The 57,072-nt window shown below is 66.0% G+C and carries 48 protein-coding genes and 1 tRNA gene (2 of these 49 only partly in view); 27 read left to right on the top strand and 22 right to left on the bottom strand.

Going from position 1 to position 57,072, the window contains the following annotated elements; translation table 11 throughout:
• Together BUB09_RS02540 and BUB09_RS02535 are read left to right on the top strand one after the other, a co-directional pair.
• Nucleotides 1-170: the 3' end of a hypoxanthine-guanine phosphoribosyltransferase gene (locus BUB09_RS02540; RefSeq protein ID WP_072893625.1), read on the top strand. The gene continues 427 nt to the left of window position 1, outside the view; 170 of the gene's 597 nt are visible here — the last part of the coding sequence; the start codon falls outside the window, past its left edge; it ends in the stop codon at nucleotides 168-170.
• A gap of 2 nt (nucleotides 171-172) precedes the next feature.
• On the top strand, nucleotides 173-943 hold the full coding sequence (locus BUB09_RS02535; RefSeq protein ID WP_072893622.1) for an S-methyl-5'-thioinosine phosphorylase: 771 nt from the start codon (nucleotides 173-175) through the stop codon (nucleotides 941-943).
• A gap of 40 nt (nucleotides 944-983) precedes the next feature.
• Here the strand turns inward: BUB09_RS02535 and BUB09_RS02530 are convergent, their stop codons facing one another.
• From BUB09_RS02530 to BUB09_RS02495, 8 genes are all read right to left on the bottom strand, one after another.
• Entirely contained in the window at nucleotides 984-1,835 is an 852-nt protein-coding gene (locus tag BUB09_RS02530) for a general secretion pathway protein GspB (RefSeq protein ID WP_072893620.1), read from the bottom strand.
• Complete coding sequence (locus BUB09_RS02525; protein ID WP_072893618.1) at nucleotides 1,832-3,532, bottom strand: ExeA family protein; 1,701 nt, start codon at nucleotides 3,530-3,532, stop codon at nucleotides 1,832-1,834. Before BUB09_RS02525 ends, BUB09_RS02530 begins: the two co-directional genes overlap by 4 nt.
• Nucleotides 3,533-3,589: 57 nt before the next feature.
• Nucleotides 3,590-4,078: a GNAT family N-acetyltransferase gene (locus tag BUB09_RS02520; protein WP_072893616.1), complete on the bottom strand. Its 489-nt coding sequence runs from the start codon at nucleotides 4,076-4,078 to the stop codon at nucleotides 3,590-3,592.
• A 32-nt stretch (nucleotides 4,079-4,110) separates the two neighbouring features.
• Nucleotides 4,111-5,451, bottom strand: coding sequence for an N-succinylarginine dihydrolase (gene astB, locus BUB09_RS02515; protein WP_072893614.1), 1,341 nt, complete (start codon nucleotides 5,449-5,451; stop codon nucleotides 4,111-4,113).
• A 91-nt stretch (nucleotides 5,452-5,542) separates the two neighbouring features.
• A complete protein-coding gene (locus tag BUB09_RS02510; RefSeq protein ID WP_072893611.1) occupies nucleotides 5,543-6,406 on the bottom strand; it encodes a DNA ligase in 864 nt (287 codons plus the stop codon).
• A 159-nt stretch (nucleotides 6,407-6,565) separates the two neighbouring features.
• Nucleotides 6,566-8,020 carry a succinylglutamate-semialdehyde dehydrogenase gene (astD, locus tag BUB09_RS02505; RefSeq protein ID WP_072894064.1) on the bottom strand — a complete coding sequence of 485 codons (1,455 nt, stop codon included), beginning with the start codon at nucleotides 8,018-8,020 and terminating at the stop codon, nucleotides 6,566-6,568.
• A gap of 11 nt (nucleotides 8,021-8,031) precedes the next feature.
• Complete coding sequence (gene astA / locus BUB09_RS02500) at nucleotides 8,032-9,057, bottom strand: arginine N-succinyltransferase (RefSeq protein ID WP_072893609.1); 1,026 nt, start codon at nucleotides 9,055-9,057, stop codon at nucleotides 8,032-8,034.
• A gap of 31 nt (nucleotides 9,058-9,088) precedes the next feature.
• Entirely contained in the window at nucleotides 9,089-10,306 is a 1,218-nt protein-coding gene (locus BUB09_RS02495; RefSeq protein WP_072893606.1) for a hydrolase, read from the bottom strand.
• Nucleotides 10,307-10,438: 132 nt separating this feature from the next.
• On the opposite strand from BUB09_RS02495, the gene BUB09_RS02490 reads away from it, so the two are divergent.
• Genes BUB09_RS02490 through BUB09_RS02480 form a run of 3 tightly spaced genes read left to right on the top strand, consistent with a single transcriptional unit; the run spans nucleotide 10,439 to nucleotide 12,950 of the window.
• Nucleotides 10,439-11,257 carry a transporter substrate-binding domain-containing protein gene (locus BUB09_RS02490; RefSeq protein ID WP_084083100.1) on the top strand — a complete coding sequence of 273 codons (819 nt, stop codon included), beginning with the start codon at nucleotides 10,439-10,441 and terminating at the stop codon, nucleotides 11,255-11,257.
• A gap of 9 nt (nucleotides 11,258-11,266) precedes the next feature.
• Nucleotides 11,267-12,214, top strand: coding sequence for an amino acid ABC transporter permease (locus tag BUB09_RS02485; RefSeq protein ID WP_072893603.1), 948 nt, complete (start codon nucleotides 11,267-11,269; stop codon nucleotides 12,212-12,214).
• Entirely contained in the window at nucleotides 12,207-12,950 is a 744-nt protein-coding gene (locus BUB09_RS02480) for an amino acid ABC transporter ATP-binding protein (protein ID WP_139250073.1), read from the top strand. The genes BUB09_RS02485 and BUB09_RS02480 overlap by 8 nt, the downstream gene beginning before the upstream one ends.
• A gap of 29 nt (nucleotides 12,951-12,979) precedes the next feature.
• On the opposite strand, the gene BUB09_RS02475 is transcribed toward BUB09_RS02480, so the two are convergent.
• The 3 genes from BUB09_RS02475 to BUB09_RS02465 all read right to left on the bottom strand — a co-directional run bounded on the left by BUB09_RS02475 (nucleotide 12,980) and on the right by BUB09_RS02465 (nucleotide 14,015).
• A complete protein-coding gene (locus tag BUB09_RS02475) occupies nucleotides 12,980-13,480 on the bottom strand; it encodes an RDD family protein (protein ID WP_072893600.1) in 501 nt (166 codons plus the stop codon).
• Nucleotides 13,477-13,761, bottom strand: coding sequence for a hypothetical protein (locus BUB09_RS02470; RefSeq protein ID WP_072893597.1), 285 nt, complete (start codon nucleotides 13,759-13,761; stop codon nucleotides 13,477-13,479). Before BUB09_RS02470 ends, BUB09_RS02475 begins: the two co-directional genes overlap by 4 nt.
• Nucleotides 13,762-13,938: 177 nt before the next feature.
• Nucleotides 13,939-14,015 (bottom strand) — tRNA-Arg (locus tag BUB09_RS02465).
• A gap of 142 nt (nucleotides 14,016-14,157) precedes the next feature.
• On the opposite strand from BUB09_RS02465, the gene BUB09_RS02460 reads away from it, so the two are divergent.
• A complete protein-coding gene (locus tag BUB09_RS02460; RefSeq protein ID WP_139250072.1) occupies nucleotides 14,158-17,031 on the top strand; it encodes a beta strand repeat-containing protein in 2,874 nt (957 codons plus the stop codon).
• 114 nt (nucleotides 17,032-17,145) lie between these two features.
• Nucleotides 17,146-18,267, top strand: coding sequence for an alanine dehydrogenase (gene ald / locus BUB09_RS02455; protein WP_072893592.1), 1,122 nt, complete (start codon nucleotides 17,146-17,148; stop codon nucleotides 18,265-18,267).
• 112 nt (nucleotides 18,268-18,379) lie between these two features.
• Here ald and BUB09_RS02450 read toward each other — a convergent pair whose 3' ends face one another.
• The 4 genes from BUB09_RS02450 to BUB09_RS02435 all read right to left on the bottom strand — a co-directional run bounded on the left by BUB09_RS02450 (nucleotide 18,380) and on the right by BUB09_RS02435 (nucleotide 26,917).
• On the bottom strand, nucleotides 18,380-24,331 hold the full coding sequence (locus tag BUB09_RS02450; protein WP_072893589.1) for a myxosortase-dependent M36 family metallopeptidase: 5,952 nt from the start codon (nucleotides 24,329-24,331) through the stop codon (nucleotides 18,380-18,382).
• Between the two features lie 169 nt (nucleotides 24,332-24,500).
• Nucleotides 24,501-25,394, bottom strand: coding sequence for a carbon-nitrogen hydrolase (locus BUB09_RS02445; protein ID WP_072893586.1), 894 nt, complete (start codon nucleotides 25,392-25,394; stop codon nucleotides 24,501-24,503).
• 41 nt (nucleotides 25,395-25,435) lie between these two features.
• Nucleotides 25,436-26,470, bottom strand: coding sequence for an agmatine deiminase family protein (locus tag BUB09_RS02440; RefSeq protein ID WP_072893583.1), 1,035 nt, complete (start codon nucleotides 26,468-26,470; stop codon nucleotides 25,436-25,438).
• A 126-nt stretch (nucleotides 26,471-26,596) separates the two neighbouring features.
• Nucleotides 26,597-26,917 carry a hypothetical protein gene (locus BUB09_RS02435; protein WP_072893580.1) on the bottom strand — a complete coding sequence of 107 codons (321 nt, stop codon included), beginning with the start codon at nucleotides 26,915-26,917 and terminating at the stop codon, nucleotides 26,597-26,599.
• A 156-nt stretch (nucleotides 26,918-27,073) separates the two neighbouring features.
• Here BUB09_RS02435 and BUB09_RS02430 point away from each other — a divergent pair, with 156 nt between their 5' ends.
• The 3 genes from BUB09_RS02430 to BUB09_RS02420 are packed head-to-tail and all read left to right on the top strand — an operon-like array spanning nucleotide 27,074 to nucleotide 31,276.
• Entirely contained in the window at nucleotides 27,074-28,321 is a 1,248-nt protein-coding gene (locus BUB09_RS02430; RefSeq protein ID WP_072893577.1) for a lipoprotein-releasing ABC transporter permease subunit, read from the top strand.
• Complete coding sequence (lolD, locus tag BUB09_RS02425; protein ID WP_072893575.1) at nucleotides 28,314-29,018, top strand: lipoprotein-releasing ABC transporter ATP-binding protein LolD; 705 nt, start codon at nucleotides 28,314-28,316, stop codon at nucleotides 29,016-29,018. The genes BUB09_RS02430 and lolD overlap by 8 nt, the downstream gene beginning before the upstream one ends.
• Entirely contained in the window at nucleotides 28,967-31,276 is a 2,310-nt protein-coding gene (locus BUB09_RS02420; protein WP_084083098.1) for a DNA internalization-related competence protein ComEC/Rec2, read from the top strand. Before lolD ends, BUB09_RS02420 begins: the two co-directional genes overlap by 52 nt.
• Before the next feature lie 13 nt (nucleotides 31,277-31,289).
• Here the strand turns inward: BUB09_RS02420 and hisI are convergent, their stop codons facing one another.
• The 3 genes from hisI to BUB09_RS02405 are packed head-to-tail and all read right to left on the bottom strand — an operon-like array spanning nucleotide 31,290 to nucleotide 33,419.
• The gene (gene hisI / locus BUB09_RS02415; RefSeq protein WP_072893569.1) at nucleotides 31,290-31,772 is read right to left on the bottom strand and encodes a phosphoribosyl-AMP cyclohydrolase; all 483 of its coding nucleotides are present in this window, start codon (nucleotides 31,770-31,772) and stop codon (nucleotides 31,290-31,292) included.
• A 52-nt stretch (nucleotides 31,773-31,824) separates the two neighbouring features.
• Complete coding sequence (locus BUB09_RS16870) at nucleotides 31,825-32,520, bottom strand: hypothetical protein (protein ID WP_072893566.1); 696 nt, start codon at nucleotides 32,518-32,520, stop codon at nucleotides 31,825-31,827.
• A 50-nt stretch (nucleotides 32,521-32,570) separates the two neighbouring features.
• Nucleotides 32,571-33,419: a 6-carboxytetrahydropterin synthase gene (locus BUB09_RS02405; RefSeq protein WP_072893563.1), complete on the bottom strand. Its 849-nt coding sequence runs from the start codon at nucleotides 33,417-33,419 to the stop codon at nucleotides 32,571-32,573.
• Between the two features lie 90 nt (nucleotides 33,420-33,509).
• Here BUB09_RS02405 and gltX point away from each other — a divergent pair, with 90 nt between their 5' ends.
• The 12 genes from gltX to kdsB all read left to right on the top strand — a co-directional run bounded on the left by gltX (nucleotide 33,510) and on the right by kdsB (nucleotide 47,062).
• Nucleotides 33,510-34,934, top strand: coding sequence for a glutamate--tRNA ligase (gene gltX, locus BUB09_RS02400; protein ID WP_072893560.1), 1,425 nt, complete (start codon nucleotides 33,510-33,512; stop codon nucleotides 34,932-34,934).
• A 12-nt stretch (nucleotides 34,935-34,946) separates the two neighbouring features.
• The gene (locus BUB09_RS02395; RefSeq protein WP_072893557.1) at nucleotides 34,947-35,138 is read left to right on the top strand and encodes a hypothetical protein; all 192 of its coding nucleotides are present in this window, start codon (nucleotides 34,947-34,949) and stop codon (nucleotides 35,136-35,138) included.
• Between the two features lie 72 nt (nucleotides 35,139-35,210).
• Nucleotides 35,211-37,130, top strand: a complete 1,920-nt coding sequence (gene thrS, locus BUB09_RS02390; protein ID WP_072893554.1) for a threonine--tRNA ligase — start codon at nucleotides 35,211-35,213, stop codon at nucleotides 37,128-37,130.
• Nucleotides 37,130-38,053, top strand: coding sequence for a M23 family metallopeptidase (locus BUB09_RS02385; RefSeq protein WP_072893551.1), 924 nt, complete (start codon nucleotides 37,130-37,132; stop codon nucleotides 38,051-38,053). Before thrS ends, BUB09_RS02385 begins: the two co-directional genes overlap by 1 nt.
• A 7-nt stretch (nucleotides 38,054-38,060) precedes the next feature.
• Nucleotides 38,061-38,513, top strand: coding sequence for a DUF1499 domain-containing protein (locus BUB09_RS02380; RefSeq protein WP_084083097.1), 453 nt, complete (start codon nucleotides 38,061-38,063; stop codon nucleotides 38,511-38,513).
• A gap of 132 nt (nucleotides 38,514-38,645) precedes the next feature.
• Nucleotides 38,646-40,007: an amidohydrolase family protein gene (locus BUB09_RS02375; RefSeq protein WP_245793064.1), complete on the top strand. Its 1,362-nt coding sequence runs from the start codon at nucleotides 38,646-38,648 to the stop codon at nucleotides 40,005-40,007.
• A 60-nt stretch (nucleotides 40,008-40,067) separates the two neighbouring features.
• Entirely contained in the window at nucleotides 40,068-41,999 is a 1,932-nt protein-coding gene (locus BUB09_RS02370; protein ID WP_084083096.1) for an adenine deaminase, read from the top strand.
• Nucleotides 42,000-42,003: 4 nt separating this feature from the next.
• Entirely contained in the window at nucleotides 42,004-43,209 is a 1,206-nt protein-coding gene (locus BUB09_RS02365; protein WP_072893542.1) for a HupE/UreJ family protein, read from the top strand.
• Nucleotides 43,210-43,264: 55 nt separating this feature from the next.
• Nucleotides 43,265-45,064, top strand: coding sequence for a lipid A export permease/ATP-binding protein MsbA (gene msbA, locus BUB09_RS02360; RefSeq protein WP_175550086.1), 1,800 nt, complete (start codon nucleotides 43,265-43,267; stop codon nucleotides 45,062-45,064).
• Nucleotides 45,065-45,076: 12 nt separating this feature from the next.
• Complete coding sequence (gene lpxK, locus BUB09_RS02355) at nucleotides 45,077-46,090, top strand: tetraacyldisaccharide 4'-kinase (protein ID WP_072893536.1); 1,014 nt, start codon at nucleotides 45,077-45,079, stop codon at nucleotides 46,088-46,090.
• A 19-nt stretch (nucleotides 46,091-46,109) separates the two neighbouring features.
• Nucleotides 46,110-46,289 carry a Trm112 family protein gene (locus BUB09_RS02350; RefSeq protein ID WP_072893533.1) on the top strand — a complete coding sequence of 60 codons (180 nt, stop codon included), beginning with the start codon at nucleotides 46,110-46,112 and terminating at the stop codon, nucleotides 46,287-46,289.
• A complete protein-coding gene (gene kdsB, locus BUB09_RS02345; protein ID WP_072893530.1) occupies nucleotides 46,289-47,062 on the top strand; it encodes a 3-deoxy-manno-octulosonate cytidylyltransferase in 774 nt (257 codons plus the stop codon). Before BUB09_RS02350 ends, kdsB begins: the two co-directional genes overlap by 1 nt.
• A 64-nt stretch (nucleotides 47,063-47,126) precedes the next feature.
• On the opposite strand, the gene BUB09_RS02340 is transcribed toward kdsB, so the two are convergent.
• A complete protein-coding gene (locus tag BUB09_RS02340) occupies nucleotides 47,127-50,324 on the bottom strand; it encodes an Rne/Rng family ribonuclease (protein ID WP_072893528.1) in 3,198 nt (1,065 codons plus the stop codon).
• Nucleotides 50,325-50,644: 320 nt separating this feature from the next.
• Here BUB09_RS02340 and BUB09_RS02335 point away from each other — a divergent pair, with 320 nt between their 5' ends.
• A complete protein-coding gene (locus BUB09_RS02335; RefSeq protein ID WP_072893525.1) occupies nucleotides 50,645-51,598 on the top strand; it encodes an RluA family pseudouridine synthase in 954 nt (317 codons plus the stop codon).
• 4 nt (nucleotides 51,599-51,602) lie between these two features.
• Nucleotides 51,603-52,280, top strand: coding sequence for an HAD family hydrolase (locus BUB09_RS02330; RefSeq protein WP_072893522.1), 678 nt, complete (start codon nucleotides 51,603-51,605; stop codon nucleotides 52,278-52,280).
• Nucleotides 52,281-52,405: 125 nt separating this feature from the next.
• Here BUB09_RS02330 and BUB09_RS02325 read toward each other — a convergent pair whose 3' ends face one another.
• On the bottom strand, nucleotides 52,406-53,029 hold the full coding sequence (locus BUB09_RS02325; RefSeq protein ID WP_072893519.1) for a Maf family protein: 624 nt from the start codon (nucleotides 53,027-53,029) through the stop codon (nucleotides 52,406-52,408).
• Nucleotides 53,030-53,094: 65 nt separating this feature from the next.
• Here BUB09_RS02325 and BUB09_RS02320 point away from each other — a divergent pair, with 65 nt between their 5' ends.
• From BUB09_RS02320 to plsX, 3 genes are read left to right on the top strand one after another with little or no spacing between them, the layout of a single operon-like run.
• A complete protein-coding gene (locus tag BUB09_RS02320) occupies nucleotides 53,095-53,634 on the top strand; it encodes a YceD family protein (protein WP_072893515.1) in 540 nt (179 codons plus the stop codon).
• Between the two features lie 2 nt (nucleotides 53,635-53,636).
• On the top strand, nucleotides 53,637-53,831 hold the full coding sequence (gene rpmF, locus BUB09_RS02315) for a 50S ribosomal protein L32 (protein WP_072893513.1): 195 nt from the start codon (nucleotides 53,637-53,639) through the stop codon (nucleotides 53,829-53,831).
• Nucleotides 53,832-53,873: 42 nt separating this feature from the next.
• Entirely contained in the window at nucleotides 53,874-54,899 is a 1,026-nt protein-coding gene (gene plsX / locus BUB09_RS02310; RefSeq protein ID WP_072893510.1) for a phosphate acyltransferase PlsX, read from the top strand.
• A gap of 28 nt (nucleotides 54,900-54,927) precedes the next feature.
• Here plsX and gspF read toward each other — a convergent pair whose 3' ends face one another.
• Together gspF and gspE are read right to left on the bottom strand one after the other, a co-directional pair.
• Nucleotides 54,928-56,145, bottom strand: a complete 1,218-nt coding sequence (gene gspF / locus BUB09_RS02305; protein ID WP_072893507.1) for a type II secretion system inner membrane protein GspF — start codon at nucleotides 56,143-56,145, stop codon at nucleotides 54,928-54,930.
• Nucleotides 56,146-56,155: 10 nt separating this feature from the next.
• Nucleotides 56,156-57,072 carry the 3' portion of a type II secretion system ATPase GspE gene (gene gspE, locus BUB09_RS02300; protein WP_072893505.1) on the bottom strand. The gene runs 571 nt beyond the window's last position, so only the last 917 of its 1,488 coding nucleotides appear in the window; the start codon falls outside the window, past its right edge; the stop codon is at nucleotides 56,156-56,158.

The raw sequence follows: 57,072 nt of genomic DNA, 5'->3' as shown, positions 1-57,072 counted from the left end.
GCTTTGCCGTCGCGGTGACCTGCGAAAAGCTGCACGACCGTCGCGCGCCCGGCGCGGTGGCCGAGTTCGTCGGTGTCAAAGTCGAGGACCGCTACGTGTTCGGCTGCGGCATGGACTACAAGGAATACTGGCGGCAGCTGCCGGCGATCTACGCCGTCAAGGGGCTGTAGCCATGGCGCTCGAGCGTCGTATCGCGATCATCGGCGGCACGGGTATGAACCAGTGGCCCGGCTTGCAGATCCAGCGGCGTGACGAGCGCACGACGCGCTACGGTGCGCCATCGGCGCCGTTGCTGCTGGGTCGTGTCGACGGTGTCGAGGCCTGCTTTCTGGCCCGTCACGGCGAAGGCCACAAGATTCCGCCGCACTTGATCAACTACCGCGCCAACCTGTGCGCGCTGCGCGATGCCGGCATCACCGATGTGATCGCGATCGCCGCCGTCGGCGGCATCACGCCCGGCTATGCACCGGCGGCGGTCGGCGTGCCGCACGATGCGATCGACTACACCTTTGGGCGCGAGCACACGCTGTCCGACGGTAGCGCCGATTCGCAGCTGCATCATGTGGAGATGGAACATCCGTACCATCCAGCGCTGCGCGCCGCACTGATCGCGGCGGCGCAGGCTGCACACGTCGCGATCGCCGATCAGGGCGTGATGGGCGTCACCCAAGGGCCGCGGCTGGAAACACCGGCCGAAATCCGCCGCGCGCAGCGCGACGGCTGCGACATGATCGGCATGACCAGCTTTCCAGAAGCGCCGCTGGCGATCGAACTGGGCTTGCGCTACGCCTGTCTGGCCGTGTCGGTGAACTGGTGCGCCGGCCTGAACACCGGCAGTGCCGGCATTCACGCCGAGATCGAGCAGTCGGTGGCGCAGGGCATGGCCAAGGTCAGGACGATTCTGGCCGGCGCCATGCCGGCGCTGCTCGCTGGCGCGCACTGAGCGCGCCGCTACTGCAGTGAATAGCTACTGCAGTGAATAGCTACTGCAGTGAATAAGCGACGCGGGATCCGCGGTATTCGAGCACCAACCCGTCCTGGGTGATCTGCAGCAGCTGCGGTCCTTCGGCCAGCGGCTGGCCTTCGACGTAGCGCTTGCCACCGATCAGCACGAAGCGTCGCGACGGCTCGCCGTCCCAGACGTGCACCTCGACGCTCAGCGCTGGAAAGTCGCGGCGATAGTCACTGGGCATATCGGATAACGGCACTGCCGGCAGCGACAGGCTGTCGTCCGCCGATGCGCTGGCCGCCGCTTCGACTGCGGCGGTGGGTGCTGCCGACCGCGGCTCGGCCGGTTCGACGATCGGCCTGTCCGAGGCTGCATCCGGCGCGCGGGCGATGAAGTCGACCGGCGGCTCGCGGTCGATGCTGGCGTCGACGGGCGCACGCCCATCGGCGATCCCGGCCTGAGCGGCGTCGTCCGGCGAAACCGCCTCCAGATCGTCGAACGAATTGAGCGCCTCGTCGTCCGGCAACGCAGGCGCCGTGCTCGGCGCCGGTGCCGCTGGCGCCGCCGCGGGCCGACTCGGAGCTGGGGTCTCAGCCGGACCGCGATCGGCCGGCGCCGGGCCGCGCACCGTCGCCGTCACGATACCGTCGGCGACCGGCGATTCGAGTTTCGTCTGCGGATGGCGCTGTCGCCATGCGGATACCGCGATGGCGGCAGCGATCAACATCAGCGCCAGCGCGATCAGCCAGCGCAGCGGCCGCTTGGCCGGCGCCGGGGTCGTGCCGGGCGCGGTCTCGGGCGCCAGCGCGACGTCTTCCATGCGCGGCGCTTGGCCCAGATTGCGGTCGCGCTCGGCCTTGCGCAGCGCGTCGAGGATGAAGCTCATCGTGGTGTCGCCAGCAGCGGTCCATCCGGACCTTCGGTGCCCAGTGCAATCCAGGTCCGCGTCCCGATGACGCCATCGGAGTCGAGTTCGCGCTGGGTCTGGAAGCGCTTGATCTGCTCGACCAATGCCGCGTCGTACAAGTCGGATACCGGTTCGGCCAGGGGCTTGCCGGCGTCGCGGGCCAGGCGCCGCCGCACCCAGGCCACCGCCGGGCTGCGGACACCAGGAGAAAGATAGGTGTCGTCGGTTTCCCGCTTCCACAGCAGCAGGTACTCGCCGGACCACAGCGCATCGAGCGGGTCGAGCGCGATCGTGATCGGGCCAGTGCGGGTATCAAGCGTGGCGGTGGTGGCGGTCAGTTGGCGCAGCAGCACATGCTGGATCTCGCCGCGACCGGTGGTCAGCGACAGGATGGCCGGGCGGTTGATGCTGCGCAGGTCGGACCATTCGCCCCGGTTGCGGTAGCACTCCAGCCCCTGCGTGGACAGCTCGCGGCAGACGTTGGCACCACGCGGGATCACGATGTTCTGGTCCCAAAGCCGGATCAGCTGGCTGACCGTCGCCGTCAGCGGCTGGGCCGACTGCAGCAGCGTGGTCAGGTCGGCCGTGGCCGTGGCCGTAGCGGACGTGGATTCCTCGGCCACGGCCGGCGAGGGCGCAGCGGGGGTGACGGCATCGGCGGCGGTGGCCGTGACTTCGCCAGACGGCGCTGCCGCGGGTGCCGACGGCGCAGCGGCGACCGGCGCGGGATCGGCAGCCGGGCCGCCGGCGAACGTGCGGTACAGCAGCAGCCCGGCGATCACCAAGGCGACGACGGCCAGCGCCGACTCGATCTGCAGCAACGAAGGTCGCCAGCGGATCGGCAGCCGGTCAGTGCCGCTGTTCGCGGCCAGTCCGATGGATTCGCCCGCTGCCTTGCGCACCGTCTCGGGTGTGACGCGTCGCGCGCCTTGGGCGTAGGCGCCAAGCAGTGCGCGGTCGCACAGAATGTTGATCAGCCGCGGCACACCGCGTGCCGCACGATGAATCTCGCGAACTGCCGTGGTCGAAAAGATGTCCTCGTGACTGCCGGCCACGCGCAACCGATGGCGGATGTATTCCCCGGTTTCGGTTTCGGACAACGGCATCAGGTGGTAGCGCGCCGTGATGCGGCTGGCGAGCTGACGCAGGTCCGGGCGCGCCAGCAACTCGCTCAGTTCGGGCTGGCCGACCAGCATGATTCGCAGCAGCTTTTCCTTATGCGTCTCGAGGTTGGTTAGCAGCCGCACTTGTTCGAGCACGTCGCGCGGCAGATTCTGCGCTTCGTCGATGATCAAGACGGTGCGCCGGCCGGCGGCGTGGACCGCCAGCAGATGGACGTTGAGTGCATCGACCAGCGTCTTGAGTGTCAGTGTCGCCGCGTCGTAGACCACGCCCAATTCGTCGCAGATCGACTGCACGAATTGCAGCTCGTTCTGGCTCGGGTTGTGGATCATCGCCACGTCGACGTCGGTGAGCTTCTGCTCCAGCAGCGTCCGCACGACCGTGGTTTTGCCGGTGCCGACTTCACCGGTCAGCTGAACGAAGCCGCCATATTGACCGGTGCCATACAGCAGGTGGCCGAGCGCTTCCTGGTGCCGGGGCGACAGGTACAGATAGCTCGGATCCGGTGTGATCGTGAACGGCATCTCCCGGAGGTTGAAGAACTGGGCGTACACGTCGCGGGTCGGGTTTCGAGCAGAGTCGGTGGGCAGCGGGACTGCCGGGCGCGCCGGTCAGGAGGCGAGTATACCGGGGCGTTGCATGTCGACGTGCCAGATGCCGTCTTCGAGATACGGCGCGCTGTGCGTGACAAAGCCGAGCGACGCGTAGAACGCTTCCAGGTGCTGCTGGCCCGACAGCGACACCGGCTGGCCGGCATAACCTGCGCCGCACCAGGACAGGGCCTGCTGCATCAGGCGGCGACCGGTGCCGTTGCCACGCGCCTCCACAGCGACGACGACGCGGCCGATCGCCGGCCCGGGTGCCGGCGGCGAGGGGCTGTGCGGGCGCTGCACGCCGGGCGGCACGATGCGCAGATAAGCCCGGACGATGTTGTCGGCGTCAATGCCGAGCAAGTGCTCGCATTGCGGGTCGATGCCGTCCATGTCGGAGAACACGCAGTTCTGCTCGACAACGAAGATGTCGCTGCGCAGCTTCAGGAACGCGTACAGCTCGTCGGGGCGCAAGTCCGCCCAGCGGCGCCAGTGATAGCTCAGATTCATCGGATGCTCTTGTCCGCTGCGCGCCGCGGTGCTCAGCGCTGAAAGTCGTAGATGCTGCCCAAGCCGAGAATCTGCGTCAGCCGGTCCAGCGCGGTGCGCGTCTCGTCGAGCAGTTGCGGGTCGGCGAGGTCGGCCAGCACCAGCCGGTCGCGATAATGCTGTCGTACCCACGCCACCAGCGCATCGTAACGCTCGGGTGTCAGCCAGCTGCCGGCATTGACCGCATCGCGCTCGTCGGCGGTCAACACCACGCGCAGCCGCAGGCACGCCGGTCCACCGCCGTTGCGCATCGACTGGCGCAGATCGAACACCCGAACCTGCGTGATCGGGTTGGTCGGGTCGGCGACGATGCGCTCGATCTCGTCCCAGACGCGCGGATGCTCTTGGCATTCGCTGGCGACGATCATCTGCATGCCGCCGCCCGGCGGACAGATCAGCTGGCTGTTGAACAAGTACGAACTGACCGCTTCGGCAACGCTGACGCGTGCGCGCGGCACTTCGATGAACACCGGCGCGCGGCTGCCGCGCCATTGGCTGCCGATCCACTGACGCAGCGCGGCCGCGTCGACGAACGCGTCCTCGTGATACAGCAGCACCTCGCGATTGCCGACTGCGATCACGTCGTTGTGGAACACGCCGGCATCGACCACGGCCGGGTTTTGCAGCTGCAGCCGCGTGTGTGCCGGCGACAGTTGATGCAGCCGCGCCAGTGCCTCGCAGGCGGCGCGCGTTTGCCGCGCCGGAAAGCGGATCGGCGCCGGCTCGTCATCATTACCGCGGCCGTAGACGAACAACTGCAAACCGGGCTCGCCATACTCGCCGCACAGCCGGGTGTGATTGGCCGCGCCTTCGTCGCCCATCGCCGGCGTCGCCGGCAAGGCTTCGTGATGAACGAAGTGCGCCGAACTGGCGAACGTAGCGGCCAGCACCCGCGCGCTGGTCTGGGGTTCTAGCGACCGATGCAGGTTGCTGCACAGATTGGCCGGCGTGAAATGCACGAGGCCGTCGGCGGTATCGGCGCTGGGTGCCACGGTGCCGGCATTGGCCGTCCACATCGACGAGGCCGAGCTGACCGCGGCCAGCAAACCAGGGGCCTCGGCTCGGACCTTGGCCAGCACGTCGCGGTCGCGGCCGGAATAGCCAAGCCGCCGCAGCGCGGCCAGATTGGGACGCTCCTGCGGCGGCAGAATGCCCTGCCGCAAGCCGAGCGCCTGCAGGGCCTGCGCCTTGTGCAAGCCCTGCAATGCGGCGCCGCGCGGGTCCGAGGCTTGATCGGCGTTGCGCGCCGACGCCAGATTGCCGGCCGCAAGGCCAGCATAGTTATGGGTGGGCCCGACCAGGCCGTCGAAGTTGTATTCGTGGGTGTCGTGCATCGTCGGCGTGGTCTGGCGTTGGCGCGGGTACGGCTTAGTGTGCCGCCCCCGGCGGCGCAGTGCATGAGGGTTCGCCGACGCACCGGGTGATTCAAGGGTCCTGGCGGACCCGGACGAATCGAGCGAAACGCGGCAGCCCTGACCGCGTCAGACCGTTGTAGGCATAAGTGATCGTGCTGCCGATCGGCGGCGGGTTGCGCCGCTGCGCATCGGACAGGCCACTGCCGATCGCGAACTCGGCGCCGTCGTCGCGACGCACGCGCAGCGCGCCGACCATGCCTTGGTACTTGCCGCGTCCGGCTTGATGCGCGATCACGACCGCCTCGGCATCGTCGGCCGGTTTGAGCTTGAGCAGATCGCGATTGCGGCCGGCGGTGTACGGCGCGTCGCGACGGCGCAGCATCAGGCCCTCACCGCCATCGGCAACGACGCGGGCCAGCAGCGAGGCCAGCGCCGGTGCATCGGCCAGAGCGCGTTGCTCAACGACCTCGAACCAGCGGCAGCCAGCAGCGGCCTTCAGCTCCAACAGCCGCTGATGCCGCTGTTCGAAGCGACCCGGCGCGAGCGGCAGGTCGAACACGCGGTAGTGAATCTGTCGCCAATCCGCGTCGTCGGGGACGCTGCGCCGGACAATGCCGGACAGGTTTTCGAAGTCGCCGCGACGGGTCCACAGCTCGCCGTCGAGCCTCGCATCGCGCGGCAAGCAGGCGGTGAACCACGCGGGCGCCGACAGGCGATGGCCGCTGCGGCTCAGCAGCTGCTGACCGTCCCACCAGGCGCGGACACCGTCGTACTTCTCGCTGACCCAGTAAGCCGGGATGTCGAGCGGCTCGCCCAGGTGATGAGTCTCGGCCAGTTGCATCGGCGGCGGCGTCTGCGAGCGGGCGACCGCCGTCAGCAGCAGGCCGAAGATCAGCGCGTTAGCGCGCCATAGCGCGGAGGCAGGTTGGGACATGGCCGGGTCCGGTCGAAGGGCCCTGCCAGTGAACGCTGCCGCCCGGCTTGCGTCTGCGCGCTGCATCGCGCTTGCAATGACGGGTCGATGCCGGGCGATGGCCCGCCGGTTCTCTGGAGCAGGTCGGTGCGGACGAGCCGTGCTCGTCCGCCAATGCCGCTACAGCTCGATACCCGGTGTCAGCTGCGCCGGTAGTTCGCTGCGCTCGCTGGCCATCATCGCCACCGGGTAGGCGCAGTAGTCGGCGGCGTAGTACGCGCTGGGCCGATGGTTGCCCGACTGCCCGACACCGCCGAACGGCGCCGCGCCCGAGGCGCCGGTGGTCTGTCGATTCCAGTTGATGATGCCGGCGCGGATCGTCGCGGCAAACTGCGCCCACTGATCGGCCGAATCACTGAGCAGCGCCGCCGACAGCCCGTAGCGCGTGCGGTTGGCCAGCCGCAGCGCTTGATCGAATGTGTCGTAGCGCACCAGCTGCAACAGCGGGCCGAAGTATTCCTCGTCGGGCAGATGCTCGATGGCGGTGACATCCAGCAGCGCGGGCGTCAGATAGGCAGCGCCCCATGGCAGACGCTTCATCGCCGCCAGCGGTTCGGCGCCCAGTGCGATCAGCTGGGTTTGGGCGGCCAGCATCTGGTCGGCGGCGCGGACCGAGATCAACGGGCCCATGAACGGCTGCGGATCGGCATCGGGAGCGCCGACCTTGATGCGGCCGATCGCTGCGAGCAGCGCGTCGACCAGCGCGTCGCCAGCGTGGCCGCGCGGCACGTACAAGCGTCGCGCGCAGGTACAGCGCTGGCCCGACGACAGATAAGCCGACTGAATGATGTCGTAGACCGCTGGCGCGACGCGCTCGATGTCGCCGACCACCAGCGGGTTGTTGCCGCCCATCTCCAGCGCCAGGATCTTGCCGGGATGCGCAGCGAACTGTTGCTGCAGCAGCAGGCCGGTACGCGAGCTGCCGGTGAAGAACAGGCCGTCGAGATCGGCATGCTGGGCCAGCGCTTCGCCGGTGGCACGCTCGCCTTGCAGCAGTTGCAGCACGCCGGGCGGTATGCCGGCCGCCTCCCACAACATCACGGTTTCTTCGGCAACGCGCGGCGTCAGCTCGCTGGGCTTGAAGATCACGCAGTTGCCGGCCAGCAGCGCCGGTACGATGTGGCCGTTGGGTAGATGGCCGGGGAAGTTGTACGGGCCGAACACCGCGACCACGCCGTGCGGACGATGACGCAGCATCTGGCGCACGCCGCCGGATTCGGTGTCCCGCTCGCCGGTGCGTTCGCGGTTGGCGCGCACCGACAGCTCGATCTTGCCGATCATCGTCGCGACTTCGGTGCGCGTCTCCCACAGCGGCTTGCCGGTCTCCTGGCTGATGATTTTGGCCAGCGGTTCTTGATGCGCGCTCAACTGTTCGGCAAAGCGTCGCGTGACCGCTTCACGCTCGGCGAACGGCAGCGCCGCCCAGGCCGGCAGTGCGGCGCGTGCCGCGTCGACCGCACGCTGCACGTCGCTGCTGCTGGCCGCGTTGCCTTCCCACACCGCGTCGGCTGTCGCCGGGTCGAGGCTGACGAACTCGGCGCCGCTGCCCATCTGGCGCGCGCCATTGATGTACAGCCAGCCGCTGCTCACAGCGCCACCACGCGCAGCGCGTCGCCAGAACTCACGCGCAGCGCCTCGGCCAATTCGGCGCTGATCACCAGATGGTCGGCATCAGCCGATGGCGATGCCAGCGGCGTGAGCGTGCAGCGGAAGTCCTGCAGCTGCGTATTGGCCACCAGATGCGTCGGCCCCGACGCTGGTGCGCCGACGATGATGCGGCAGGGCAGCACTTGCGATTTGCGGATCGTGCGGATGTCCATCAGCGGCGCCTCGACGGTGGGTCCGCCGTCGAAGATATCGATGTAGCCCTGATAGCGAAACCCTTCCTGTTCGAGCAAGTGCAGCGCGGGTGCAGTTTGCGGATGCACGCGCCCCATGACTTCCTGCGCTTCCTTGGGCAGTAGCACCGAGTAGATCGGATGCGGCGGCATCAGCTCGGCGATCACTGCCTTGTTGCCCATGCCGACGATGTGCTCGGCTTCGCTGTAGTCGATGCTGAAGAAGTGCCGGCCCAAGCCTTCCCAAAACGGCGAGCGTCCCGCGTCGTCCGACACGCCGCGCATTTCGGCGATCACCTTGTCGGCAAAACGCTCCGGGAAATTGCCCATGAACAGGAAGCGACACTTCGACAGCAGGCGTCCCGCGCCGCCAGCGCGGAAGCCGGGTTGCAGATACAGCGAGCACAGCACCGAGGTCGCCGTGTAGTCGTTCGACAGATGCAGCGTCGGTATCCGGTTGTAGACCTTCAGCTCGCGGTTGGCGTGCACGGTGACGCCGACGTGATAGTTGTAGAACGGCTCGTCGAGTCCGCAGGCCGCTTCGATCGCGCAGCAGCCGCCGACCTGGCCGGTGCGGCTGTCTTCGAGCACGAACAGATAGCGCTCATGGCCGGGCGCGACCACGCTGTGCGCGAAGCTGTGCAGCGACAGCTCGATCTTCTGCCGCAGAAAGTCCGGGTACGGCGGCAGCGAGGTAAAGCCGGCACCGGCGGACTGCGCCATCGTCAGCAGTGCATCAAGGTCGTCGATACGGATCGGGCGGATCACGTTCATGGGGTCGTTCCGTTGGATCGCGGGGCGGGGTTCAGGCGGACCACGTCAGTTCGCCATCGGCCAAGCGCAGCAGCAGCAGCGCCGACAGTTGTGCGCGCTCGACCAGGCTCGATACGCGCATCCACTCGCGGTCGGAATGGATCTCGCCGCCGACGACACCGAGGTTGTCGATATTCGGCAATCCGCAGGCGGCCAGGTTGTTGCCGTCGCAGCAGCCGCCCGTCGGCTTGAATTGCAGATCGAGCCCGAGCTGTCGACCGCAGTCATCGATCATCGCGGCCAGTCGCTGATGGGCATCGTCGAACACTTTCGGTGGGCGCGTGAAGCCGCCTCGGATTTCGAGCGTATAACCGTCGCGCCCGTCGATGTCCTGCTGCATGGTCGCCAGCTGCTGCATCAGCCACGCTTCATCGTCCGGCTGCGTCGTCCGCACGTTGAACTTGAACACGCAACGCTCGGGCACGATGTTCAACGCGCCGCCGCCGTGGACGTACGCAGGGTTGACGGTCAGGCCGTCGCGCTGGCCGTTGAGCGCGTACAGCCGTGCGATCAGTTCGCTGGCGGCGACGACGGCATTGCGGCCGTCGCCCGGGTTGCGACCCGCGTGCGCGGCGCGGCCGTGGACGATCAGGTCGAAGTTGCCGCTGCCTTTGCGCGACGAGGCGAGGTTGCCATCGGCATAGGCCGGCTCATAGATCAGGCCCAGATGGTGTTGCGTGGCCGCGCGCGCCAGCAGCGGCGCCGAGCCGCGGCTGCCGATTTCCTCGTCAGGATTCAGCAGCACGGTCCAGCCGATTCGATCGCGATGCGGCGAGCGCTCCAGCGCCGCCAGCGCCAGCGACATCACCAGCAATCCGCCTTTGAGGTCGGCAACGCCCGGTCCATTGAGCCGGTCCTCGTCGAGCGCACGCACCTGCTGGAACGGGCTGTCGATGCCGTAGACGGTGTCCATGTGGCCGCACAGCAGCACTTGCAGCGGCGCGTCGGGTCGTTGGCGCCAGCGCACGGCGGGTCCGATGCGCCGCTCGCGCAGGCTGCCGTCGTCGGCGGTGGAGGTGTAAGCCGCCAGCTCGATGCGCTCGCCCGGCCCCGCCAGTGGCGCAAAGTGCGGCTCCAGCGCGTCAGCGACCGCGGCCACGCCATCGGCATTGAAACTGCCGGAGTTGATCTGAGCCAGATGCAGCAGGGCAGCGCGCGATGCACCCTGTTGCTCGGCTATCCACTGCAGCTCGGGACGGGGGTCCGCCATGGCAGCCACTTCTTGCGAAGAGAGATGGGCCGGTATCGTAGTGCGCGGCCGCTGGGGCCGCTTGGGTAGTTTCACTGCGGCCCACACGGCATGACCGATGCTAGGCTGTAAGACGGACCACGAGGGGGCGGCATGAAGGCTTCGACATCACGATGGCATCAGGGCCTTCTGAGCCTGTTGCTGCTCGCTTGCGCCTGGCAGGCACGGGCTCAAACGCCAGCCGACGGTGCCTTGCAGCAGATTCGCGCGCGGGGTGAGCTGCGCGTCGGGCTCGAAGCGGGCTACATGCCGTTCGAGATGCGGGACAAGCGCGGCGGCATCATCGGCTTCGACGTCGACATGGCCAAGCTGATGGCGCGCAAGCTCGGCGTCAAGCTGACGATCGTCAACACGCAATGGGACGGCATCATCCCGGCGCTGCTGACCGCCAAGTTCGACGTGCTGATGTCGGGCATGACGATCACCGAGGAGCGCGCGCAGCAGGTCGACTTCGCTGACCCGTACATCGTGATCGGGCAGAGCGTGATCATGCAGGCGAAGCTGGCGGATACGGTCAAGAGCGTCGATGACCTGAATGATCCGCGCTACGTGATCGCCACCAAGCTTGGCACCACCGGCGATCTTGCTGCCGCCGAGTATCTGCCCAAGGCGCAGTTGATGAAGTTCGAAACCGAGGCCGAAGCGCTGCTGCAGGTGCGTGGCGGTCGCGCTGCCGCGTTCGTGTACGACCTGCCGTACAACGCGGTCTACGTGGCGCGCAATCCGGGCCAACTGGTGCTGCTGCCCAAGCCGTTCACGCGCGAGGAACTGGGCTGGGCGATCCGCAAGAACGACCCGGAATGGCGCGCCTGGCTCAACGAGTTCCTGGCCGGCGTGCGTCAGGACAAGGCCTACGACGCGCTGTACGGCAAGTGGTTCGAGCGCACCGCCTGGCTCAAGCTGGTCAATTGAGGGCAGACGATGAAGCAGGATCGATCCCGCGGCTTTTGGTACGGCGTCTATGCGCTGGTGCTGGTCGGCTTGGTGGCCGGCATCTGGGGCATGTCGGTGCGTGTCCATTACGACTGGAACTGGCGCGACGTGCCGCAGTATCTGGTCAGCACCAGTGGTCAGGAGTTGCTGGCGCCGTTTGATGCCTATGTCACGATCACGCCCGACGGCAAAACGCTGTCGCTGACCGAGTACGGCGGCGAGCGCAGCGCCTCGTACACCGACTTCGAGCAGGCCTACGCCGAGAGCGGCGACCTCGTTTTTCGTGATGACCTGCTCGCGTATCAAGCGGGTTTGCGTCCGGGCATTCTGCTGATCGGCTTGTGGATGACGCTGAAGCTGTCGGCGGTGTCGTTGGTGTTCGCGCTGTTGTTCGGTCTGGTCGCCGGTCTCGGCCGCGTGGCCGACAACCCGGCGGCGCGTCAGCTGTCGAGCAACTATGTCGAACTGATCCGCGGCACGCCGCTGCTGGTGCAGATTTTCATCGTCTACTTCTTCATCGGCACCGTGCTGCAGTTGTCGGCGTTCACGGCTGGCGTGGTGGCACTGGCAGTCTTTACCGGTGCCTACATCGCCGAGATTATCCGCAGCGGCATCGAGTCGGTACCGCGTGGGCAGATGGAAGCCTCACGCAGCTTGGGCATGAGCTATGCCCAGGCAATGCGCTACGTGGTGTTGCCGCAGGCCCTGAAGAAAACCTTGCCCTCGCTGGCCGGGCAGTTCATTAACTTGATCAAGGACTCGTCGCTGGTATCCGTGATGGCGCTGACCGACCTGACCAAGGCCGGCCGCGAAATCATCAGCTCCAACTTCCGGCCGTTCGAAGTCTGGTTCACGGTCGCACTGATGTATCTGGCGCTGACCGGCACGCTGTCCTATTTGGTTCGTCGTCTGGAGAAGAGGCTGGCGCATGAATGACAAGGCCTTGATCCGCGCCACTGCGGTGACCAAGTGCTACCCGAATGGCACGCAGGCGCTCAAAGGCGTCGATCTGCAAGTCAGCCGGGGTGAAGTGGTCTGCATCATCGGCCCCAGCGGCTCGGGTAAGTCGACGCTGCTGCGCACGCTCAACGCGATGGAATCGATCACCAGCGGTGAGGTGATGGTCGACGGCGTATCGGTCCATGCACGCAGTACCGACTTGAATCGCTTGCGCACGCAGGTCGGCATGGTGTTCCAGCAGTTCAATCTGTTTCCGCATATGACCGCGCTCGAAAACGTGATGCTGGCGCCGATGCGGGTGTCGAAGCGTCCGCTGGACGAGGCGCGCAGCCGTGCCGAGAAGTTGCTGCAGAAAGTCGGCCTCGCCGACAAGGCGCACGTGCATCCTGGCCAGCTGTCCGGCGGCCAGCAGCAGCGCGTTGCCATCGCACGCGCATTGGCGATGCAGCCGACGATCATGCTGTTCGACGAGCCCACCAGCGCGCTCGATCCTGAAATGGTCGGCGAAGTGCTCGAGGTGATGAAGGATCTGGCGCGCGAAGGCATGACGATGTGCGTCGTCACGCACGAGATGGGCTTTGCCCGCGCGGTTGCCCATCGCGTGATCTTCATGGACGGCGGCCAGATCCAGCATGAAGCGCCGCCACAGCCGTTCTTCGATGCGCCGAGCCATGACCGGCTTCGCGCATTCCTCGGTCAAGTTCTGAAGTAGCGCCTCGCGGCGCAGCGCGCCGCGCCCGGTCAGCCGTCGAAGCGCACCGGCTGGATACCGCGCTTGCGTCGCCTGACGACAACGGTATTGGCGATCTTGTCGTGCCAGCCTTGCTTGCGTGCGTCCCAGCCGACCCACATCAAGCCGAGAAAGCCGACGAAGATCGACGGGTAATAGCCGATGTAGCGCAGCAGCAGCTGGCCGACCGTGGGTTTGCCGCCGGTGCGGGCATCGACGATCTGCGCGCCGAACAGCATCTTGCCCGGCGTTGCCTGGCGCGCGATCCAGAACCACAGCACGGCCATGATCGGCAGCAGATAGCTGATCAGCAGATCGGCCGGTCCCTTGTAGAACGAGGTGTTGCTCCAGTACGTGTCGCCGTAAGCCCAATGGATCAACGGCGTGGTCAGCGCGATCACCAATGCGGTGTCGATCAGCGATGCGCCGACGCGAACCCAGAAGCCGACGTATTCCAGCGTGCCGTCATCGGTGGCGCGGCTTGATGCGATGTCAAAGTCCGGGGCGCTCATGTCGTCCCCAGATGCTGGGTGCGGGTCCGGAACAGCTCGGGCATCCATTCGCGCACCGCGGCACTGGCACCGGCTTTGTAGGTCATGCGCATGTAGGACGCTGTTCGCGCCGCGGCGCCATCGAGTCCGAACTGAACATTGGCGAATGTGCAGCTGCTGAACTGAGGCAGCTCGCCTCCGGAGTAGATCAGCGTGCAGCCGTCGAATTCGCAGCCGTCAAAGTGCGTGCCATCGAGCTTCACCTGGCCTCCCTTGAAGCTGCGCGCTGCGATTTTGCTCATCTGGATTCCATGGCAAGCGGTGCCTGCCGCCGAGCGTATCATCCGCGCGGCCGCCAGCCCGGGTCGAACCGGTAGCACGGGCCGCAGGCGCCGCTCGTCCGCATCGTGATCCATCGCCGGGCTGCATCCGCGAGGCTAGCCCCATGCAACATCGACGGCGCTCCTGCATGACGTGTATGGCGTCCCCGGCGGGATTTGAACCTGCGACCTCACGCTTAGGAGGCGTGCGCTCTATCCAGCTGAGCTACGGAGACGTCTCGCCAGTTTAAGCGAGCGCGACGTCCCGACCCAAGCGGCGGTCGGTCTGCGATGTCCTTGCTGTGTTGTTGCGATGACCGGGCGCGCGATAGAGTCGCAGCGCCCTTTGGAGTGCTTGCCACCATGATGGGGATGAAGATGCGTCGAGCCGTTGGATTCGGGTTGTGGTGTTCGGCGCTGCTGCTGACCGCCTGTGGTGGCGGCGACGCCGGCTTCGTCGGTGACAACAGCGGCGGCGGCAGCGGCGGTGGTTCAGGCGGCGGTAGCGGGACCAACACGCCGGTTTATCGGCTGGGCGTGCTCCAGGGCACGAGCTTTTCGTCGGGCGCCATCGCGGTGGCGCAATCGCCGCTACCGGCAGGCGGCAGCTCGGGCTTGCGGGTCGACATCGTCGATATCGCCAACGCCAATGCGCTGGTCACCGAATCGGTCGCGGTGACGTTTTCGTCGCAGTGCCTGAGTCAGTCCAGTTCCAGCATCACGCCCAACCCCGCCAGCTCGATCAACGGCTCGGCATCCGCCACGTATTCGGCGCGCGGCTGTGCGCAGAACGATGTGATCACGGCCACCGCCGTCGTCGGTGGCTCGACCGTGACGGCCAGCGGTTCGATCACCGTCGAGGCCGCACCGCCGAGCGCCGTGCAGTTCGTATCGGCGGCACCCAACAGCATCCGGATCAAGGGCACCGGCAATCCTCAGACCTCGGTGGTCAAGTTTTCGGTGACCAACAATGCCGGCGGCCCGGTGCCGGGGCAGCGGGTCGCGTTTTCGCTGGACACCACAGCGGGCGGCATCACATTGACTCCGGCCTCGGGCACGACCGATTCGTCCGGCGTCGTACAGACGACGGTCAATGCCGGCACCGTCGCCACCAGCGTGCGGATCACGGCCGTGGTCGTCGACGACAGCGGCAATGCGGTGGCGGCGATTCCGCCGGCTCAGTCCGATTCGCTGGTGATTTCGACCGGTCTGGCCGACCAGGACAGCTTCTCGATCAGCATCGGCTGCTTCAATATCGAAGGCGGCGATTACGACGGCACCAAAACCAGCGTCAACATTCTGGCCGCCGACCGTTTCAACAACCCGGTGCCGGACGGTACCGCGATCAGCTTCCGGGCCGAAGGTGGCCAAGTCCAGCCGCAGTGCCTGACCATCGCCGGCGGCTGCACAGTCGACTTCACGTCGGCGAGCCCGCGCACCAGCGACCATCGCGTAACGATTCTGGCCACCGCGGTGGGTGAGGAAAGTTTTACCGACACCAACGGCAACGGTCGCTACAACAGCGGCGAAACCTTTGGCGATCTCGGTGAGGCGTTTCTCGACAAGAATGAGAATGGCACGCGCGATGCCAACGAAGAATTCGTCGACTTCAATAACAGCGGCGGCTTCGATGCGGCCAGCGGCAACTTCACCGGCGTGCTGTGCGACAGCGGCTGCGATGCGGCCAGCTCCCTATCGGTGCGCGCTTCGGCGCCGATCATCATGTCGGGTTCGACGGCGGACATTACGATTGCGCCGACCACGATCGACTTGAGCAATGGTGCCAAGTTCGTGCAGGTCGTCGTCGGCGACAGTGCCGGACAACCGATGCCGGGACAGACCACGATCGAGGCGACGACCTCGTTCGGCAGCATCGTCGGCGATAGCAGCTATACGCAGGCCTGCAGCGCGTTCAACGGCCCGTTCGCGTACGGCTTCGTCGTCAAGCCGCCAGACGATCAAGACAAGTCCACCAGCGGCGTGTTCACGGTCAAGGTGACGACGCCGCGCGGCGTCGTGACGTCGGCCTCCGCATCGGTGGTGTTCAGCACGACGGTCAGCGCACCGCCCGCCGGTGGGCCCCTGACGTCGATCAATTTCCTCGGGGCGTCCAGCGCCAATCTCAGCATCAAGGGCACTGGCGTGGGCCAGCCCGAGACCGCGACGCTGAGCTTCAAAGTGCTCGACAACCAGGGCACGGCGCTGCCGAATCAGACGGTCAGCTTCTCGCTCGATACGACGGTCGGCGGCATCAAGCTCGATCGTACGACGGCCGTGTCTGACAGCAATGGCAATGTGCAGGTCGCGGTGTCGTCGGGCACCGTGCAAACCACGGTGCGGGTCACCGCGACCGCTGTCAGTGGCGCGACCACGGTGATCGCGCGCAGCGACGCGCTGGTGATTTCCACCGGCATCGCCGACCAGGACAGCTTCTCGCTGTCGGCGACCAAGTTGAACATCGAAGGTAACGATCGCGACGGCATCGAGTCGACGATCACCGCACGCCTGGCGGACCGCTTCAACAATCCCGTGCCGGATGGCACCGCGGTCAGCTTCACCAGCGAAGGCGGAGCGATCGAGCCGAGTTGCATCACGGTCGGTGGTGCCTGTTCGGTGATCTTCAGCAGCCAGAGTCCTCGCGTTGGGGATCACCGCTACACGATCCTGGCGACGGCGATCGGTGAAGAGAGCTTTACCGACCTCAATGGCAACGGTCAGTACGATGCCGGCGAACCGTTCGGCGACATCGCCGAGCCGTTTCTCGACAACGACGAAAACGGCACCCGCAATCCGTTGGCCGAGCCCTTCGTCGATTTCAACGGCAACGGCAGTTTCGATGCCGCCGGCGGTACGTTTACCGGGCCTTTATGCAATAGCGGCTGCGATACGGCCAAGACGCTGTTCGTGACCGACAGCATCGTCATTGTCGCGTCGAGTTCGTCGGCCGTGATCACCGGGCCAACCAGCATCACGATGGCAGCCACGACCGCGCGCTCGTTCACGATCCGGGTGCAGGACAGTGCAGGGCAGAACATGGCCGGCGACACGACGATTACCGCCACCAGCTCCTATGGCACGATCGAAGCGCCTGCCGAGTTCACGCAGGTCGATACCAATGCCAATTCGGCCGGAACGGCTTATGGCTTCACGTTGACCGGTACCGGCATTCCCGGCAATGGCGTCGTCACGATTACCGTTACATCGCCGCTGGGTGTCAGCACGCTGTACACGTTCCCGGTCACCGCGAACTGATGTGACGCCTGCTGCCGCTGCGATCGTGATCGCGTAGCGGCAGCAGGGGACTTCCTTCAGGCCCCAGCCCAGACCGCATGAAATAATCGCTGCCTCTGAATCGGGAGTATCGCGATGCTGATCGGCACACCGAAGGAAATCAAAGTCCACGAATATCGCGTGGGCCTGACGCCGGCCGGCGTCAAAGAGCTTCGAGCGCACGGCCATCAGGTGCTGATTCAGTCCAGCGCCGGTATCGGTATCGGCCTCAGCGACGAGGCCTATCGCAGTGCCGGTGCCGAGATCGTCGACACCGCGCAAGAAGTATTCGCGCGTGCCGAAATGATCATCAAGGTCAAAGAGCCGCAGCCGATCGAATGCCGGATGCTCCGCCCCGGACAAGTGTTGTTTACTTATCTGCATCTGGCGCCTGATCCCGAGCAGACGCACGCGCTGATCGACAGCGGCTGTGTCGCGATTGCCTATGAAACCGTGACGGATGCGCGTGGCGGGCTGCCGCTGCTGGCCCCGATGAGTGAAGTCGCCGGGCGCATGTCGATACAGGCCGGAGCCCATGCGATGGAAAAGGCGCAGGGCGGCAACGGTGTATTGCTCGGTGGCGTGCCCGGTGTGGCGCCGGCCGATGTGCTGGTGATCGGTGGCGGCGTCGTCGGCTACAACGCGGCGCGGATCGCCGTGGGCATGGGCGCGCATGTGACGATCCTGGATCGCTCGCTGCCGCGCCTGAACTATCTCGACTCGTTGTTCGACGGCCGCTTGAATACGATCTATTCGACCGTCGATGCACTGGAGCACTACACCGCGCATGCCGATCTGGTGATCGGTGCGGTGCTGGTGCCGGGTGCAGCGGCGCCGAAGCTGGTCACGCGCCGCCATCTGCGTGCGATGAAGCCCGGCGCAGTCGTCGTCGATGTCGCGATCGATCAAGGCGGTTGCTTCGAGACGTCGCGGCCGACGACGCATCAGAATCCGACGTATGTCGAAGAGGGCGTCGTGCATTACTGCGTCGCCAATATGCCGGGCGGCGTCGCCCGCACGTCGACGTTCGCGCTGACCAATGCAACGATGCCGTTCGCGGTGGCGCTGGCCGACAAGGGCTATCGCAAGGCGCTGCTCGACGACCCGCATCTGCTGGCAGGACTTAATGTCCATGCCGGTCGTCTGACCTATCAAGCCGTCGCCGAGGCGCTGGCTCTGCCGTATCAGCCGGCGCTCGAGGCGCTCGGCCGCGCCTGATTGGCGCTGCTTGATACTTCGGCGCGCATCCGCTGCGCGCACCGCGATCCCCCGGTTTCCAATGCCGACCGATGCCGACCCGGCAGCGGTCGGCATCGGCTGTGTTGTCGGGCTAGCGTCCGGTTGCGGACCGGGCCGGATAGCGCCGACGCAGTGCCAGCGCGCCGATCAGCACCAGCAAGCTGCCTGAGCCGAACGCGCCACCTCCGCCACTCCCGCTATTGCCATCGTCCTGATTCGACGGTGCGGGGCTGACAAGCACGGTCGTCGACGAGGTGGTCGACAAGCCGTCACTGTCGGTGACGGTCAGTTCGAACACATAGGTGCCGGCACTGCTGGGCGTGAAGCTCGCCGACGCCGTGTCGGCATCGCGCAGTGCAACGGTCGGCCCGGATACCTGGCGCCAGCTGTAGCCGGCGATGCTACCGTCCACGTCGCTGGCCGTGCCCACCAGCGCCACGCTGTTGCCGGCCGTTGCCGGCAAGGTATCGGGCGTATCGACCACCGGCGGTGCGATCACGGTAACGATGACCGTATCCGATGCGCTGAGGCCTTCGGCATTGGTCACCGTCAGTAGCATCGAAACGATGCCGGGCTTGTCGGACGTCATGCTGATCTGGGCGGTGTCCGTGGCGCTGAGGCTGGCCGTTGGGCCTGCGGTCTGCGTCCACTGATAGCCGCTGATCGCGCTACTGCCGCCGATCGAGGTCGATGCGTCCAACGTCAGCGTCTGACCGATGACCAGCCGCGCATCGCTGCCGGCAGCCGCCGTCGGTGCGACCAGCGGCGCGAGCACGCTGATCGTCACCGTATCGCGGGCGACGTTGCCGCTGGCGTCGGTCACCGTCAGCGCGAACTGATATTCCCCGCCGCTGACCGCATCGAACTGCGCGCGCGGTGTGGCGGCATCACGCAGCGTCACGGCAGTGCCCGCCGTCTGGCTCCAGAGGTAACGCAGCAGATCGCCATCGGCGTCACTGGAGCGGCTGCCGTCCAGCGTGACCGGCGTCGGTGCGCGCAGGCTCTGATCGGCGCCGGCGTCCGCCATCGGCAGCGTCAGCACGCTCACGGTCACCGAACTGCTGGCCGTGCGGCCGTCGTTGTCGGTCACCGTCAGCGCAAAGCCGAAGCTCCCCGGCAGCGATGCCGTGAAGCTGGGCGTCGCCGTGGCGGCATTGCTCAAGGTCACTGCGGTGCCGGCGATCTGCGTCCAGCTGTAGCGCTGGATCGTGCCGTCGGGATCGCGGGACGCACTGCCGTCGAGCAGCACCTGCGCCCCTAGATAGACCGACTGATTGCTGCCGGCATTGGCGACCGGGGGCGCTTGTACCGTGACCGTCACCGAATCCTGGCTGCTGTAGCCGTCGTTGTCGGTTACCGTCAGCGTGAACGCATAGACGCCGGCTTGGTTGGGCGTGAACTGTGCGCGGACGTTGTTGGCGCCCGACAGCACCGCCGTCGGGCCGGCCGACTGCGTCCACTGGTACTGGCTGATGCTGCCATCGGGGTCTGACGAGCCGGAGCCATCGAGCGTGACCAACGAGCCGGCGGCAACCGTGGCATCGCTACCCGCATCGGCGACCGGCGCGGCGACGACGGTGATCGTCAGCGTGTCGCTTGCCGAGTTGCCATCGTTGTCGGTGACCATCAGGGTGAACCCATAGGTGCCCGCCGCCGTCGGCTTGAATGTCGCCTTGGCGCTGCCGGCATTGGTGATGGCGACGCTCGGGCCGGCGGCCTGGGTCCAGGCGTAGCGGGTGATGCTGCCGTCGGCATCGCTGGAGCCGCTGCCGTCGAGCGTGACGGTCGCACCGGTCAGCACGGTCGCGTCGGCGCCGGCATTGGCGACCGGCTTGGCTTGCACGATGACCTGCACGCTATCGGTCGCCGTCAAGCCGCCGTTGTCGGTCACGGTCAGCGTAAAGCCGTAGACACCGGCCTGGCTGGGTGTGAACTGAGGCGCGGCGCTGGTGGCGCCGGACAACACGACGGTCGGCCCGGCGGTCTGGGTCCACTGGTACAGGCTGATGCTGCCGTCGGGGTCGGATGAACCGGCGCCGCTGAGCGCGACGGGCGCACCAGTGAAGCCACTGCTATCGGGGCCTGCATTGGCGATCGGAGCCTGGTTCGACGGCGTGATCGTCACCGTGACCGAATCGCGGCTTTGGCTGCTGCCGTCCGACACGGTCAACTGGAACACCAATTGGCGATTGGAGGTGACGACCGGTGCGTTGAAGCTTGGCGTCAGCGTCGTGGGATTGTTCAGCGTCACGGCGATGCCGGACACCTGCGTCCATTGATAGCGCAGGCTGCTGGTGCCGTCGGCGTCGCTGGCCTTGCCTTGCAGCGTGACGACCACGGGCCCGCTGCCGTCGGCGTAGAACGACGGCGCGCTGAAGTCGGCGCCGGCATCGGCGTACGGGGGCCGCGCCACGCAGACGCCATCTTCCGTCGCGACGCTGCTGAACGGCGGGACGGCGATCGAGTTGACGCCGGCGTTGTCCACCAACCAGCCGATGTTGCCGACGCCGGCATTGCTGAACTGATGGAAGCGCAACCGGATCGAACTGCCGGCAACCGAGGTGCCGAAGTCGAGCGTGGCGCGGGTCATTTGCCGGTTGCTGCCGACATAGCCAGCACGCGACGTCGACCCGGTGCTCAGCGTGCCGTTGTAGCCGCCGGCGGTGAACGTCGCCAGCGTGGTGACATCAACCCACGGTCGGCCATCGACGCTGATTTCGATCACGCCGCCGTCGGCGCCGGTGGGCGGCACGCTGCCGTTGCTGTCGGAGAACGCGTAGTAGTGATCGAACGACAGTGAGAAGTTGCCCAGTGCCGTCACGCTGATCGGCGGTGACGTCAGCAGGCTTTCCGACTGCAGATCGCTGCTCGGCGCCCACCACAGCGAGCCGGTGCCGAACGAACTGTTGAAGTCGGCGATGCGAATCGTCGGCGTGACGCCCGTCTGGCTGATGACCCAGTCGTTGGCGCTGGCCTGGATCTGCTCGATGTCGTCGCTCGCGCGATTGAACGACACCAAGTCGTAATTGACAGTCGCCGTGTAGTACGGCGCCAAGGTGTCGCCGGCTGGCGTGCTGCTGGGGAACTGGGCGACCACGGTCGGCCCGAGTTCAGGCAGTGCGACTTCGATCGGGAACGAGTACGGCGCAGCCGACCCGCTGCCGAGTTTGACGCGCAGCGATCCGACCACATTGCCGGCATTGTCGGGCAGCAGCGACAAGGCGTTGCCGTCGACGAAGCTCAGATGGCCGCTGCCGAGTTCGCTTACGGTGGCCACGGTGCCATCGACCAGCCCGCCACTGGTGCCGATCGGCATGCTGACGGTCAGCAAGGCCGACTCGCCGGCATCGAGCACGCTGTCGGTATCGCAGTAGCTGCCGTTGGCGTCCTGGATGCTCAGATCGAAGCGCGCCGTGGCGGTCAGCGGCGGCGCCGACTGGCTGACGAAGCTTTCGATGACGCCCGCGTTGCTGCGGCTGTTGCGCGGCGCCGACACGGCGTACAGGCCCATGCCGCGCCGCGCGAAGGCGGCGTTGAACAGGTCGAAGTCCTGCGCGTCGGTGGCGATGGCCGCTGCCAGGATCGCGTCGCGCGCTTCGGTGAATGTCGGCGACGTCGGCGTCAGTTTCAGACCGGCGATCAGATAGTCCTGCATCCGCGTGCGCGCTTGCGCAAACGTGTAGCGGCTGTCGTTGAGCAAGCTGGCGTAGGCGTCCCACAGCGCGGCAACCCAGATCTCGCCGGCGTTGTGTACTTCGGCATTGCTGGCGCCATCGCTGCCGAACGCCAGCGGAGCGGTCGTCGGCAGCGGGACGCCGTTTTCGATGTACTTGAACGTCAGCGGATTGACCGCGAACTGGGTCGAATACGGTGCGCGACGGATGCCGAAGTAGGCGTCGTTGAGCACGTAGTAACCCAGGCTGTAAGCGCCTTGATAGCGGTCGTTGCCGATAACAGCGCGATCTTCTTCGCGTACCGACAGCAGCAGCGCGGCGACATCGCTCCAGCCTTCGCCCATGCTGCCGCCTTGCGTGTTCGACAGGCCCGAGCCGTCGTTGACCAAGCGGTTGCTGACGTAGTGGAAGAACTCGTGCGCGATGATGCCGTTGTCGAGCGTGCCGTCGAGCGGCGTCGATGCATTGCGCAGCAGACGTGCAGTGACAGGGCCGCTGGCGAGCGCGTCACGCACGCGCAGCCCGTCATCAAACGTGGTCATCAGCGACGGGATCGTGATCGTCGTGTCGGCGGCACCGAAGGTAAACGGCGCTTCACCGGGAACGTTGTTGACCATGATCACGCCGGCAGCCCCGGCAGCTTGTGCGTTGCCGACCTTGACGGTGAAGTCGCAGTTGCCGCGATCGATCAGCGCGATCTTGCCGCTGAGCGCGACTGCATTGGTTGCGGCAGTGCAGGCGTCGGTGGTGGGCGCGGTGTCGTCCAGATAGGCGACCACGTCCTGCGTCAGATCGAAGCTCTTGGGGCCGAACGTCGCCGGTGCCGCGGCTAGATCGCCGATCGCGGGCGATACGATCGTCAGCGCGCCGCTGAAGATGCCGTCGAACAGATACATCTGCATTCGCGGCGACGAGCCGTCGGCCGGAGTCGACATGTTGGCGTTGTTGGTGCCGGAGTAATCCTGCCCTTGCGCCAGGATCGGATCACCGCCGATGCCGCCGCGGCCGTAGTTCTGGCTCTGGGCGTTGCCGGAGGCTTCGTCGAAGCCGGATGCATACCAGGCGTCGTGCAGCCAGTTGTTCAAGTAGAACAGGTTGACCGCTGCTGCAGCCCGCGCCGCAGGCGTCGTCGGGTCGGTATCGACCGCGACCGGATAATCGAATACGCGCGTGCCGGTGACGGTAGGCTGTAGATCGCCGCGTGCCGGCTGGAAACCGTCCGGCGACGACAGATCGAGATAGGCGTTGACGTTGTTGCCTGACGTGACGGTCGCGCCGGCTGCAAGCCAGGGATCGCCGCTGGCGATCAGCGGGCTGCTCTGCAGCGTCACCAGGTTGGACGTGGCCGGAACGCGGACATAAGTGGCTTTCGGGTCCAGCGACGGCACCGGCAGGTATTGATTGCCCAGCGGGTGGTCGAAGGGTTGGTTGATGTTGGCGCTGTCGGCCATCGCCTGGTAGCCGAACGATTCGTGCTGTTCCATGTTGCGGCGGAACAGCACCCGGCCGTCGACCGCCGACACCACGTAGGCGTACTGGTCGTCGCGATAACCGTCGACGGTGGCCGCTGACAGTTCCAAGTAGTAAGCGGTCTGCACCTGGTCGTCGATGACGAAGCGGACCGGCTTGGCGCGCACGTTGCCGACCAAGTGGTAATCGACGTTGGAGGCGGCGGGTGCGAAGTAGCGGTAGCTGCCGCTGCTGCCGACTTCGGTCAACTGGCTGCTGGCGATCGTGCCGCCCAGATCGGCAAAGGCCGTGCTGACGGCCTGCTGCGGTGTCACCGAGTAGGGGTCGGATGCGGCTTGATCCCGCGCCGCCTGCGACATCGGCAGGAAGTAGCCGGACGTGGCGATGACATTGAACCGGGCGTCCATCGCCACGGCCAGACGGCGGCCAAACACCTCGTCGCCGGCCACGGTCTGGACGAAACTGGCGATCAGCGGGCCGCGCCCGGTGTCATGAATCTGGGTCAGCCGCGCCTGACTGATGGTCGTGGCATCGATGCCGAGTGCAAAGGCCTCCTTTGCCAGCGCATCGCGCCCGGCGGCTTCGATCATGCTCGGGCGGTCGAGCATCATCGGCGCCGTGGCCACCAAGCCCTCACGCGCCCACAAGAAACTCGGCGTCTTCAGTCGCCGGTCGAATGACGAGCCGTTACTGCCGCGGCGTAGACGGTGGCTGTCGACGAGCTTTTGGCGTGCGCTCAGCGCAGGGTCCACCCCGGTCTGTGCGGAGGCAGGCTCGTCGGCCGGATAGGACAGGTCGAGATTCACCGGCCCTTGCAGGCCGGTAGGCACCTGAGCCGCATAAGCAGTGGCGCACGAAAAAAGACCGGCCGCAGCGGCCACGGCAATCCGACGATGCATACATCCTCCCTGGAACCCTAGTGCAGCCGCCATCCCCTGCGATGGCGTTGCGCCTACAACAGGCCGGAGAAGTGCAGCAACACTTAAGCCAAGTGAGGACGGCAGATGCCGCCGATGGTCACCATGACGATGTTTTGTTCACGATTGGTCGGCTTTGCCGGCCGCTGAATCAGTCGCGGAACCGGCGGACCAGATCGCCATAGGCGTCGATGCGCCGGTCGCGCAGGAACGGCCACCAGCGGCGCACGTTCTCGGAGCGCGCCAGGTCGACATCGACCACCAGCACTTCCTGCGAGTCGGTCCCCGCTTGGGCAAGGAACTCGCCCTGAGGCCCGACGGCGAAGCTCGAACCCCAAAACTGCGAGCCCGACAGCGAGCCGGTCGGATCGGGTTCGTGTCCGGTGCGATTGGCGACGATGACCGGCAGACCGTTGGCCACCGCATGCGAGCGCTGGATCGTGATCCAGGCCTCGCGCTGACGCGCTTGCTCGTCGGCGGGGTCGTCCGGATTCCAGCCGATCGCCGTCGGATAGAACAGCAGGTCGGCGCCCGCCAGGGCCATCAGCCGCGCGGCTTCCGGGTACCACTGGTCCCAGCAGACCAGCACGCCGAGCTTGCCCAGGCTGGTGCTGATCGGCTGAAAGCCGAGGTCGCCCGGCGTGAAGTAGAACTTCTCGTAGTAGCCCGGATCGTCAGGGATGTGCATCTTGCGGTACTTGCCCGCCAGGCTGCCGTCGCGCTCGAGCACCACGGCCGTGTTGTGGTACAGCCCCGGAGCGCGACGCTCGAACAAGGAGCCGACGATCACGATGTCCAGCTCGCGCGCTAGCGCGCCGAGAAACTCGGTCGACGGGCCGGGAATCGGCTCGGCCAGGTCGAACAGATCGGTCGACTCGTGCTGGCAGAAATACAGGCCGGTGTGCAGTTCCTGCAGCAGCACCAGCTGAGCGCCGCGCGCAGCGGCATCGCGGATGCCGGCGGTCGACACGGCGAGGTTATGGTCGCGGTCGGCGGTGCAGCTCTGCTGCACGATACCGACGCGCAAGGACTTGCTGCGGCTCATCGGGTTGTCTCCAGCGGTTTGTGTGCAGACGGCGCGCAGCGTCAGCTGCGCCCGGCCGGCGCGGCCGGTATCTGCATGGTGACGCAGTGCAGGCTGCCGTATTGCTGAATCAGCGCGCGGCAGTCGATGCCGATCACCTCACGGTCTTCGAACACATCGCGCAGACGGTCCAGCGCCGGCTCGTCATGGGCATCGCCGTAGGTCGGTACCAGCACCGCACCGTTGAGAATCAGGAAGTTGGCATAGCCGGCCGGCAGGCGGCGGCCGTCCTCGTCATGGATCGCACCGGGCAGCGGCAGCGGCACCAAGTCATATGGGCTGCCATCACGAGTACGGAACGCGGCCAGTTCGTCGGCCATCGCCTTGAGGTCGGCGTAATGAGGGTCGGACTGATCGTCGCAGGCTTGGTAGGCGATCGTGTGGGCGTCGCAGAAGCGCGCGATCGTGTCGATGTGGCCGTCGGTGTCGTCGCCGAGCAGATCGCCGTGGCGCAGCCATAGCACACGCTCGACGCCGAACTCGCGCTTGAGCACGGCCTCGATCTGGTCGCGGCTCAGCGCCGGGTTGCGCGTCGGCGCCAGCAAGCAGCGCTCGGTGGTCAGCAAAGTGCCGCAGCCGTCGACTTCGATGCCGCCGCCTTCCAGCACGAAGTCGAGCGTCGACACCGGCGCGGTCCATGCACCCAGATCGGCCAGCTTGCGCGTCAGTTGCGTATCGAGGGTGGCGTTGAACTTGCCGCCCCAGCCGTTGAACACGAAGTCCAGATGCAGCGGGCGACCGTCGCTGAGCACCGTGATCGGGCCGTGGTCACGCGCCCAGACGTCGTTGCTGTCGATGCGATAGATGCGCAGGCGCGCCGGATGCGCTCCAGCCTGGACCAGCCGGTTACGCAACTCGGCCGGGTCGAGCCCGTAATTGATGTGCACGTCCTGGAAGCGGGTGATCGCGACCGCTATGGCGACGAAGTTGTGCTCGACGGCGTCGAAGTGGCGTGCGAAATCGCCATCGGCACGCGGCCACGTCAGCATCACAGCGGATTGGGGTGCCCATTCGGGCGGCAGGTAGCGGCGTGTCATCGCAGGTCTAGTCCGGGGCCGGCGGCGGGGCCGAGACCTTACACTGTCATGCTGACGTTTGCGCGTCACCGGCGGCGGGGTGAAGCCCCAACGGCGCCGCCGTTCCCTGCCACTGAGCGACCGCGGTTAGCGGTCCAGCCCCTCGCGGTTGACGATCGGTGCCGGCGCATCGGGTCGCACCGCGGCCACCACGTGCTGGTTCTCGAAGAACACGGCGAACCCGTCGTAGTCCCAGCGCGTGATCGGCGGGTGCTGCGGTTGGTCACCGCCGACGGCAGCGTGGCGCCGCATCGGTGCACCGTACTGGCGCTCGACGGCGGCCATCGTCGCGCCGCGGCCGGGCAGGTCCACCGCCGAGCTGGCACCCGCATCGGGCAACGCCAAGGTTTCGGCATCGGCCGTCGTCAGGCAGGCGGCAAACAGCAGGGCGGCGAGCGGGACTTTCATGGCGGCAGCGTCGGCGGGCGGGCAGGGCCGGACTATAACAACGCGCTTTGGACCCAGCCGACCGGACCGCGTTTCGCGTCAAGGTGCGTGACCAGCGGCAGCGATGCGCGATCTGCAACCCGCCGTGCGCATCGGTTGTGTTGTAATCCGCGCGCCATGCGCCTTCCATACGAACTGTTCGCCGGCCTGCGCTATACGCGCGCCAAGCGACGCAATCATTTCATCTCCTTCATTTCGCTTGCATCGATGCTCGGCATCGGCATCGGCGTGACGGCCCTGATCGCTGTGCTATCGGTCATGAACGGCTTCGAGCGCGAACTGCGCACACGAATCCTGGGCATGGCCTCGCACGCGACGATCTCGGCCTATCAGGGGACGCTCCCGGACTGGCCCGCCGTTGCCGCCAGCGCGATGCAGGACCCTGACGTCGAAGCCGTCGCCCCCTACGTCGAAGGCGAAGGCATGCTGAGGCTCGATTCGGGCCTGTCGGGCACGATGCTGCGCGGCGTGCTGCCGAGCGAGGAGAACAAGGTTTCGGAAATCGGCACGCATATGAAAGTCGGGTCGCTGGACGACCTTAAGCCCGGCGAGTTCAACATCGTGCTGGGCTCGGAGCTGGCCGAGTCGCTGGGCGTGATCGTCGGCGATAAGGTCGATTTGATGATTCCGGTCGCCAGCGTCACGCCGGCTGGCGTGCTGCCGCGCTTCCGGCGGTTCAACGTCGCCGGCATCTTCCGCATCGGCATGTACGAGTTCGACCGCGGACTGGTGCTGGTCCACATGGCCGACGCGCAGTCGCTCTACCGGATGGGCAGCAACGTCACCGGCGTGCGCTTGAAGCTGCACGACTTGTTCCGTGCGCCGACCGTGGCGCGCGAGCTGGCCAGCCAGTTGTCGGGCACGTTCTACGTCAACGACTGGACGCGCAGCCACGCCAACTTTTTCCGCGCCGTGGCCATCGAGAAGACCGTGATGTTCATCATCCTGTCGCTGATCGTCGGCGTCGCCGCGTTCAATATCGTCTCGACGCTGGTGATGGTCGTGCAGGACAAGCAGGCCGATATCGCGATCCTGCGCACGCTCGGCGCCACCCCGCGCTCGATCATGGCGATCTTCATGGTGCAAGGCTCGATCATCGGCATCATCGGCACCGTGTTCGGCGTCGTCGGCGGCGTGGCGCTGGCCTTGAACCTCGAGCGGCTGGTGCTGCTGCTTCAGTCGCTGACCGGGCAGCAGTTCCTGTCGCCGGATGTCTACTACATCAGCGACCTGCCGTCGGAGCTCAAGTCTTACGATGTGATCCGGATCAGCATTCTGTCGCTGGCGCTAGGTTTACTGTCGACGCTGTATCCGGCGTGGCGCGCATCGCGCGTACAGCCGGCCGAGGCCCTGCGCTATGAATGACATCGAGACGCCGATTCTGAAAGCCGAAGGCCTGGGCAAGACCTTCGACGACGGCCGCCTGAAGCTCGACGTGCTCGACGGCATCGATCTAAGCGTGCGCCGTGGCGAACGCGTCGCGATCGTTGGCTCGTCCGGCAGCGGCAAGTCGACGCTGCTGCACTTGCTCGGCGGGCTCGACGCGCCAACGCGGGGCGACGTCTGGGTCGCCGGCGAGCGGATGTCGCAATTGTCGGACGCCGCGCGTGGCGTGTTGCGCAATCGCCGCCTCGGTTTCGTCTACCAGTTTCATCACCTGCTGCCGGAGTTCAGCGCGCTCGAAAACGTGATGATGCCGCTGATGATCCGCCGCGAGCCGGCGGCCAGCGCTCGCCGTCAGGCCGCCGATCTGCTGGACCGTGTCGGCTTGGGACAGCGGCTCGAACACAAGCCGGGCGAGCTGTCCGGCGGTGAGCGGCAGCGCGCCGCTGTTGCGCGCGCCTTGGTCACGCGTCCCGCCTGCGTTCTGGCCGACGAGCCCACCGGCAATCTCGACGCCCGCACCGCCGACAAGGTGTTCGACTTGATGCTCGAATTGAACCGCGAACTGGGCACCAGCCTGGTCGTGGTGACGCATGACATGAAGCTTGCCGCCCGCATGGATCGCCTATGGACGCTCGACGCCGGGCGTTTGGCGCAACCGGAAGCGCCACCCGTCTAGCGGCGGCGGTGAGCTTGGGCGTGCTGATCGTGCACGCCCTGCCGGCTTTGCCGTCATGGCGCTGGCTGCTGCCGGCCACGCTGCCCGCGCTGTTGCCGTGGCGCTGGCGCCGTGACTACGCGGTGATGCTGCTGGCCTTGCTGTGGACCGTCTGGCAAGCCGGGCAATGGATGTCGCAGCGCTGGCCGCCCGCGCGTCATGGCGAAGAAGTGACGCTGCGCGGCTATGTCGCATCGCTGCCGGCGCGCAGCGAGGGCGGGGGCCGCAGCGAGCCGATCTGGCGCTTCCAGTTCCGTCCCGATGACGCCGCGCTACCGTTGATGCGTGTGTCCTGGTATCGCGCCGATACCGAACTTCGCGGTGGCGAGTGCTGGCAGCTGACGCTGCGCGTGCGCACGCCGCATGGCTCGGTCAATCCCGGCGCCTTCGACTACGAGGGGTGGCTGTTCCGGCAACACATCGGGGCCGTCGCGACGGTCCGAGGTGCCGAGCGTTGCCCATCCGATGCGACCCGCGACGGGCCGCCACAAGCGGTGCCGTTCTGGCTGCGCTGGCGCCAGCGCGTGCTCGATCATCTGCATGATGCCTTGCCCGGGCATCCCGGGCTGCCGCTGCTGGCCGCATTGGCGATCGGCGACGATTCGGGTCTTCGCCATGATCAGTGGGACGCATTCCGCGCGACCGGGACCACGCACTTGGTCGCGGTATCCGGCTTCAACGTCGCCATCGTCGCGGGCTTTGCATTCGTCGTCGCCCGCTGGTTGTGGTCACTGTGCCCGGCGCTGTGCCGCCGACTGCCCGCGCAGAAGCTCGGCATGATCGCGGCCGCGATCATGGCGCTGGGCTACGCGTTCGCGGCCGGCTGGGAGCCTCCGGTCCAGCGTGCCGCCGTGATGCTGCTGTTACTGCTGATGGCCGGCCTGCTCGACCGCCTGCGGCAACCGTGGCCGGTCCTGGCGATGGCGTGGTCGCTGTTGCTGCTGATCGATCCGCTGTCGCTGGCGGCCCCCGGCCTGTGGCTGTCTTTTGCCGCGGTGGCGACGATTTTCTATGTGTCGTCAGGGCGCATCGGGCGTTCGGCACTGGGAGTGGAAGCCGTGCGCGTGCAACTGGCTTTGAGCGTGTCGCTGATCCCGCTGAGTCTGTGGTTCTTCCAGGGTGTGGCGCTGGCTGGCGCAGGCATCAATCTGCTGGCCGTGCCGCTGGTGGGTGTACTGACCCCGCTGGCGATGGTCGGTGTCGCGCTGTCGATGTCAGCTTGGGCGGGCGATCTGCCGCTGCTGGGCTGGGTTGCATCGGCCTTGTCCGAGTTGGAGCGCGGCTTGGTTTGGGTTGCACACCACGTCGATCCGTTGTGGTGGGCCGCCAATCCTGCACCGCTGTTGCTGATGATCGCCGGGGTCGGACTGATGATGCTGTTGGCGCCGCGCGGCTTGCCGTTACGCGGGCCGGGCCTGTTGTGTCTGCTGCCGCTGCTGTGGCCGAGCCCGTCCGCCGTACCGGCGGCGCCGCAGGTCACCGTACTCGACGTTGGCCAAGGCCTCGCCGTGGTCGTGCGGACCGCCTCGCATGTGTTGCTGTACGACACCGGCCCCGCCTTCGACGATGCATTCGACGCCGGCGAGTCGGTCGTCGTGCCCTATTTACTCGCGCAGGGCTTGCCGCGTGTCGACAGGCTGGTGATCTCGCATGACGACCAGGACCACATCGGCGGCTTGGGCGCGGTGCGCCGGCGTCTGTCGATCGTCGATGAGATCGGGGCGCCGGACCGTCGTCCTTGTCGTGAAGGCGAGTCCTGGGACTGGGACGGCGTGCACTTCGCAGTGCTGCATCCGGCAGCGGACACGATGGGCACCGACAACGATCGATCCTGCGTGCTGGCCATTGGCACGCCGCCACATCGCGTGCTGCTCAGCGGCGATATCGAGCAAGCGGCCGAGCGGCGCTTGATCGATCAGCACGCCGCCGATTTGGCCAGCGACCTGCTGATCGCGCCCCACCATGGCAGCCGCAGTTCGTCGAGTGTCGCTTTCGTCCAGGCGGTGGCGCCGGCCGAGGTGGTCTACTCCGCGGCTTGGCGCAGCCATTTCGGCCATCCGCGACCCGAAGTCGTCGCTCGTTATCGGGCGGTCGGCGCCCGGCAATGGACCAGCGGCGTCAGCGGCGCGTTGCAGCTGACGCCGTCAGCGACCGGGTGGACCGTGACGGAGCAGCGACGGCTGTGGCCGCACTGGTGGAATGCGCCAGCCGAGCCCTGAGCCCGGACCGGCGTTACAGGATCGTCGGGTTCGGCGCGTCGCCGTAAACGGCCTTCGGATCGAAGGTTTTTTCGTGCTCCTCGAAGCGCAGCGCACCGGTGGCGCCTTCGTCGCCGGTCGGGATCGACCGGTAAAAGCACGAGCGGTAGCCGACGTGGCAGCTGGCGTCACCGGCGACTTCGACGCGCAGCCAGATCGCGTCCTGGTCGTCGTCGATGCGCAGATCGACGACTTTCTGCACGAGGCGGCTGGTCGCGCCCTTGTGCCAGAGCGTCTTGCGCGAGCGGCTGTAGTAATGGGCTTCGCCGGTCAGAATCGTGCGCTTCAGCGCCTCGGCATTCATATAGCCGAGCATCAGCACTTCGCCGGTTGCGGCGGCCGTCGTGACGCAAGGCATCAGGCCATGCTCGTCGAACTTCGGCGCCAGCTCATGGCCTTCCTCGACCTGTTCGATCGTCAGACGGGGGAAGAAATGGACGTCGGCGGCAGTGCTCATCGGAAGCGGCGGTCAAAAAGCGGGCGCGGATTATCCCACAACCGGCGAGGCGCTAGTCGGCCTTGCGCAGGCGGTCACGCCAGGCGTCGCGGCTCCGGTCGCTGCCGTCTCGATCGTCCTGACGCCGCGGCGGCGGAGGCGCGACCGGCTGGGCGCGCGGGGCTTCGAACCGGGGAGCCGGCCGCGTATCACCCGAGATCCGATCCGACCAACTGCCGCCGTTGCCACGCCCCGAGTCGCGCGGCGGCGGCTGCTGGCGGGGCGGAGGGCCGCGACGGTCATCGTCGCGCCCGTTGCGGTCATCGTTGCGTCGGTCGTCGCGATCGTGCGGATAGCGGCCCGGATTGTTGCCGGTCACCTTGTCGCGATCAAAGCGTTCGGCCCAGTTGCGCTTGACGTCATCGGTATGCCGATTCCGGTCGCGGTCATGATGATCGTCGCGGTCGTGGCCTCCATAACCGCCACGGCGCGGCGGCGGCGGGTAGTAGCCGTAGCCGGGCCGGTAGTAATAGCCCGGCGAATAGGTCTGGTAGTAGATCGTGGTGCTGTTGTACGACGGCCCGTAGTAGCCGTTGTCGTAATACGGGTCGTAGTACGCGCCACCGCCGCCGCCACCGTAGTACGGCTGTGGCGAGGTTCCGTACGGATCGGGGTAGTAGCCGACGCAGCCGGTTAGCCCGACCGCGCAAGCCACAGCAGCCCATTTCAGCGGGCGGGACACGAAGGCGGTCGGGAAGGACTTTTTCATGTTCCGAGTATCAGAGCCTGGGCTGAATCGAACGTGAATTTTGCTTGCTGCTATGCGGCAATCGGGCGTCTTGCAATGGCGCCCTTCATGACACCCTCGTAGGCGCGGACTTCCAGCGCTGCCGGCGCGTCGGGCAGCCATCGGCCGGACGCGATCCACTCGGCGATACGCTCGACCGTGGTATCGCCGGGAAGATTTTCGACGTGGGCTGCCGGCAGCGCCAATTCGAAGCGGCCCTCGGCGGCGGTGTAGGCATAGCGGCATTGGCCGCCGCTGCTGTCGACCAGATCGTCGATGGTGCCCAGATAGATGTCCGCCCAACGCTGCGCCAGCGCGGCTTCGAGCGTCGGTTGCCGCTGCCCGCCGATACCGATGTGGATCCGCGAGCGGTGGCCATGGGCGATGCGCTGGCAGTGCCCGTCATGCTTCTTCAAGCCATGGACGTAGTGATAGAACGCGCCGTCGATTCGTTCGCTGCGCAGGCTCAGCCGCAGTTCGTCGACATTGGGTGGCAGCACGGAGGCCACGCGGGGCTGCAGATAGGCGACCACGGCCGCGGCGTCGATGCGATCGGCGTCGGCGACGCTCAGCGCGATTGACGGGGAATGATGTTCGATCAGGCCGCGAGCGCTTCGGAACGACAGGCTGCTGCGCTCGCCGGCCTGATGCAGGCTCAAACCCGAGGCCTGCTGCGGCACGATCAGCGTGTGGTCGGCCGATTGATCGATCACCTTCTTGATGCGCCTTTTGACCTCGCCGAAGTCGAGCACCATCGACTGCTCGTCGAGGTCGCCGATCAGTTCGATATCGACGATCCAGCTTTCACCCACCAAGCCGCGCGTGGCGTCGAGGTAGGCGCAGTCGATCACCGTCAGTTGTTCAACGAAAAGGCTGGTCATCGCCCATTTTACGGCCCAGAGGGGTCGTCCTGATAGAATCGGCGGCTAATCCGGCCCCTCCGCCGAACCCCGATCGAGTCGCCCATCGCCATGTCTGCCGTCAGCCGTTTTGCTCCGAGCCCTACTGGATTCCTGCACATCGGTGGTGCGCGCACCGCATTGTTTTCGTATCTGGTCGCCAAGCGGCTCGGCGGCAAGTTCCTGTTGCGAATCGAAGACACCGACCGCGAGCGCTCAACCCAGGAAGCCGTCGACGCAATTTTTGAAGGCATGGCCTGGCTGGGCTTGAAGTCGGACTTTGCGCCGGTCTACCAGACCCAGCGCTTCGACCGCTACCGCGAGGTGATCGCGCAGATGCTGGCTGCCGGCACGGCCTACCACTGCTATTGCACGCGGGAGGAGTTGGACGCGATGCGCGCCGAACAGCAGGCGCGCAAGGAAAAACCGCGCTACGACGGCCGCTGGCGTCCCGAGGCCGGCAAGACGCTGCCGCCGATTCCCGACGGCGTGCCGCCCGTGGTTCGCTTCCGCAATCCGGTTGAGGGCGATGTCATTCTGGACGACCTGATCAAGGGCCCGATCACGTTCGCCAATCACGAGCTTGACGACCTGATCATCGCGCGCGCCGACGGCGTACCGACCTACAACTTCTGCGTCGTGGTCGACGACTGGGACATGGGTATCACCCACGTCATTCGCGGCGACGACCACGTCAACAACACGCCGCGTCAGATCAACATCCTGAAGGCCTTGGGCGCTGCGCTGCCGCAGTACGCGCATGTGTCGATGATCCTCGGTGCCGACGGCGCCAAGCTGTCCAAGCGCCACGGCGCGCTCGGGGTCATGGAATACCGCACGATGGGTTTCATGCCCGAGGCGCTGCTGAATTATTTGGTGCGCCTGGGCTGGAGTCACGGCGACCAGGAGCTGTTCACGCGAGACGAGATGATCGCGCTGTTCGACCTGTCCAAAGTCAGCTCATCGGCCGCGCGCTTCGACATGGAGAAGGCGTACTGGGTCAACCACCAGTACTTGAAGGTCACCGACCCCGCGGTGATCGAGCCGGAGTTCGACTGGCATCTGCGTCGCTTGGGCGTCGATCCCGCCAACGGGCCTGCGTTGCAGGACGTGATTCTGGCGCAGCGCGAACGCTGCCGGACCTTGGCCGAGATGGCCGAGAAGTCGTTGTTCTTGTACGCCGATCTGCAGGGCTACAACGAGAAGGACGCGGCCAAGCATCTGACCGATGAAGGCCAGCGCCTGTTGGCCGAGCTGCGCGCCGAGTTGCAGCTCGTCGCCGACTGGAGCACGCCGGCGCTGCACAAAGCGGTAAACCGCTTTGCCGAGGTCCGCGGTCTGGGCCTGGGCAAGGTCGCGCAGCCGATTCGCGTCGCCGTCGTCGGTATGGCGGTATCACCGCCGATCGACCAGACGCTGGCGCTGCTCGGCCGTGAACGAACGTTGGCGCGGCTCGACGCCGCTGTGGCCTGGGCGCGCCCGCGCGCGCAGGCCTGAGGGCCGCGCGCCGTGGGACTGGTCGAGGCAATCCGCCTGGCTGCCGAGCAAGGCTGCGAAATCGAGCCTGCTGGCCCGGGACGGATCATCATCCGCGCCATCGCCTATGACGCTGACCCTTACGAACTCGAAGAACGACGTCTGCTGGCGATGAGCCGCGACGAATTCCTGCAGGACTGGCTGCCGCCGCGCTTCGCTGATTGAGCGCGGTGGTCGCGGTCGACGCACTGCATCTGCATACGGCACGTGGACGCCACGCGCCATGAGGACACTGCTATGGGCATCAACATCACCTTCCCCGACGGCAACGTCAAAAGCTTCGATGCACCGCCAACGGGTTTGGCGATCGCGCAAGGCATCTCGCCGGGTCTCGCCAAGAAAGCGGCGCTGGTCAGCGTCAACGGCGAGCTGTGGGACCTGACCCGGCCGATCGAGACCGATGCGTCGATCAGCATCATCACGCGCGACAAGCCCGAGGCGCTGGAGACGATCCGCCACGATGCTGCGCATGTGCTGGCGCAAGCCGTACAAGAGCTGTTTCCCGGCACGCAGATCACGTTTGGCCCGTCGACCGAGGTCGGTTTCTACTACGACTTCGCACGGCCCGAGCCGTTCAGCGAAGACGACCTCGGCGCCATCGAGCAGCGGATGCGCGACATCGTCAAACGCGACTTGCCGATCACGCGCGAAGTGTGGCCGCGCGAGCAGGTGATCCAGTTCTTCGAAAAGAACGGCGAGACGTTCAAGGCCGAGTGGGTCACCGAAGGCATCAAGCCGGACGAGACCATCACGATCTATAAGCAGGGCGATACCTGGCTGGACATGTGCCGGGGCCCGCATCTGCCGTCGACCGGCAAGCTCGGCAGCGCGTTCAAGCTCACCAAGGTGTCGGGCGCGTACTGGCGTGGTGATGCGAACAATGCACAGCTGCAGCGCATCTACGGCGTCGCTTTCGCCACCGACGACGAGCTGAAGGCCTACCTGAAGATGCTCGAAGAGGCCGAGAAGCGCGATCACCGTCGCTTGGCCAAGCAGCTGGACCTGTTTCACCAGCAGGAAGAAGCGCCCGGTATGGTGTTCTGGCACCCGAAGGGTTGGGCGATCTGGCAGGCGGTCGAACAGTACGTGCGCGGCGTCTATCGCCGCAGCGGCTACGCCGAAGTGCGCGGCCCGCAGATCATGGACGTCAGCCTGTGGAAGAAGTCCGGTCACTGGGATAACTACCAGGAAAACATGTTCTTCACCGAGAGCGAGAAGCGCACCTACGCGCTCAAGCCGATGAACTGTCCTGGTCATGTGCAGATCTACAACAGCAATCTGCACAGCTATCGTGATCTGCCGATCCGCTACGGCGAGTTCGGCGGCTGCCATCGCAACGAGCCGTCGGGCGGCTTGCACGGCATCATGCGCGTGCGTGCCTTCACGCAGGACGACGGCCACGTGTTCTGCATGGAATCGCAGATCGAATCCGAAGTCACGGCCTTCCACGCGCAGGCGATGAAGGTCTACGCTGATTTCGGCTTCACCGAGCTTGCGATCAAGATCGCGCTGCGCCCCGACAAGCGCATTGGCGCCGAGGAGGTTTGGGATCGCGCCGAAGACGCACTGCGCGCTGCGCTGCGTGCGGCTGGCGTGGCCTGGGAAGAGCTGCCCGGCGAAGGCGCGTTCTACGGCCCGAAGATCGAGTATCACTTGCGCGATTCGATCGGCCGTAGCTGGCAGGTTGGCACGATGCAGGTCGACTTCATGATGCCCGAGCGCCTCGGTGCCACCTATATCGACGAGGCCTCACAGCGCCGCCATCCGGTGATGCTGCACCGGGCTATCGTCGGTTCGATGGAGCGCTTCATCGGCATCCTGATCGAGCATCACGCGGGCGCGATGCCGGCTTGGCTCGCGCCGGTGCAAGCGGTCGTGGCGCCGATCGTGTCCGACGCCGACGGCTATGCCGTCGAGGTCAAGCAGGCGCTGGTCGACGCCAACCTGCGCGCCGAAACCGATCTGCGCAACGAGAAAATCAACTACAAGATCCGCGAGCACTCGATGCAGAAGGTGCCGGTAATCATCGTCGTTGGCCGCCGCGAAGCCGAAGAAAAGACCGTGACGCTGCGTCATCTCGGCAGCGAGCGTCAGCAGACGCTGACGCTGGCCGACGCCGTGGCGCTGTTGACCGCCGAATCGCGGGCGCCGGCCTGATGCGTGTGCTGAAGGCAGCTCGTTTGCTGGTGGTGTCCGTGCTGCTGATGGCGCTCGGACTGCCGGCGCTTGCTGCCGATGCGCCGCTGCAGTGGCTGCGCGGACACTGGCAGCAGGGCGAGTTGCTGATCGGCCGCGTCCCGTCTGATGCCACGGTTCGCTACAACGGGACCCGCATCCGGGTCGGCGGCGACGGTCGCTTCGCGATCGGCCTGGATCGCGATGCCGCCGGCGAGGCGGTCGTCGAGGTCGATCTGGCCGACGGCCGTCGTCATCAGGAGCGTCATCCGATCGAGTCTCGCCAGTACAGCATCCAGCGCCTGACGCTACCGCCCGACAAGGTCAATCCGCCGCCCGAAGTGACGGCGCGGATTGAGCGCGAGGCCGCGAAGGTGCGCGAGGCGCGGAGTGTCGACAGCGATCGCGACGATTACGCCAGTGCATTCGTGTGGCCTTGCGTCGGGCGGATATCCGGCGTGTACGGGTCGCAGCGGATTCTCAATGGCGAGAAGAAGCAGCCGCACTATGGTGTCGATGTCGCGGTCCCGACGGGCACCCCGATCAAGGCGCCGGCCGGGGGCATCGTCACGCTGGCCGAACCCGATCTGTACTTCACTGGCGGCACGTTGATGATCGACCACGGTCATGGTCTGGTGTCGGCCTTCCTGCACCTGTCATCGCTGTCGCTTCAAGTCGGTGACCAGGTCGAGCAAGGCCAAGTGATCGGGCGTTCCGGTGCAACCGGTCGCGCGACGGGTCCGCATCTGGACTGGCGCATCAGCTGGTTCGATACCCGCGTCGACCCGCAGCGGCTGGTGCCGGCGATGCCCTCGTCCAAGCCGGCGTCCAAGTCCAAGCCGACGTCCAAGCTCATCCCCAAGCCCAAGCTCGGCGGCCAGCACAAAATGCCCGCAAGAGGATAGAAATCGAATGTTGAAGACGTTCTCGATCGCGCTGCTGATGTCGGCGCTGCTGTTTGCCGGCTACGGCGTTTACCGCTCGCTGACGCCCCCGTCGGATCTGTATTCGACGACGGGGCAGTTCGCGGGCTGTCCGACGCGTCCGAGTTGCGTGTCGTCGATGGCGGGTGACGATCTGCACAAGGTCGCGGCCCTGGGCTACAGCGGCGACTTCGCTGCCAACTACGTGATGCTCAAGGAAGTCGTCGAGCGCATCGGCGGGACGATCGAGCATGAGCGGGAAGGCTACATTCACGCGGTGTTCGTCACGCCGAAGATGAAGTTTCATGACGATCTGGAGCTGCTGATGCTGCCCAACGGCCGCGTCGATGTGCGCTCGATTTCGCGATTCGCCTATGACGACCACGGCGTCAACCGCAGCCGCGTCGAGCAACTCCGCCGCGCATTCGAAGCCATGCCCTGAGCCGACGTCTGCCCGCCGTGCGGGCGCGTCGCGGCTGACTGCAGGCTGGCACGGCTATCGCGATGCAATCGCGACTATCGCCGGGGGTAGGCTGCAATGCATCACATCCATAGTGCGGACCACGTCATCACGATGGCGTCGCCGCTGCTGTTGCAGGACGCGGCCGTCGTCGTCGCCGATCAAGGCGACATTGCCTGGGTTGGCGATCGCGCCGAGGCCTTGCGACGCTACCCGCAGGCGCAGGAGACCCGCCATCGCCGCCACCTGCTGATGCCGGGCTTGGTCAACGCGCACTGCCACTCGGGCTTGCTGCGCGGTACCGCCGAAGGGCTGCCGGTCTGGCAGTGGCTGCAAACCTATATCGACCCGATGCACCGCGTGCTGCGCGCCGAAGAGGCCGAATGCGCGTCGTGGCTGTGCTATGCCGAAGCCTTGCTCAGCGGCACGACCACGCTGGTCGATATGTGGCGCTACATGGACGGCAGCGCTCGCGCGGCGCAGGCGCTAGGTTTGCGCGTGGTGCTGGCGCCGTACGTCGCCGAACACCCCGAGCATGATGACTTCGAAACGCTGGACCGCAACGAAGCGCTGATCGACGCCTGGCATGGCGGTGCCGACGGCCGCATCCAGGTGTGGGTCGGTTTGGAGCATCTGTTCTACGCCGAGCCTTGGGCCTGGAAGCGCGCCGTCGATATGACGCAGCGTTACCGCACCGGCTTGCACACGCACAGCAACGAAAGCCGTTTCGACGTCACCGAAACGCGCCAGCGTTTCGGCTTGCGGCCCGTCGAAGCCTTGGAGCGCGCCGGCCTGCTCGATGCCTATCGCGTGCTGCTGGCGCACGGCGTTTGGCTCAACGATCGCGAGATCGAGATGCTCGCGCAGCGCGGCATCGGCGTCGTCCACAATCCGGCCAGCAATATGAAGCTGGCCAGCGGCATTGCGCCGGTGCAGCGACTGCTGGCGGCCGGTGTTGCCGTCGGCTTGGGCACCGATGGCGAAAAAGAAAACAACAACCTTGATCTGTTCGAAGAGATGAAGCTCGCTTCGCTGCTGGCCAAACTCCGGCACCTCGATGCATCGGCACTCGATGCCTGGCAGGTGCTCGGAATGGCCACGCGTGACGGTGCTCGCGCGCTCGGGTTGGAGGATCGTATCGGCACGCTGGAGGCCGGCAAGCGCGCCGACATGATCGCGGTGCGCACCGATACGCCGCGGATGACGCCGTTGATCGGCGGAGCGGCCGGCAATCTGCACCACAACCTGGTTCATGCGGTGCGCGGCGGCGATGTCAGCATGACGATGGTTGACGGTCAGGTGCTGGTTGCGGATGGCGTGCTGCAGCGTGCAGAGCTATCGGCGCTAATCGACCACGCCAATCGCCTGACGCCCGCCTTGCTGGCGCGTCGTGACGACGATGTTCGTCGCCGCGGCGTGCCGATCAATGAAGTGGCCGCAGGCCCGGCCTTGCCGTCGATCTGGGATGCCGACTAGCGACGCCGCGGTATGCAAGTTGCGTTGCGCAAGGCTTATCCATGCGCGTAGGGCCACACGATGATTCCGGATTCTCTGCTGGGCCGTTCGGTCATCGCGGCCGTGTTGTTGTCGGGACTGCTGGCCGGTCTCGCCGCTTGCTGGCGCGCGGAAGCACCGGCCGACGCAGCGGCGCCGCCATTGAGCGCCGAGATTCAAACGCGCCAGCAACTGGTCGACGTGGCGCTGGGCCGCGTACCCGCCGACCTGGTACTGCGCGGCGCGACGGTGCTGAACGTGGTCACGCGCGAATGGCTTCCGCAGCAGGACATCGTGATCGCCGCCGAGCGTATCGCCTGGGTCGGACCGCAGGGCCAGTGGTCGGGCACCGCCACGCAGATCGTCGACGTCAACGGCTTGTGGGCGGTGCCGGGCTTTGGTGAGTCGCACAAGCACATCGAAAGCACCTATCTGACGCCCGAGTACGAAGCCGCGCTGGTCGTGCCGCGCGGCAATACCTGGACGGTCGAGGATAGCCACGAGATATCCAACGTGGTCGGCGAGCACAACGTCGAGTTCTGGCTGCAAGCCGAGCGCGCCGGCAGCCCGCTGAAGATTTTCCCGTCGATTGGTTCGGCGACGCCGCCGACGGTTTACGAACACGGCGGCGGCTACTACGGCTATCGCGAGATGGCGCGTTTCATGAGCGCCGATCCGCGTGTGATCTCGCTCGGAGAGGTCATGGATTGGCCTGCGGTCAGCAACCGCCAACACGGCGCTCATCAGCGCATCTGGGAAATGATCCAGGCAACGTTCGATCACGACGGCGTCGTCGAAGGCCACGGGGGTGGCTTGGTTGCCGCCGACGACATCAATGCGTTTGCGGCGGCGGGGCTGTCGTCGGACCATGAAGCGCGCTTGCCTCAGGAAGCGCTCGACAAGCTGCGTCGCGGCATCTTCATCGAAGCCCGCGTCGATCTGACACGCGAGCTGATTCCCTTGCTGCTCAAGGCCGGCTTGCAGGATTGGTCGAACCTGTCGGTGACCACCGACGACCGCGACGTGCACGCGACGCTGCAGCTGGGGTCCATGGACTACAACATCCGCACCGCGATCGAGGCGGGGTTGGCGCCCGAAATTGCCTACCAGCTCGGCAGCTACAACACGGCGCGGCATTTTCATATCGAGCATCGGGTCGGGTCGATATCGCCCGGTCGTTACGCCGACGTCGTGCTGCTGCGCGATCCGCGCACCGTGGCGATCGACCGCGTTTATGCCAATGGCAAGCTGGCCGCCGTCGGCAACGAATATCGGCTGCCGATACCCAAGATCGACTATCCGCGCTGGGCGCTGCAGACGATCAATATCGGCCGGGCATTGGGTCCCGCCGACTTTCGCATCGATGCGCCCGCGGGGCGTCAGAAGGTCGACGTCGCGCTGATGGAGCCATTCTGGTTTGCGCCCGACTTCATCACCGACACGATGCCGGTGCAGGCCGATGGCAGTGTCGCGGCGGACCCGGCGCGCGGTATCACAAAGGTGGCGATGGTCGATCGATACCACGGTACGGCAGCGGTTTCGAAGATGTTCTGGCGCAACGTTGGACCGAAGACGCCAGGGTCGGCGCTGGCCAGCTCGCAGTCGCACGATCTGCACAACATCTGGGTGGCCGGCAACGACGATGCGGCGATGGCGTTGGCCGTCAACACGATCGCGGCGCAGCACGGAGGCTGGGCTCTGGTCAGCGGCGGCCGCGTCGTCGCCACCGTCAAGCTCGACATCGCAGGGCTGATGACCGCCAGGCCGGTCACTGAAGTCGCGGCTGAAATGGAGCGGCTGCATCAGGCCGCCGATGCAATGGACTGGATCGGCAGCCCTGGCTTGCCCGACCGGATGCGCTTTGCGTTCCTGACGGCGTCGCCGTGGAAGTGGCAGTTGCTGGCGCCGTATGAAAGCAATCCGGGTGGCTTCGTCAACGTCGTCACCGGACAAACGCACGAGGTGGTTTGGTAGCACGATGAGCCATCGTGGCAAGTGGTGGTGGGGCGCGGCATGTCTGCTACTGCAGCTGATGGCGGCGATGCCGGCGCAGGCGCATCTGCTGAACATGACCCGCGTCGACGTCAACCTTGATGACCAAGGCCAGGTGCGGGTCACGATGTCTTTGGACTTGATGCGCACCGCTGGCAGCGGCGCGACGTATTACGCCTGGAGCCGTGTCGCTGACCCGCTAGGTGCACCCGCGCTGCAGCCCCATTGGCAACGCATGGCAGAAGCGATGCAGCTGTACGGTCTGCCGTCAGCCGATGACGCCAACGTGATCGGTACGCCGCTGCCGCTAAGGGTTCTCAGCGTCCAACTGCCGACGTTGTCCGAAGCCCAGTTTCTCGATCCGCTGAACTGGCCGATGACGCATGTCGTGCTGGAGGGGCGAGTCCCCTCCGTCGACACCGTTGCGCTGAAGATGCGTTTCGACCCGGCTTTTGCTTTCGAAGAGCCGATCGCGCTGACGATGCAGAACGCGGATCGCGCACGCCGGATGACGCGCTGGCTGGTCGCAGGGCAAATGAGTCCGCAATTCACGCTGTATGCGCCCGGCGCCTCCCAGCCCGCGGCCACTTTCAGGCCGACGTTCGATGCCGATGCAGTCGGCGACGCGGGTGCTGATCCCATGTCACTCCTGCAGTACGTCCACTTCGGCTGGACCCATATTGTGCCGCTGGGTTGGGACCATGTGTTGTTCGTGCTCGGGCTGTACTTCGGTGCGCCGACCTGGCGCCGCTTGTTGCTGCTGATCAGCGTGTTCACGGTCGCGCATTCGCTGAGTTTGCTGATGGCCGCCGCCGCTTGGGTGCGCTTCTCGCCCGCTTGGGTCGAGCCTCTGATCGCCGTGTCGATCGTCTGGGTTGCCGTCGACAATCTGCGTGCAGCGCCGAAGCGTCGTGCGCGATTGCCGATCGTATTCGGCTTCGGCCTGCTGCACGGCTTGGGTTTTGCAGCCGCTTTGATCGAATTGGGCTTGCCACGATCCAACTTCGTCGCCGCCGTGCTGTGCTTCAATCTCGGCGTCGAAGCCGGGCAGGTCGCGGTGGTCGCGGCGGCATGGCTGCTGACCGGGTGGTGGCGCTCGCGGCCGGCCTGGCGCCGCGCGATCGTGATTCCGGCGTCGACCGTGATCGCGCTGATCGCCGGAGCTTGGACGGTGCTGCGCGTGGCGGGCTAGACGCGCAGCCGCCTCGACGGTGAGGCTCGGGCTGCAAACCGCTAACATCGCGGGAATGTCAGACCCCATCACACCCGATTCTGCCCCCCACGATCCCAGCGCCGCATCGGCCGAGATGCGCCCCTGGGCGGTGTACCGGCGACTGTTGTCCTACACGGCCGGCCACTGGAAGATTTTCGCGTTGGCCGCGATCGGCATGGCGCTGCAAGCCGCCACCGAGGTTGGCTTCATGAGCCTGATGCGGCCGCTGCTCGATGAGACCTTCGTCGCGCCTGACCCGCAGACGATTCGCTGGCTGCCGTGGGCGATCGTCGGCCTGTTCGTCGTACGTGGCATCGCGGGCTTTACCTCCGGCTACGGCATGTCGTGGATCGCGCGCAGCGTCGTCAAGCAGCTGCGAGGCGAATTGTTCGAGCACATGCTGCGGATGCCGGTGCGCTTCTACGATCGCATCAGCCCGGCGCAGCTGGTGGCGCGGCTGACGTATCACGTCGAGCAAGTCGCCGAAGCGGCCAGCAATGCGTTGACCACGGTGATCAAGGATGGATTGACCGTGATCGGCCTGATCGCATGGCTGTTCTGGCTCAACTGGCAGCTGGCGGCGTTCTGCATGATCGTCGCGCCGCTGATCGCCGGCATCGTCCGCTACGTCAGCAAGCGCTTCCGCAAGGTGTCCAAGCGCATCCAGGACAACATGGGGCAGGTGGCGCAGACCGCCGAAGAAAGTGTGTCCGGCCAGCGCATCGTCAAGATTCATGGTGCTCAGGAGTACGAGGCGCGGGCGTTCAACATCGTCAACGACCGAGCGCGCTCGCTGGCGCTGAAGATCGTCGCCACCCGTGGCGGTAGCGAGGCGACGATTCAGTTCATCGCCGCTTGGGCCGTGGCCGGCATCGTGTTCTTTGCCACCCAGCCCGAGCGTCTGCACGAGATCACACCTGGCACGTTCGTATCGTTTGTCGGCAGCATGTTGGCGCTGATGAACCCGATGCGCAGCCTCGGCAACGTCAACGAGCGCGTTCAACGTGGCATCGCCGCTGCGGCCGATATCTTCAAGCTGATGGCCGAGCCACCCGAACCCTTGGGTGGCGACCGTCCGTTGGGCCGCGCCCGTGGCGCCATCGAGTTTCGTGACGTGCGTTTCCGCTATCGCGATGATCTGCCCGACGCGCTGCGCGGCGTGTCGGTGACGATACAGCCGGGCGAAACGGTGGCCTTCGTCGGACGCTCGGGCTCAGGCAAATCGACGTTGCTGGCGCTGATTCCGCGCTTCTATGACGTCGATGGTGGCGCCGTGATGATCGACGGTCACGACCTGCGCGATTATCCGGTCAAGGCCTTGCGCTCGCAGATCGCGTTGGTCGATCAGCAAGTCCGCTTGTTCAATGCCAGCGTCGCCGAGAACATTGCGTACGGTCTGGACACGCTGCCCAGTCAAGCCGAGCTGATCGCGGCGGCCCAGGCAGCCAATGCCTGGGAGTTCATCCAGAAGCTGCCGCAAGGCCTGGATACGATGATCGGCCAGAACGGCACCACGCTGTCGGGTGGTCAACGGCAACGTTTGGCAATTGCACGCGCGCTACTTAAAAACGCACCGATCTTGATTCTTGACGAAGCCACGTCGGCGCTGGATACCGAGTCGGAGCGCTTGATCCAGGCGGCACTGGATCGCCTTGTCGCCGGCCGCACGACGCTGGTAATCGCGCACCGGCTGTCGACGGTGCAGCGCGCCGATCGCATCGTGGTAATGCAGGACGGCCGCGCGGTCGAGCAGGGCCGCCACGAAGAACTGCTGGAACGCGGCGGCTTGTATGCATCGCTGTATCGGATGCAGTTCGATGACGTCACTAGCTGACGCGCTGCGTCCGTGAAGCAGTGGCTGCAGCAGCGTTGGTATGCGCGTGGCACGTCGCCGCCGCTGGTGCTGCGGCCGCTGGCATCGCTGTATGGCGCGATCAGTCGTGCGCGTCGCCGACGCTTGATCGCTGCTCAAGCCTCATTGCCGGTACCGGTGATCATCATCGGCAATATCAGCATCGGCGGCACCGGCAAGACGCCGTTTGCGATTCACCTGATCGGCCTGCTGCGTGATCTCGGGTTCAAGCCAGGATTGATTTCGCGCGGCTACGGTGGTCGCGCTGCGCACTATCCGTTGCGTGTTTTTCCATATACGGATCCAGTGTTATGCGGTGACGAACCCTTATTGATCGCCCAGCGTACCGGTGTGTCGGTGGCCGTCGCGCCGGATCGGATCGCGGCGGCGCGTCTGTTGATCGGGATGGACGGCGTCGACGTGCTGGTGTCCGACGATGGGCTGCAGCACTACCGCCTGCCGCGACAGCGTGAGTTTTGCATCGTCGACGGCGCGCGCGGTTTGGGCAATGGCGCGCTGTTGCCGGCCGGACCGCTGCGTGAGGCGCCATCGCGCTTGCTCGAAGTCGACCATGTCGTCGTCAACGGCGCCGGCTTCGATGCCGCGCCGAACGCGCTGCGCTTCGACTTGCGGCTGGGCGACGCGGTATCGGTTGCCGATCCGCAACGTCGCCGGCCGCTGGCGACGTTCGCTGGCAGCGCCGTGCACGCGGTCGCCGGCATCGGACATCCGCAGCGCTTCTTTACGTCTCTCGAAGCCGCCGGCTTGCAATTGCGTCCTCATCCGTTTGCCGATCATCACCATTACTGCGCCGCCGACCTGTCGTTCGATGAGGTGCTGCCGGTGCTGATGACCGAAAAAGACGCGGTCAAATGCCGCCGTTTTGCCGGCAGCGATCACTGGTACGTGCCGGTTGACGCGGTGATGTCATCGGCCGACGAACAGCGTATGCGAGAATCGCTGCTCGCGTTGAAGCCGGCGATGACGCCGGAAACCCGTTCCGTTTAGCGAAGGTAAGCTCACCCGCATGGATAAGCGTCTGCTCGACATTCTGGTTTGCCCGGTGACCAAGGCACCGCTGGAATGGCACCCCGATGTACAGGAACTCTGGTGCCGCGCCTCGCGGCTCGCGTACCCGGTCCGCGACAGCATTCCGGTGATGCTCGAAGAAGAAGCGCGCCCGCTGGCCGACGAGGAGTTGAAGTGATGATCACGCCTCATCTGAAGTTCAAGGTGGTCATTCCCGGTCGACTCGGTTCGACGCGCCTGCCGGGTAAGGTCCTTCGCGACCTGCATGGACGCCCGGTGATCCAGCATGTCTGGGATGCCGCCTGCGCCAGCGGCGCCGATCAGGTGCTGATCGCGACCGACGACGAGCAGGTGGCAACGGCAGTGAGGCGGTTTGGCGGCGAGGTCCGGATGACCTCGTCGAGCCATAACTCCGGTACCGATCGCGTCAACGAGGTTGCGCGAATCGAGGGCTGGGCGGACGACGTGATCGTGGTCAATTTGCAGGGTGACGAGCCCTTGATGCCGCCGGCGCTGCTGCGTCAAGCGGCGCTGTTGCTCGCCGATGATCCGATCGCGGATCTGGCCACACTGGCGCACCCGCTGCATTCGTTGGATGAATGGCTGAACCCGAACGTGGTCAAGGTCGTCACCGATCGCCGCGGCTATGCACTGTACTTCTCGCGTGCCCCGATCCCGTGGCGCCGCGACGGCGCCACGCGCGACAAGCCCTTGTTGCCCGAGGGCCTGGCGTTCCGCCATATCGGTCTCTACGCGTATCGCGCGGGTCGCCTCGGCGAGTTCAGCTCGCTCCCGCCGGCGCCGCTCGAAGACTGCGAAGCGCTCGAGCAGCTGCGCGCGCTGGCCAATGGTCTGCGGATCAAGCTCGGTTTCACCGACTCGCCGCCGCCGCGCGGCGTCGATACCGAAGAAGACCTGGAGTTCGTCCGCGCCGCGCTCGCCCGGCGTTGAAGCCCCAATAAAAAGCCCACCCCATCGAGCGGATGGGGTGGGCTTTTTGCTGCCTGGCGTCAGGCTAGCCTTCGCGGCTCGGTTCGCGCACCGGCTCGGCGGCGTCCTGGCTCGCGTCGACCTGGATGAAGCGCGGCGTCGCCGGCTTGGCGTCGTGCTCGGTCGCGCTAGCGGCCGGCGTATCGGTCGAGACGGTCACGACGACCGGCTCGCTCGCCGGCTCAACGGCGGCGACGCGGGCTTCGGGCTGGACCTCAGCCGGCGGCGGCGTAGCGGCGGGGAAGGCTTCCGACGACATCTCCAGCGCAGACACGCTCAGCGGCTCGGCCGGGCGAACGTCCGTTGGCGCATCGAGCGTCATTTCGACCTGCGCCGGAGCGGCGGGCTCGACGACCGTATCGGCCGCCACCGGCGTCGTCTCGACCACAGGCTCAGCAGCGGGCGCAACGGCGATGGGCGATTCGGTGGCGAGTTCCTGAGCTGCGGCGACAGGCTCGTCAGCCGCGACCGTCGCGACGGTATGCGGTGCTTCGACCTGGACGCTGGTGTCCGCCAGCGGAACCGGATCGGCCGCGACCGTGGTCTCGACCGGAACCGGCGGAGCGAACGCGGCTTCCTGATTCGACTCGGCAGCCGTGGACTCCGGTACCGCATCGCCTGCCGGCACATCGACCGGATCGATCGCCGCTGCGCTTGCCGGTTCGCCGACAGGCTCGACGGCAGCATCGATCATCGGCTCGATCACCGGAAAGCGGGACTCGACTCGTGAGTAGCGGACCGCGTCGGGTGCGAAGGCTTGAGCCGCCGCGGGTGCCGCTTCCGTTGAAGCGCTGGCTCCGTCGGCATTGCCTGCATCAGCGGAGTCGACGCGGATGAACGACGGGGCTCCGCCGGCCGTCGGCGCGGCAGCGGCGTCACCGTCCCGCGACAGCGTCACAGTGACGGCCGCGATCCCGGCCGGAGTCAGTGCGGCGGCCAGGTCAGCCGGCAGCGCGTTGCGGCTGACGCCGTCTTCGGTGCCTTCCTCGGCCGGACGCCGCTCGCCACGGTTGCGGCCGCGACGACCACGACGGCTCCGGCCGCTGCGTTCTTCTTCACCGGGTGCGCCGGTGCGTGGCGCATTCTGCTGAGGGTTCTGCGAGCGCGCGGCGGACGTTGCGCTGGCTGCAGCGTCGCTGTCGCCGGCCGCGACCGCGGCCGGGCGCTGCTGCTGAGCAGGCTGTTGCTGCGGCGGGCGAGTGCCACGATCGTCACGGCGCGGCTGCTGCGTCTGCGGCTGCGAGGTGCGCGGCGTCTGGCTGCCCTGGTTGTTGCTGCGCGAGCCCTGCTGCGTGCCGGCATTGCCGCCGTCACGGCGCTGCGAATCCTGGCCGCGGCTGCCGTTGCTGCTGTCGCGACGGCCGTCTGGCGACCGGCTGCTGCCACTGCTGCTACCGCTGCGGCGGCCGTCATCACGCCGCTGCGAATGGCTGCTGCTGCCGGAGCGCGGCTGCTGCTGGCTGCGCGTGGCCGTGCTCGGTTGTACGGGTGCCGCTTTGGGCTGGCCGATGCCCAACAGCTTCAGGATGCGCGTCCACAGACTTTCGGTCTGCACGAACACCGGCTGTGCGACGGCCACCGGAGCCGGCGCGGCCGCAGGTGCGGCGGCGATCGGCATCGGCGCCGGCGCTGATGGCACGATCTGCTTGACGGCGGCTTCGACCGGACGCGCCGGCGGGCGCGGCATTGCGCTGTCTTCGAGCGCCTTGGCGTCGAGGTTGCGCGCCAGCAGATGGCTGGGCGCCGCGTTGTCTTCGAGTTGGAGATGATCGGCGCGGACGCGACGGATTTCGTAGTGCGGCGAGTGCATCGTCGCGTTCGGGATCAGCGAGATTGACACGCGGCAACGCGCTTCGATCTCGCGCACGATCGCGCGCTTTTCGTTGAGCAGGAACGTGCCGACATCGACCGGCACCTGGGCGATAACGCGGCCGGTGCGGTCCTTCATCGCTTCTTCTTCGATCAGGCGCAGGATCGACAACGACAGCGACTCCACGCTGCGGATCTGGCCACGGCCTTCGCAGCGCGGGCAGGTGATCTGCGTGTGCTCGCCGAGGCTGGGCCGCAGACGCTGACGCGACATTTCCATCAGGCCGAAACGCGACAGCCGACCGAGCTGGATGCGGGCGCGGTCGATCTCGCAGGCTTTTTCCAGCCGGCGCTCGACTTCCTTCTGGTTCTTGGTGCTGTTCATGTCGATGAAATCGATCACGACCAAGCCGCCCAAGTCGCGCAGACGGAGCTGGCGGGCGATCTCGTCGGCCGCTTCCAGGTTCGTATTCAGCGCGGTGTCTTCAATGCTGCCGCCGCCGGTGGCTTTGGCCGAGTTGATGTCGATCGCGGTCAGCGCTTCGCCGTGGTCAATGACGATCGACCCGCCCGATGGCAGGCGCACGGTGCGCTCATGCGCCAGCTCGATCTGTGATTCGATCTGATAGCGCGAGAACAGCGGCACGTCGTCGGCATACAGCTTCAGCCGCGGCAGGTTCTGCGGCATCACATGTTCCATGTGCTGACGAGCCTGCTCGTAGATCTCGGCGTTGTCGATCACCACTTCGCCGATGTCGGGGCGCAGGTAGTCGCGCAGCGCGCGCAGGATGATGTTGTTTTCCTGGTAGATCAGGAACGCGCCGTGGCGCTCGGCAGCCGCCTTCTCGATCGCGGTCCAGATCTCGATCAGATAGTCCGCGTCCCACTGCAGCTCTTCGGCCGTGCGGCCAACTCCATTGGATCGTACGATGACGCCCATCGTGTCGGGCATCTTCAGCTGTTCCAGCGCCTGCTTGGCTTCTTCGCGGTCTTCGCCTTCGGCGCGGCGCGACACGCCGCCCGCCTTGGGGTTGTTCGGCATCAGCACCAGGTAACGTCCGGCGAGGCTGACGAATGTGGTCAGCGCCGCGCCCTTGTTGCCGCGCTCTTCCTTCTCGACCTGGACGATCAGTTCCTGGCCTTCCGACAGCAGCTCGCGGATGTTGCCCGACGGCTGCTTGAAGTAGCTCTTGGCAATCTCCTTGAGCGGCAGGAAGCCGTGGCGCTCGGCGCCGTAATCAACGAAGCAGGCTTCGAGGCTCGGTTCTACCCGAGTGATCTTGCCCTTGTAGATATTGGATTTTTTCTGCTCGCGGCTGGCGAGCTCGATGTCGAGGTCAAATAGTTTTTGCCCGTCGACGATGGCCACGCGCAATTCTTCGCGCTGAGTGGCATTGATCAGGATTCTTTTCATTATGGCGGTCTTGGATTAAGCGCTCGACCGCGAGTCGGGTATTTTTCTGGCGCACGTGATTCTCCGGCGCGTTCTTTGTGCCCGTCTGTTGCGGGAGCGGTGCTGCTGACATTGGGATCTGCTACGCCGGAGGATCTTCCTTCCATGAGAGCAGGCGTGAGTGACGACAATGAATCGTGTCCGGCCGGATCGGTCGCGGCGCTGCTAGACTTGCGGCTCGCCATCGCGGCGGCCCGATCCTTCAGGTCTCGCTGGCGTCCAGTTGGTATACCGCCGCCGGTCGAGAAGCTCCGGCCAATAAAGCACGGAGTTGCAACATTTTGCCACAAGTCAAGCCGCAAGTCCGCTATGTCCGTGCCGGCGCGCATGACAGCGGTCAAAGAATCGACAATTTCCTGATCAAGCAGCTGTCCGGGGTCCCCAAGTCGCATGTCTACCGGCTGCTGAGGTCGGGGCAGGTGCGCGTCAACGGCGGCCGCGCCAAGCCCGAGCGCAAGCTGGAAGAGGGCGACGAGATCCGCATTCCGCCGGTGCGCGTCGCCGAAAAGGGCGAGCTGGTCCGTCCGCCCGACGAAGTGCTGCAGCGGCTGCGCGACAGCATCGTCCACGAGGATGCGCACTATCTGGCGCTGAACAAGCCGGCCGGCTATGCCTCGCATGGCGGCAGCGGCTTGGCGTATGGGGTGATCGAGGCCATCCGCGCCTGGGAGTCCTATGAATTCATCGAGTTATGTCATCGGCTCGATCGCGATACCAGTGGCGTCCTGCTGTTGGCCAAAAGCCGCACGGCGCTGCTTCGGGCCCAGAAGGCGTTCCAGCATGGGCTGTCCGACAAGCGCTATTTCGCCCTGTTGGTCGGCCGCTGGAAGGGGGAGGCGCGGGAAGTCGATGCGGCGCTGATCAAGACCCGGACCGACGGCGGCGAAGGCTTTGTCGAGCTCGACGAGGAAGACGGCAAGCCGTCGAAGAGTCTGTTTACGCCTCAGGCCCGGTATCAGGACGCGACGCTGTGCGAGGTCGAGATCTTCTCGGGCCGCACGCACCAGATCCGCGTCCATTCGCTGGCGCTAGGCCATCCGGTCGCTGGCGACCGCAAGTATGGCGAGCGCGAGGTCCACAAGCCGCTGCGCGAGCGCGGACTCAAACGAATGTTTCTGCATTCGCACTTCCTGCAGCTGGCGGCCGACGCCGACTTTCCCAAGCTGATCGTGTCGGCGGCGATGCCGGACGAGTTGCGCGACTTCCTCGACAAATTGCCGCCGCTGAGGCGCTAGCCGCATGAGCCGACGTTTTGATCTGTTGATTTTCGACTGGGACGGCACGCTGGCCGATTCCGCTGCCCAGATCGTGCAGTCGATGCAGAGCGCAATCGACGCGCTGAAGCTGCCGCCGCGCACCGATCACGAGATCCGGGACCTGATCGGGCTCGGCATGCACGACGTGCTGACCCGCCTGTTTCCCGAGCTGCATCAAGGCGATTTGATGGCCTTGCTGGCGCAGTACCGCGAGGCTTACCTCAGCAAGCTGCCGCCCGAGGCGCCGCTGTTTGCCGGTGCGCTCGAGGCGCTGCAGCGGCTGCATGCCGATGGCTATCGACTGGCGGTGGCGACCGGCAAATCCCGCGCGGGGCTCCGCCGGTCACTCGCGCACCACACGGACGTCCGCGACCTGCTGGTGTCGTCGCGTACCGCCGACGAGACCGCGTCCAAGCCCGATCCGCTGATGCTGCGTGAGCTGCTGGAGGAATTGGATGTGCCGGCGCAGCGTGCCTTGATGGTCGGCGACACCGAGTACGACGCCCATATGGCCGCTGCGATCGGCATGCCGATGGCCGGCGTCGTTTGTGGTGTCCACGACGACCAGCGCTTGCGCGAGGCCGGCGCCGAGGTGGTGCTGGAGTACGCGGCGCATCTGCCGGTCTGGCTGGCCCACGGTGGACGCACGGTACCCGGCTGAGTCGGGCTGCTCCTTATATAGGGCGCCTGTTTACAGGGCGCCTCTAGGGCGCTGTCATCAAGGCACTGCACGATCTCGCCCGCAGTGCCCGCCCTTGGCCAAGTTAGGGCTGCGAAGGCGCCTGCTCAGGGCACCGGCAGGCCGACTTGCTCCAGCAGTCGCCGCAGCGCAATCAGCGGCAAGCCGATCAGCGCGGTCGGGTCGCGAGTTTCAACCGACTCGAACAAGCTGATGCCGAGGCCTTCGATCTTGAAGCCGCCGGCGCAGTCGTGCGCCGGTTCGGCAGCGACGTAGCGCTGTGCCGTGGCGAGGTCGAACGTGCGGAATCGGACCACGGTCATGTCCAGACTGCTCAGTTCGAGCCCGCCGGCGGTGGTCAGCGTGATGGCGGTGGCGAAATGCGCTTCCCGGCCGCTGAGTCGAGCCAGTTGCTCGACGTTGGCTTCGGGAAGCCCGGGCTTGTGCAGGATCTCGTCATCGCAAAACGCCACTTGATCAGATCCGAGCACCCAGTGCCCAGGGCGGCGTTCGGCAACGGCCCGGGCCTTGGCCTGCGCCAGGCGCCGGGCGCGGCTTTCGGGCAATTCGCCGGGCTCTTCCACCTCGTCGACGCCGGGTGCTTCGGTGTCGAACGGCAGCCGTAGACGGCTCAGCAATTCAGCGCGGTAGCGCGACGTCGACGCCAGAATCAGGGGCGTGGACACGCTGATGACGACCGGGTTTTCAGGCCTGGGGAGAGGCGATTCCATGGTGAGGAAAGCTTTGACTTTGTGAGACCCGAACTCTATCATCCGCGGCCCTGTAGAAGCCTGCCATGTCGATTCCTCAGTACATCAAGGCGAGTCAGTCGCTGGCACGAGGCGAGCAGTACGTCGGCGACGTCGACCCGCAGCAGTTGTCTCGGGTTGCGCCCGACCTGGCAGGACCGTCGCCGGCGCTTCATGTGTCGCTGGGTTTGGTCCGCGACCGCGTCGGTAATTGGCTTCGCGGGCAGGTGCAAGGCAGCTTGAGCCTGACCTGTATTCGCTGTGAGCAGGTTTTTGCCTGGCCGCTGAATCTGGACGTTGACCTGCGGCTGGTGCGCAGCGACGCCGAGGCGCAGGAAGTATTGCAGGACGCCGACCCTTATCAGGTCGAGGACGACAGACTGCCGTTGGTGGAAGTCGTCGAAGACGAGGTGCTGCTGGCGCTGCCGATGTTGCCGCGCTGTCAGGCCTGCGAGCAGGCTGCGGCGGATGCGCCGGAGCCTGAGCCGGTGCCGGCGGTCAAGGCCGATAGGCCCAACCCGTTCGCGCAGTTGATGAAGAACGAGTCAAACGTTTTGTTGGGCCAAGAAAAGCCCCGAAGGAAGTAGTCATGGCAGTCGCAAAATCCAAGAAGTCCCGTTCCTACCGTGGTCATCGTCGTTCGCATGACGCGCTCGACAAGCCGACGCTGTCGGTCGACCCGACCTCGGGCGAGACGCATCTGCGCCACCACGTGACGGCTGACGGTTACTACCGTGGCCGCAAGGTGATCGACAAGGCCGGCCCGGAAACCACCGAGGAGTAATCCTCGCAACGGCGCACACGGCGTATCGTTCGGATTCCTGCGATGGCCGCGCCGGTGGTACTGGCGGTAGACGTCATGAGCGGCGATCACGGTCTATCAGTGACCGTGCCCGCCGCTTTGTCGTGCCTGGAGCAACACAAGAAGCTGCACATCATCCTGGTCGGCGATCAGGTGCGGATTCGCGCTGCGCTGCTCGAATCACGCTGGCAGCCCGGCAAGCGGCTGACGCTGCATCACTGCAGTGAAGTCGTGGCGATGGACGAATCCCCGTCCAAGGCGCTGCGGCACAAGAAAGACTCGTCGATGCGTGTCGCCATCGATCTGGTCAAGGAAGGGCGGGCCCACGCCGCGGTGTCAGCCGGCAATACCGGCGCGCTGATGGCCACGGCCCGGTTCGTGCTCAAGACGCTGCCGGGGATCGACCGTCCCGCGATCGTGTCGACGCTGCCGGCTGTGCTGCGGCCGGTGCATATGCTCGACTTGGGTGCCAACGCCGAGTGCACCTCCGAGCAACTCGTCCAGTTCGCGATCATGGGGTCGGCGCTGGTGACGGCGATCAACGGGACCGAGCGGCCGCGCGTCGCGCTGCTGAACATCGGTTCCGAAGAGATCAAAGGCAATGACACGATCCGCGAGGCTGCGGCGACGTTGCAGCAATCCACGCTGAACTATGTTGGTTTCGTCGAAGGCGACGGCGTATTTTTTTCCGACATTGATGTCGTCGTCTGCGACGGATTCACTGGCAACGTTGCGCTGAAAACCGGCGAGGGTGTCGCCAAGCTGATCCGCCAGTTCATGCGCGAAGAGTTCGAGCGCAACATCTTCACCAAGGCGGGCGCTGCTGCCGCGATGCCGGCGCTGAAGGCGCTGTCGCGGCGCATCGATCCGCGGCGCTACAACGGCGCCAGCTTCGTCGGCTTGCAGGGTATCGTGATCAAGTCGCACGGCAGCGCCGATGCGATGTCGTTCGGCCACGCGCTGGAAGTGGCGCTCAAGGAAGTCGAAAAAGACGTGCCGACGCGGATCAGCAAACTGCTGTCGGCGGCAGGTCTGAAAGCTGCGGGTTGAGGCTCGCTGCGTCGGTGCTGCCGACGCCTTACTTGACCAGTTGGTTCAAATCGAAGATCGGCAGCAGAATCGCCAGCACGATCACCAGCACGATGCCGCCCATGGCGAGAATCAATACCGGCTCGAAGATGCCCATCGTCGCGGCTACCAGCGTCTCGACTTCGCGCTCCTGATTCTCCGCCGCGCGGTCGAGCATCTCGTCAAGTTTGCCGGACGATTCGCCGCTGGCGATCAGATGCACCGTGATCGGTGGGAACAGCTTGCTCTCGGCCAGCGAGCGATTGAGGCTGGCGCCCTCGCGTACCTTGCGAGCTGCGGCTTCGATGGCTTCCCGCATGGGTAGGTTGGTGACCACCTGCGTGCCGATGCGCATCGCTTCCAGAATCGGCACGCCGCTGCCGAACAGGATGCCGAGCGTGCGGGTGAAGCGCCCGGTATTGGCACCGCGCGTCAGTCGTCCGATCAGCGGCAACTGCAACTGTCGCCGATGCATGTCGCGGCGGAAGGCAACGCCTTGCATCAGCCGGGTGAATACGACGCCGCCGATTCCCAGTCCCGCCAGCATGAACACGCCGTAGTCACGCAGCAGGTTACTGATCGCGATCAGGCCCTTGGTCAGACCGGGAAGCTCCTGCTTGATGTCGGCATAGACGCCGACCACCTGCGGGACGACGTAGGTCAGCAGCAACACAACGACGCTGATTGCGACGATCGTCAGGATCGCCGGATACACCGCCGCCAGCATGACTTTCTGACGCATCACCTGCCGTCGTTCGACATATTCGGCGAGGCGTTCGAGGATGTTGTCGAGCTTTCCGGACTGTTCGCCGGCTTCGACGGTGGCCCGGAACAGCGGCGGGAATGCATTCGGGAACTGGTTCAGGGCCAGTGCCAGCGTATTGCCCTCGAGCACGCCGCTGCGCACGCCCAGTGCGATGCGTTTGACCCGCTTGGATTCGCTCTGCTGCGACACGGCCGCGAGCGCCTCGTCCAGCGGCAGGCCGGAGCGCACCAGCGTCGCCAACTGCCGGGTGAACAGCGACAGCTCCGTGCTGCTGATGCTGCCGCGATTGTTGAATACCGACGACTGCTGCGCCGCCGCCTTGTCGGATACCGCTTCGACGGCCAGCACGCTCAGGCCACGGTCGCGCAACATCTGCCGCGCCTGGCGCGGGCTGTCGCCTTCGATCAGGCCGCGTTCCTGGCGACCTTTGGCGTTGAGTGCGCTGTATTCGTAGGCTGGCATCGCCGGCGCCTTATTCCTCGACCGTCACACGCAGAACTTCGCGCAGCGTGGTGTAGCCCGCGATGACTTTCTGCCGGCCCGACTGCAGGATGCCTGGGCCACGTGTGCGCGCGTAGTCCTCGAGCTGCTGCTCGCTGCAGTTGTCGTGGATCATGCTTTCCAGCTTGCGATCCATTTCGATGATTTCGTGGATGCCGCTGCGTCCGAGAAAGCCCATGTGACGGCACAGCGGGCAGCCGACCGGGCGATACAGCGTCAGCGGCTCGCTGACGTCGACTTCGAGCTGCTCCTTCTCGGTCACGCTCGCTTCGTAAGGCTCCTTGCAGTGCTTGCACAAGGTACGGACCAGTCGCTGCGCCATCAGACCGACCAGCGACGAGCTGAGCTGGTAGGGCTCCACGCCCATATCGCGCAGTCGCGTCACCGCGCCGACGGCCGTGTTGGTATGCAGCGTCGACAACACCAAGTGACCGGTCTGCGAGGCTTGCACGGCAATCTCGGCCGTTTCGAGGTCGCGGATTTCGCCGATCATCACCACGTCGGGGTCTTGGCGCAGGATCGCGCGCAAGCCGCGGGCAAAGGTCATCTCGACCTTGCTGTTGACCTGCGTTTGGCCGACGCCGTCGATGTAGTACTCGATCGGGTCTTCGACCGTCATGATGTTGCGGCTGCGGTCGTTGAGTACGCTCAACGCCGAATACAGCGTCGTGGTTTTGCCCGAGCCGGTCGGGCCGGTGACCAGCATGATGCCGTAGGGCTTGAAGATGATCCGGCGTAGCATCTCGATCTGTCCGGCATCGATGCCGAGCTGTTCGAGATCGAGCCGGTCGGCCTGCTTGTCGAGGATACGCATCACGACACGCTCGGCGTTGACGCCGGTCGGGATCGTCGACACGCGGACGTCGACTTTGCGGCCGCCGAATGCGC

It is taken from the genome of Hydrocarboniphaga daqingensis, from assembly GCF_900129825.1.
GTDB lineage: Bacteria > Pseudomonadota > Gammaproteobacteria > Nevskiales > Nevskiaceae > Hydrocarboniphaga > Hydrocarboniphaga daqingensis.
Note: the sequence above shows the minus strand (reverse complement) of the source record. Positions and strands in the feature narration are given on the sequence as shown.

Excerpts from the sequence above, each read along its gene's own strand:
- BUB09_RS02535 (WP_072893622.1), top strand. The coding sequence starts at position 173 with ATGGCGCTCGAGCGTCGTATCGCGATCATCGGCGGCACGGGTATGAAC.
- BUB09_RS02530 (WP_072893620.1), bottom strand. The coding sequence starts at position 1,835 with ATGAGCTTCATCCTCGACGCGCTGCGCAAGGCCGAGCGCGACCGCAAT.
- BUB09_RS02520 (WP_072893616.1), bottom strand. The coding sequence starts at position 4,078 with ATGAATCTGAGCTATCACTGGCGCCGCTGGGCGGACTTGCGCCCCGAC.
- astB (WP_072893614.1), bottom strand. The coding sequence starts at position 5,451 with ATGCACGACACCCACGAATACAACTTCGACGGCCTGGTCGGGCCCACC.
- BUB09_RS02510 (WP_072893611.1), bottom strand. The coding sequence starts at position 6,406 with ATGTCCCAACCTGCCTCCGCGCTATGGCGCGCTAACGCGCTGATCTTC.
- astA (WP_072893609.1), bottom strand. The coding sequence starts at position 9,057 with ATGAACGTGATCCGCCCGATCCGTATCGACGACCTTGATGCACTGCTG.
- BUB09_RS02495 (WP_072893606.1), bottom strand. The coding sequence starts at position 10,306 with ATGGCGGACCCCCGTCCCGAGCTGCAGTGGATAGCCGAGCAACAGGGT.
- BUB09_RS02490 (WP_084083100.1), top strand. The coding sequence starts at position 10,439 with ATGAAGGCTTCGACATCACGATGGCATCAGGGCCTTCTGAGCCTGTTG.
- BUB09_RS02485 (WP_072893603.1), top strand. The coding sequence starts at position 11,267 with ATGAAGCAGGATCGATCCCGCGGCTTTTGGTACGGCGTCTATGCGCTG.
- BUB09_RS02480 (WP_139250073.1), top strand. The coding sequence starts at position 12,207 with ATGAATGACAAGGCCTTGATCCGCGCCACTGCGGTGACCAAGTGCTAC.
- BUB09_RS02475 (WP_072893600.1), bottom strand. The coding sequence starts at position 13,480 with ATGAGCGCCCCGGACTTTGACATCGCATCAAGCCGCGCCACCGATGAC.
- BUB09_RS02470 (WP_072893597.1), bottom strand. The coding sequence starts at position 13,761 with ATGAGCAAAATCGCAGCGCGCAGCTTCAAGGGAGGCCAGGTGAAGCTC.
- BUB09_RS02460 (WP_139250072.1), top strand. The coding sequence starts at position 14,158 with ATGCGTCGAGCCGTTGGATTCGGGTTGTGGTGTTCGGCGCTGCTGCTG.
- ald (WP_072893592.1), top strand. The coding sequence starts at position 17,146 with ATGCTGATCGGCACACCGAAGGAAATCAAAGTCCACGAATATCGCGTG.
- BUB09_RS02450 (WP_072893589.1), bottom strand. The coding sequence starts at position 24,331 with ATGCATCGTCGGATTGCCGTGGCCGCTGCGGCCGGTCTTTTTTCGTGC.
- BUB09_RS02445 (WP_072893586.1), bottom strand. The coding sequence starts at position 25,394 with ATGAGCCGCAGCAAGTCCTTGCGCGTCGGTATCGTGCAGCAGAGCTGC.
- BUB09_RS02440 (WP_072893583.1), bottom strand. The coding sequence starts at position 26,470 with ATGACACGCCGCTACCTGCCGCCCGAATGGGCACCCCAATCCGCTGTG.
- BUB09_RS02435 (WP_072893580.1), bottom strand. The coding sequence starts at position 26,917 with ATGAAAGTCCCGCTCGCCGCCCTGCTGTTTGCCGCCTGCCTGACGACG.
- BUB09_RS02430 (WP_072893577.1), top strand. The coding sequence starts at position 27,074 with ATGCGCCTTCCATACGAACTGTTCGCCGGCCTGCGCTATACGCGCGCC.
- lolD (WP_072893575.1), top strand. The coding sequence starts at position 28,314 with ATGAATGACATCGAGACGCCGATTCTGAAAGCCGAAGGCCTGGGCAAG.
- BUB09_RS02420 (WP_084083098.1), top strand. The coding sequence starts at position 28,967 with ATGGACGCTCGACGCCGGGCGTTTGGCGCAACCGGAAGCGCCACCCGT.
- hisI (WP_072893569.1), bottom strand. The coding sequence starts at position 31,772 with ATGAGCACTGCCGCCGACGTCCATTTCTTCCCCCGTCTGACGATCGAA.
- BUB09_RS16870 (WP_072893566.1), bottom strand. The coding sequence starts at position 32,520 with ATGAAAAAGTCCTTCCCGACCGCCTTCGTGTCCCGCCCGCTGAAATGG.
- BUB09_RS02405 (WP_072893563.1), bottom strand. The coding sequence starts at position 33,419 with ATGACCAGCCTTTTCGTTGAACAACTGACGGTGATCGACTGCGCCTAC.
- gltX (WP_072893560.1), top strand. The coding sequence starts at position 33,510 with ATGTCTGCCGTCAGCCGTTTTGCTCCGAGCCCTACTGGATTCCTGCAC.
- thrS (WP_072893554.1), top strand. The coding sequence starts at position 35,211 with ATGGGCATCAACATCACCTTCCCCGACGGCAACGTCAAAAGCTTCGAT.
- BUB09_RS02385 (WP_072893551.1), top strand. The coding sequence starts at position 37,130 with ATGCGTGTGCTGAAGGCAGCTCGTTTGCTGGTGGTGTCCGTGCTGCTG.
- BUB09_RS02380 (WP_084083097.1), top strand. The coding sequence starts at position 38,061 with ATGTTGAAGACGTTCTCGATCGCGCTGCTGATGTCGGCGCTGCTGTTT.
- BUB09_RS02375 (WP_245793064.1), top strand. The coding sequence starts at position 38,646 with ATGGCGTCGCCGCTGCTGTTGCAGGACGCGGCCGTCGTCGTCGCCGAT.
- BUB09_RS02370 (WP_084083096.1), top strand. The coding sequence starts at position 40,068 with ATGATTCCGGATTCTCTGCTGGGCCGTTCGGTCATCGCGGCCGTGTTG.
- BUB09_RS02365 (WP_072893542.1), top strand. The coding sequence starts at position 42,004 with ATGAGCCATCGTGGCAAGTGGTGGTGGGGCGCGGCATGTCTGCTACTG.
- msbA (WP_175550086.1), top strand. The coding sequence starts at position 43,265 with ATGTCAGACCCCATCACACCCGATTCTGCCCCCCACGATCCCAGCGCC.
- BUB09_RS02350 (WP_072893533.1), top strand. The coding sequence starts at position 46,110 with ATGGATAAGCGTCTGCTCGACATTCTGGTTTGCCCGGTGACCAAGGCA.
- kdsB (WP_072893530.1), top strand. The coding sequence starts at position 46,289 with ATGATCACGCCTCATCTGAAGTTCAAGGTGGTCATTCCCGGTCGACTC.
- BUB09_RS02340 (WP_072893528.1), bottom strand. The coding sequence starts at position 50,324 with ATGAAAAGAATCCTGATCAATGCCACTCAGCGCGAAGAATTGCGCGTG.
- BUB09_RS02330 (WP_072893522.1), top strand. The coding sequence starts at position 51,603 with ATGAGCCGACGTTTTGATCTGTTGATTTTCGACTGGGACGGCACGCTG.
- BUB09_RS02325 (WP_072893519.1), bottom strand. The coding sequence starts at position 53,029 with ATGGAATCGCCTCTCCCCAGGCCTGAAAACCCGGTCGTCATCAGCGTG.
- BUB09_RS02320 (WP_072893515.1), top strand. The coding sequence starts at position 53,095 with ATGTCGATTCCTCAGTACATCAAGGCGAGTCAGTCGCTGGCACGAGGC.
- rpmF (WP_072893513.1), top strand. The coding sequence starts at position 53,637 with ATGGCAGTCGCAAAATCCAAGAAGTCCCGTTCCTACCGTGGTCATCGT.
- plsX (WP_072893510.1), top strand. The coding sequence starts at position 53,874 with ATGGCCGCGCCGGTGGTACTGGCGGTAGACGTCATGAGCGGCGATCAC.
- gspF (WP_072893507.1), bottom strand. The coding sequence starts at position 56,145 with ATGCCAGCCTACGAATACAGCGCACTCAACGCCAAAGGTCGCCAGGAA.